The 41,744-nt window shown below is 68.3% G+C and carries 32 protein-coding genes; 20 read left to right on the top strand and 12 right to left on the bottom strand.

Annotated elements, in window-relative coordinates; all coding sequences use genetic code 11:
• Positions 1-66 precede the first annotated feature (66 nt).
• Positions 67-678, bottom strand: a complete 612-nt coding sequence (locus GZ997_RS05330; protein WP_162679136.1) for an NUDIX domain-containing protein — start codon at positions 676-678, stop codon at positions 67-69.
• A 172-nt stretch (positions 679-850) separates the two neighbouring features.
• Here GZ997_RS05330 and GZ997_RS05325 point away from each other — a divergent pair, with 172 nt between their 5' ends.
• The 12 genes from GZ997_RS05325 to GZ997_RS05270 all read left to right on the top strand — a co-directional run bounded on the left by GZ997_RS05325 (position 851) and on the right by GZ997_RS05270 (position 17,178).
• Positions 851-2,185, top strand: a complete 1,335-nt coding sequence (locus GZ997_RS05325) for a hypothetical protein (RefSeq protein ID WP_203234015.1) — start codon at positions 851-853, stop codon at positions 2,183-2,185.
• A gap of 442 nt (positions 2,186-2,627) precedes the next feature.
• Positions 2,628-3,227 (top strand): biotin transporter BioY, encoded by a 600-nt coding sequence (locus tag GZ997_RS05320; protein ID WP_162679135.1) that lies wholly within the window; start codon positions 2,628-2,630, stop codon positions 3,225-3,227.
• Positions 3,228-3,386: 159 nt separating this feature from the next.
• Complete coding sequence (locus GZ997_RS05315) at positions 3,387-4,298, top strand: bile acid:sodium symporter family protein (protein ID WP_343212279.1); 912 nt, start codon at positions 3,387-3,389, stop codon at positions 4,296-4,298.
• Between the two features lie 402 nt (positions 4,299-4,700).
• Positions 4,701-5,660: an ABC transporter permease gene (locus tag GZ997_RS05310; protein ID WP_161923646.1), complete on the top strand. Its 960-nt coding sequence runs from the start codon at positions 4,701-4,703 to the stop codon at positions 5,658-5,660.
• A 92-nt stretch (positions 5,661-5,752) separates the two neighbouring features.
• Positions 5,753-6,694 carry an ABC transporter permease gene (locus tag GZ997_RS05305; RefSeq protein WP_202616258.1) on the top strand — a complete coding sequence of 314 codons (942 nt, stop codon included), beginning with the start codon at positions 5,753-5,755 and terminating at the stop codon, positions 6,692-6,694.
• Positions 6,691-8,853 carry an ABC transporter ATP-binding protein gene (locus tag GZ997_RS05300; RefSeq protein ID WP_162679134.1) on the top strand — a complete coding sequence of 721 codons (2,163 nt, stop codon included), beginning with the start codon at positions 6,691-6,693 and terminating at the stop codon, positions 8,851-8,853. The genes GZ997_RS05305 and GZ997_RS05300 overlap by 4 nt, the downstream gene beginning before the upstream one ends.
• A gap of 199 nt (positions 8,854-9,052) precedes the next feature.
• A complete protein-coding gene (locus GZ997_RS05295) occupies positions 9,053-10,750 on the top strand; it encodes an ABC transporter family substrate-binding protein (RefSeq protein WP_161923649.1) in 1,698 nt (565 codons plus the stop codon).
• 15 nt (positions 10,751-10,765) lie between these two features.
• On the top strand, positions 10,766-11,425 hold the full coding sequence (locus GZ997_RS05290) for a PH domain-containing protein (protein WP_162679133.1): 660 nt from the start codon (positions 10,766-10,768) through the stop codon (positions 11,423-11,425).
• A gap of 154 nt (positions 11,426-11,579) precedes the next feature.
• On the top strand, positions 11,580-13,502 hold the full coding sequence (gene typA / locus GZ997_RS05285) for a translational GTPase TypA (RefSeq protein ID WP_162679132.1): 1,923 nt from the start codon (positions 11,580-11,582) through the stop codon (positions 13,500-13,502).
• Positions 13,503-13,541: 39 nt separating this feature from the next.
• Positions 13,542-15,353 (top strand): VanW family protein, encoded by a 1,812-nt coding sequence (locus GZ997_RS05280; RefSeq protein ID WP_162679131.1) that lies wholly within the window; start codon positions 13,542-13,544, stop codon positions 15,351-15,353.
• 244 nt (positions 15,354-15,597) lie between these two features.
• Positions 15,598-15,948 (top strand): ferredoxin, encoded by a 351-nt coding sequence (fdxA, locus tag GZ997_RS05275; protein ID WP_161923653.1) that lies wholly within the window; start codon positions 15,598-15,600, stop codon positions 15,946-15,948.
• Positions 15,949-16,119: 171 nt separating this feature from the next.
• Complete coding sequence (locus tag GZ997_RS05270; protein ID WP_202616259.1) at positions 16,120-17,178, top strand: DUF3039 domain-containing protein; 1,059 nt, start codon at positions 16,120-16,122, stop codon at positions 17,176-17,178.
• Positions 17,179-17,202: 24 nt separating this feature from the next.
• Here the strand turns inward: GZ997_RS05270 and GZ997_RS05265 are convergent, their stop codons facing one another.
• Positions 17,203-17,655, bottom strand: a complete 453-nt coding sequence (locus GZ997_RS05265) for a helix-turn-helix domain-containing protein (protein WP_162679130.1) — start codon at positions 17,653-17,655, stop codon at positions 17,203-17,205.
• A gap of 164 nt (positions 17,656-17,819) precedes the next feature.
• On the opposite strand from GZ997_RS05265, the gene dapC reads away from it, so the two are divergent.
• Complete coding sequence (gene dapC, locus GZ997_RS05260) at positions 17,820-19,052, top strand: succinyldiaminopimelate transaminase (protein ID WP_162679129.1); 1,233 nt, start codon at positions 17,820-17,822, stop codon at positions 19,050-19,052.
• Between the two features lie 141 nt (positions 19,053-19,193).
• The gene (locus GZ997_RS05255; RefSeq protein WP_161923656.1) at positions 19,194-20,582 is read left to right on the top strand and encodes a citrate synthase; all 1,389 of its coding nucleotides are present in this window, start codon (positions 19,194-19,196) and stop codon (positions 20,580-20,582) included.
• 676 nt (positions 20,583-21,258) lie between these two features.
• Here the strand turns inward: GZ997_RS05255 and GZ997_RS05250 are convergent.
• Entirely contained in the window at positions 21,259-22,029 is a 771-nt protein-coding gene (locus GZ997_RS05250) for an SDR family NAD(P)-dependent oxidoreductase (RefSeq protein ID WP_162679128.1), read from the bottom strand.
• Between the two features lie 233 nt (positions 22,030-22,262).
• On the opposite strand from GZ997_RS05250, the gene GZ997_RS05245 reads away from it, so the two are divergent.
• Positions 22,263-23,114 (top strand): class I SAM-dependent methyltransferase, encoded by an 852-nt coding sequence (locus GZ997_RS05245; RefSeq protein WP_162679127.1) that lies wholly within the window; start codon positions 22,263-22,265, stop codon positions 23,112-23,114.
• A 99-nt stretch (positions 23,115-23,213) separates the two neighbouring features.
• On the opposite strand, the gene GZ997_RS05240 is transcribed toward GZ997_RS05245, so the two are convergent.
• From GZ997_RS05240 to dapD, 4 genes are all read right to left on the bottom strand, one after another.
• Positions 23,214-23,969, bottom strand: a complete 756-nt coding sequence (locus GZ997_RS05240; RefSeq protein ID WP_162679126.1) for a succinate dehydrogenase/fumarate reductase iron-sulfur subunit — start codon at positions 23,967-23,969, stop codon at positions 23,214-23,216.
• The gene (locus tag GZ997_RS05235) at positions 23,966-25,924 is read right to left on the bottom strand and encodes a fumarate reductase/succinate dehydrogenase flavoprotein subunit (RefSeq protein ID WP_162679125.1); all 1,959 of its coding nucleotides are present in this window, start codon (positions 25,922-25,924) and stop codon (positions 23,966-23,968) included. The genes GZ997_RS05240 and GZ997_RS05235 overlap by 4 nt, the downstream gene beginning before the upstream one ends.
• Positions 25,921-26,703: a succinate dehydrogenase cytochrome b subunit gene (locus tag GZ997_RS05230; protein ID WP_202616260.1), complete on the bottom strand. Its 783-nt coding sequence runs from the start codon at positions 26,701-26,703 to the stop codon at positions 25,921-25,923. Before GZ997_RS05230 ends, GZ997_RS05235 begins: the two co-directional genes overlap by 4 nt.
• A gap of 223 nt (positions 26,704-26,926) precedes the next feature.
• A complete protein-coding gene (dapD, locus tag GZ997_RS05225; RefSeq protein ID WP_161923660.1) occupies positions 26,927-27,913 on the bottom strand; it encodes a 2,3,4,5-tetrahydropyridine-2,6-dicarboxylate N-succinyltransferase in 987 nt (328 codons plus the stop codon).
• A gap of 121 nt (positions 27,914-28,034) precedes the next feature.
• On the opposite strand from dapD, the gene GZ997_RS05220 reads away from it, so the two are divergent.
• The 3 genes from GZ997_RS05220 to GZ997_RS12660 are packed head-to-tail and all read left to right on the top strand — an operon-like array spanning position 28,035 to position 32,488.
• Positions 28,035-28,763 carry a histidine phosphatase family protein gene (locus GZ997_RS05220; RefSeq protein WP_162679124.1) on the top strand — a complete coding sequence of 243 codons (729 nt, stop codon included), beginning with the start codon at positions 28,035-28,037 and terminating at the stop codon, positions 28,761-28,763.
• Positions 28,760-29,581 (top strand): hypothetical protein, encoded by an 822-nt coding sequence (locus GZ997_RS05215; RefSeq protein ID WP_238994282.1) that lies wholly within the window; start codon positions 28,760-28,762, stop codon positions 29,579-29,581. Before GZ997_RS05220 ends, GZ997_RS05215 begins: the two co-directional genes overlap by 4 nt.
• A 45-nt stretch (positions 29,582-29,626) precedes the next feature.
• Positions 29,627-32,488, top strand: a complete 2,862-nt coding sequence (locus GZ997_RS12660) for a DNA methyltransferase (protein ID WP_162679123.1) — start codon at positions 29,627-29,629, stop codon at positions 32,486-32,488.
• Positions 32,489-33,064: 576 nt separating this feature from the next.
• On the opposite strand, the gene GZ997_RS05205 is transcribed toward GZ997_RS12660, so the two are convergent.
• The 5 genes from GZ997_RS05205 to GZ997_RS05185 all read right to left on the bottom strand — a co-directional run bounded on the left by GZ997_RS05205 (position 33,065) and on the right by GZ997_RS05185 (position 38,525).
• A complete protein-coding gene (locus GZ997_RS05205; RefSeq protein ID WP_162679122.1) occupies positions 33,065-34,888 on the bottom strand; it encodes a hypothetical protein in 1,824 nt (607 codons plus the stop codon).
• The gene (locus tag GZ997_RS05200; RefSeq protein ID WP_162679121.1) at positions 34,885-35,697 is read right to left on the bottom strand and encodes an ATP-binding cassette domain-containing protein; all 813 of its coding nucleotides are present in this window, start codon (positions 35,695-35,697) and stop codon (positions 34,885-34,887) included. The genes GZ997_RS05205 and GZ997_RS05200 overlap by 4 nt, the downstream gene beginning before the upstream one ends.
• A gap of 109 nt (positions 35,698-35,806) precedes the next feature.
• Positions 35,807-36,601 carry a response regulator transcription factor gene (locus tag GZ997_RS05195; protein ID WP_162679120.1) on the bottom strand — a complete coding sequence of 265 codons (795 nt, stop codon included), beginning with the start codon at positions 36,599-36,601 and terminating at the stop codon, positions 35,807-35,809.
• The gene (locus GZ997_RS13030) at positions 36,598-38,067 is read right to left on the bottom strand and encodes a histidine kinase (protein WP_162679119.1); all 1,470 of its coding nucleotides are present in this window, start codon (positions 38,065-38,067) and stop codon (positions 36,598-36,600) included. Before GZ997_RS13030 ends, GZ997_RS05195 begins: the two co-directional genes overlap by 4 nt.
• Complete coding sequence (locus tag GZ997_RS05185) at positions 38,064-38,525, bottom strand: PLDc N-terminal domain-containing protein (protein ID WP_162679118.1); 462 nt, start codon at positions 38,523-38,525, stop codon at positions 38,064-38,066. Before GZ997_RS05185 ends, GZ997_RS13030 begins: the two co-directional genes overlap by 4 nt.
• A 63-nt stretch (positions 38,526-38,588) precedes the next feature.
• Here GZ997_RS05185 and GZ997_RS05180 point away from each other — a divergent pair, with 63 nt between their 5' ends.
• Positions 38,589-40,034, top strand: coding sequence for an AMP-binding protein (locus GZ997_RS05180; RefSeq protein WP_343212278.1), 1,446 nt, complete (start codon positions 38,589-38,591; stop codon positions 40,032-40,034).
• A 177-nt stretch (positions 40,035-40,211) separates the two neighbouring features.
• Entirely contained in the window at positions 40,212-41,168 is a 957-nt protein-coding gene (locus GZ997_RS05175; protein WP_162679117.1) for a 1,4-dihydroxy-2-naphthoate polyprenyltransferase, read from the top strand.
• Positions 41,169-41,744: the final 576 nt, after the last annotated feature.

Here is a 41,744-nt window from a genome sequence, read left to right as displayed (position 1 = left end):
GGCGGGGCGCGGACACAGTCCGCGCCCCGCCGGCATCGTCTCGGGCGCGCGATCTGGGTGCGTGCCTCAGCGCGCGGTGAAGCCGAAGGACGTGATTGCCGGGGCGGGCCGCCCGGAGTCGAGCGCCGTCGCCAGGAGCCGCAGCGCTGCGAACTCATGCGGGGGTATCGGATCGGGCAGGGAGTCCAGCGCGAACCACTCCAGGCCTCCGCATTTAGCAGGCTCCTGGATGGTGGGGACGCCGTACCAGTGGGTGAGGGTGAAGAAGAAGTCAACGCGCTGCTCCAGTGCCGGCCCGCCGACCGCATTCGAGCGGTGCATGGCGGTCAGCGGCAGCAGCTCACCCGGGGCGATGACGACGCCCATCTCCTCGGCGCCTTCCCGTACGGCAGCCGCGGTCACCGACTCGCCCGGCTCGACGTGTCCCGCGATCCCGGCAGCCCAGTGCCCGTCCATGAACCCGGTGTTGCGGCGCAGCTGTAGCAGGACCTCGGTGTCTGCGGCCGGACCGGGGCAGGGACCGCCGTGGGGGCGATGCTCCCGGCTCACGCGGGTGGGACGTCCATCTAGCGCGGATGCGACGGTGTGCTCGCGCTGGCGTAGCAGCAGCACGTAGGCGGCTGGTACCAGGGCGAAGGGAGCGGGGTCAGGACCGGAAGGACGGGGGAGTGCGGGCATGGGCGCACGCTAATGCATCGCCTGCGGTGCGGCATTCACGCCGGAGCCCTACGGGGGACACAGGCGGCGCACAAGGGGGACGGCCACAGTGGTCGGTGACCAGTAACCCGGCGCTGCGGCGACGGCCGACTCGCGCGCCGTCCGGGCAACGCCGCACCTAAAGGAGACCCCCATGCGCTTTGGCGCTACTACCGAATACCGTACCGACCGCGAACCCGGCGACGGCAGCCGCCTCCACGCGCGGCGCCGTTCCATGCTGCTGGGCGGACTCGGCCTGGCCGCGGCCGGCGCACTGGCCGCCTGCGGCTCCTCCAGCACCTCCACGTCCACCGCCTCGCCCGCTACCGGGGGCGCCACCGCCGCGGCGGACGCCGCCACCGCCGACGAGACGCCCGCTACCGGCCCGGAGTACCACGAGGCATCGGAGTCGAACACGGTCCTGTCCGCAGGCTCCTGGACCGGCACCATCGGTGACAAGGAGATCAGCCTGAGCGGTGCCTACCTGGTGGATGGCATCGAGGCGACTATTGACGGCGGTACCTTCGAGTCCACCAGCGCCGACGAGGCTGTTTTCCTGGTGGTGAATGGAGGCAGCCTCACTGTGGCCAATGCCCGCATCAACAAGTCCGGCGACGCCTCCACCGATGGCGAGCACGGGGTGGATGACTCCTACAGCTTCTACGGGCTCAACTCCGCCGTGGTGGTGGTTGGCGCGGGCAGCAGCGCCAGCATCGGCCAGACCGCCATGACTACCGATGCCTCCGGCGCCAACGGGGTAGTCGCCACCGGCGGCGCCACCGCCGAGGTCACCGCCAGCGCCATCGCCACTACCGGCGAGTCCTCCCGTGGCCTGCACGCCACCTACGCCGGAGCGATCACCGGCGCCGACCTCACCATCACCACCGAGGGCGCCCACTGCGCGGCTGTCGCCACGGACCGCGGTTCGGGCACCGTGACGGTAGACGGAACCAACAACTTCACCACCGCCGGCGACGGCTCACCCTGCATCTACTCCACCGGCGAGATCACCGTCTCCGGCCTGACCGGCACCGCAGGTCAGGGGCAGGCGATCGTGGTTGAGGGCAAGAACCGCGCCACCGTCTCCGACTCGACCCTCACCACCGACTCGGAGACCGCCGGCGTCATGCTGTACCAGTCCATGTCCGGGGACGCAGCCGACTCCGATGCCGCCACCGAGGCCTCCGCGCTCGCGCTTACGAATGTGTCCCTGACCTGCAGCCGGGACGTACCGATCCTCTACGTCACCAACACCACCGCTGAGGCCACGCTCACCGGCTGCACCCTGGAGACCTCCGGCGGCCTGGCCATGGCCGATGAGGACCGCTGGGGCAACTCCGGCTCCAACGGTGGCAATCTGGCGCTGACTCTGGACGCCACCAGCTTCGGCGGCGCCATCAGCGCCGGCAGCAGTTCGTCTATCACTGTCAGCACGACCAACGGTGGTTCTGCTACCGGCACGACCTCCGGTGACGTCACCGTCGCCTGACGCCGCGGCTCGCAGGGCCTCTTGCGGCGTGCTTGGCGCGCCTGAGGCCGACACCTGTCATGGAATGCACCTCTTTCTGCGTCTGCTTCCCGAGGGGTATCCCCGCTCACCGCAGAATCATGCGATTCGATGCGGTGTGCCAGGGGCTGTTGCGGTTGAAAGTGGTGCATTCCGTGACAGGCGTACCTTGCCTAGCGGCCGCGGTGTGCCGCGGACACCGGCGTGGGCGTGTAAGCGGCGGTTACACGGGCGAGTAGGGGAAGGCCCTTGCCGTGTAGCTGGCATTCTGTTTGGCGTTGACGCGCTGACCGAGCTGCGGCACGGCCTTTGGCGGGTGAGCTAGCCAGTAGTAGGGAATTGGAGGAATTCCACAAGTTGCGCTCGCGGATACGGGCGGCAAACGGCGGTGTGTCATGGGCGCAGATGACCCTACGGTGGTGACATGAGCACAAACATGCGCCCTGCTGCCAGCCTCGAGGCCACCCCTGCCACCGCCGTACCCCTGATCCGCCGCGTGGCCCGCGAGGCCGCGCTCATCGTCGGTGGCGCCGCCGCCATCGCCCTGATCGGTCAGGTCGCCCTGCCGCTGCCCTTCACTCCAGTGCCGGTCACTCTCGGCACCCTTGCCGCCCTTGGCGTGGGCGGAGTCCTCGGTTCTCGCCGCGGCCTGGCCGCCGTGGCCCTGTTCGCTGCCGCAGCCGCCTTCGGCGCACCGGTGCTCGCTGGCTGGAACGGCGGCGTCACCGCCTCCTTCGGCTATGTGCTGGGGTATGGGCTGGCGGCGCTGCTGGCCGGCAGAGCTGGGGCCGTGCTTGTTGACCGTGGTGCAGGCGCTGCGGCCCTGCGCGCGATGGCGTTGCGGGTTGGCCTGATGCTCGCAGCCTCTGCGCTCGTGTACGTTCCCGGGCTCGTCTGGCTCCACGCCGCCACGGGAGCTTCCTGGGGCGTCACCGTTTCCCTGGGTCTCATGCCGTTTATCGTCGGCGACCTGCTGAAGTCCCTGGTTGCCGCACTGCTGCCCCGCCCGGCTGCCCTGCGCTGACTGGTGCTTCTCCCGGATCCTGAGAATGTCTGCTCGCCCGGAGGTGAGTGGCGATAGGACTACAGCGTGAACAGTCCAGCTGACTCCCCAAACACTTCTCAGCCTGTAGACCCGCGCCCGGCGGGGGCGGGACGCAGCGACGAGGACCGCTCGGCCTATATTGCCGTGACCGTCTTCCCGCTGCTGATCCTGCTGGCCTTTGCCGCCGCGATGCTCGCCCCCGAGGCGCTCAGTCCGCTGGCGGCGGGCACCAACTACGCCCTGGGCATCATTATGTTCGGCATGGGCCTGACCCTGACGGTCCCCGACTTCGCCCTGGTGGTGCGTCGGCCCCTGCCGGTTCTGGTGGGAGTGGCCGCCCAGTTCGTGGTCATGCCCATCATCGCCTGGACGCTGACCCGCATCTTCCAGCTGGACCCGGCCCTGGCCGCCGGCGTCATCCTGGTCGGCTGCGCGCCCGGCGGCACCTCCTCCAACGTCATCTCCTACCTCTCGCGCGGTGATGTGGCGCTCTCGGTGACCATGACGTCCATCTCCACCCTGCTGGCCCCGCTGATGACGCCGCTGCTGACCCAGTGGCTCGCCGGGCAGTACATGCCCGTCGACGCCGGCTCCATGGCGCTGTCGATCGTGAAGATCGTGCTGGTGCCGGTCATCGGCGGCCTGGTGATACGCGCTCTCCTGGGGCGGTATGTGGAGCGGCTGCTGCCGGTCATGCCCTGGATCTCGGTCCTCGGCATTTGCTACGTGGTGATCGCGGTCGTCTCCGGCTCGGCCGACAAGATCGCCTCCGTCGGCGTGCTGGTGGCGCTGGTGGTTGTCCTGCACAACTGCCTCGGCTACCTGCTGGGTTACGGGATCGGCTGGATCACCAGCCGCAATGAGAAGGCCTCACGCACCACCGCCATTGAGGTAGGCATGCAGAACTCCGGCCTGGCCGCGGGCCTCGCCGCCCAGTACTTCAGCCCGGAGGCGGCCCTACCCGGTGCGGTCTTCTCCGTCTGGCACAACCTCTCCGGCGCCGTGGTAGCCGCCCTGTTCCGCCGCCGGGACGCCCGCGCCGCCGGCTGAGGCATTGCGCGACGACGGCGGGCACCCACCTGCGCGGTGGGGTACCGCACTCGGGCCGAGCGAAGGTGGTGGGTTCTCGCGGATTCTCTGAAGCGAGCGGCGGGTTCGCGCGTGAGTAGCCCAGATCTGGGACCTGCTTCCGACCCGGTGGCGGGAATGTGGTATAGGTTACTTGCGCGGCCGGAAGTGGCCGGTTCTGCGCCGTCCATCGTTGGACATAACCCCCGGCTTTGACGTCCGGGGTGTCAGGCGCGTTTCGAAATGCGGGTATCGTGAGACGGTCCGTTCGGTCCCAAGGTCGCCCGCGGGTGGCTGTGTCTGGGCGGCACTGTCCGTAGCCGCACCGGAATCGGCTCCCACGCGGAGTCCGGGCCTCCGGCGGCCCGCCAAAGAGAAGACCGCATGTTTCCGTACCTAATGCGCAGGCTTGCGAACTACGCGATCCTGTTGTTCATAGCGACGTCACTGGCGTACTTGTTGGCATCGGCGTCCTTGGACCCCGCCAACAACTGGAACCGCGAGGACCCGTCGCTGAACTGGGATGCGATCAACGCTGCTCTCGTCCAGTACAACATCAGCTCGGACATGCCCGTGTGGGGCCGATACGTCACCTGGCTCCGTGAGGTGGTCACTTCCTGGGACTGGGGCGTCACCCCAAAGGGTGAATCGATCAACGCGTTGCTGGGAACGAAGATCGCCGTGTCGGTACGGTTGGTGTTCCTGGGCGCCATGATCGGCATGGTCGGTGGCGTGGCCCTGGGCGCCTGGACGGCGACCCGCCAGTACAAGTTCTCAGACCGGGCGATCTCCCTGCTCGCGATGATCGTGATCTCCACGCCGGCGATGGTGCTGGCGATTCTCCTGCAAGTGCTCGCCGTCCACATCAACCGGACCACCGGCTACCAGATCTTCGAGTTCACCGGTGAGGGCGAGGGTTTCCTGGGGCGGGCCCAGCACCTGCTGCTGCCGACGCTCTCAATGTCGCTGGGGTCAATCGCCTCTTACTCGCGTTACCAGCGCAACCTCATGCTCGATACGCTCGGCGCTGACTATGTGCGCACCGCCCGCGCCAAGGGGCTGCGCAAGCATCAGGCCGCCACTCGCCACGCCCTGCGCACCGCTCTGATCCCCATGGCCACCTACTTCGCCTTCGCCTTGGCCGGCCTGTTCACAGGTGCGGCGATCACCGAGCGCGTCTACGGCTGGCACGGCATGGGTGAGTACTCAATCAACTCGATCTCGAGCTACGACATCAACGGGGTGACCGCCGTGGTCGCGTTCTCAGGCCTGTGCACATTGGCCGGTGCGTTGCTGTCCGATGTCTTTGTCGCGATCGTTGACCCACGGGTGAGAGTGAGCTGACCGACATGCATGGCTCGACTAACGAACCAGACGGCGCCGTACAGCCCGATACGGAATCGACCGCCAACTTGAGTGGCACAGGGCAGTCCGCCATGGACCAGCCGGGACAGGCACCGGTAACCGTCGCGGACGGCGGCAACCTTCTGGACAACAACCCCAAGGAATCTAGGCGGCTTACCCGCGGGCGCATCATTCTGCGCCGCTTCCTGCGCAACAAGACCGCCGTATTCGGAGCTGTTGGCATCCTGGCCCTCGCACTGATGGCGATCTTCGGCAACCGTGTTGGTCAGTGGTCCTACACGGACGTCGACTCGAAGGCATTCCTGCAACCGCCCAGCGCCGACCACTGGTTCGGCACCACCCAGGGCGGACGCGACGTCTTCGCCATGGTGGTGGAGGGCACCCGCAAGTCGATGATGATCGGAGTGTTCGTGGCCCTCCTGCAGACCAGTATCGCCGCGATCATCGGTTCCTCCGCCGCCTATTTCGGCGGCTGGTGGGAGAAGGTCGCCCTGTGGGCCACCGACCTGCTGCTGGTGGTGCCGTCGTTCCTGATCATCGCGATCCTGTCCCAGAAGGCGGGGGCTGCCAAGGGATCGACCGCCCTTTTGATTGTGCTGCTGGGCGGATTCGGCTGGATGCTCACGGCACGCGTGGTGCGCTCGCTGACCCTCAGCGTCAAGAACCTCGACTACGTCAATGCGGCACGATTCATGAACGTACCCAGCCCCGTCATCATCGTCCGCCACATCATCCCCAACATCGCCTCACTACTGATCGTCGATGCCACGCTCAACGTCGCCTACGCGGTGCTCAGCGAGACGACGCTGTCCTACTTCGGTTTCGGTGTGCAGGCGCCGAACACCTCCCTGGGCACATTGATCGCGGAGGGACAGCGCTCCGCAACCACCTACCCCTGGATCTTCTTGGCGCCCGCCGCGGTGTTGGTGTTCATGCTCGTATGCGTCAACTTCATGGGAGATGGGCTGCGTGACGCCATCGACCCCTCGTCCAAATCCGGAGGCAAGGCATGAGAGCGACACGGCGCAACCGGGATACGGCCGCCAAGGCACAGGACTTGCCGGATCGGGAGGCTGATGCCCCGCTGCTGGAAATTGCAGATCTGCACGTCTCCTTCCCCTCCGAGAACGGCCGGGTCCACGCGGTGCGCGGCATCGACCTGACAGTTAGGCGCGGGGAGGTGCTCGCCCTCGTGGGTGAATCGGGCTCCGGCAAGTCGGTTACGTCCACGGCTGTCATGGGACTGCTTGACGAGACCGCGGATATTTCCGGGTCGGTGCGTCTGTACGGCACCGAGCTGCTCGGGCGCAGCGACGAGTACATGTCCAAGATCAGGGGCACCCAGGTCTCTATGGTTTTCCAGGACCCGCTGTCCGCCCTCACGCCCGTGTACACGGTTGGGGATCAGATCGTCGAGGCGCTGAAGGTCCACAACCCGGACATGCCCGACGCCGATGCCAACAAGCGGGCGGTCGAGCTGCTGGATCTGGTGGGCATCCCCAATCCGGAGGTGCGTTTTAAGGCCTATCCGCACGAGTTCTCCGGAGGCATGAGGCAGCGCGCCGTGATCGCCATCGCGATCGCCAACAACCCCGATCTGATCATCGCCGATGAGCCAACCACGGCGCTGGACGTGACCATTCAGGCGCAGATCCTCGATGTTCTGCGCACGGCGCAGAAGGAGACCGGCGCCGGCGTCATCATGATTACTCACGACCTGGGGGTCGTGGCCGGCATGGCCGACCGGGTCGCCGTCATGTACGCGGGGCGGGTTGTCGAGACCGGTAACGTCGACGACATCTTCTACCGCTCGCGCATGCCCTACACGATCGGGCTGCTCGGGTCGCTTCCCCGCCTCGACGCCAAGAAGGACTCCGCCCTGGCAACCCTTGAAGGCGCGCCGCCCTCGCTGCTGGAGGCGCCCACCGGCTGTCCATTTGCGCCGCGGTGCCCCATGGCGGTCGCGGAGTGCCTGGACGGCGAACCCGATCTGGTCCCGGTCCGCGACGACGCCTTGCCATCTGACTCCACTGCCGCTGAGCAGCAAAAGTCCGCCTGCCGTCGCTTCCCGGAGATCGAGAAGAACAACCTCGACTACACGGACATCTTCCCGGTCCCCTCCCTCAAGACCGCCGATGTCATGAACCTGCCCCACTCACAGCGCCCCGAGGTGCTGCGGGTAGGCGGCCTGGTGAAGGAATTCCCGCTGATGAAGGGTGCGGTGTTCAAGCGGCGCGTCGGCACCGTGCACGCGGTGGACGGCATCTCCTTCGATGTGCGCCAGGGCGAGACGCTGGCAATTGTTGGCGAGTCGGGCTGTGGCAAGACCACCACGCTTATGGAGGTGCTCAATCTGCAGGCGCCGCAGGACGGCAAAATCGTTGTCTTGGGCAGGGATACTGCTGCGATCAGCCGCGCTGAACGCAAGCAGATCCGCCGCGATTTGCAGGTCGTCTTCCAGGACCCCATGGCGTCCCTGGACCCGCGTCTGCCCATCTACGACATCATCGCGGAGCCACTGCGCGCCAATGGCTGGAGCAAGCAGCAGGTCGGTCCGCGCGTCGAGGAGCTCATGAAACTGGTGGGGCTCGAACCGAGCCACGCCAACCGCTATCCCCGCAACTTCTCCGGCGGGCAGCGCCAGCGCATAGGCATCGCCCGGGCTCTGGCCCTGGAGCCGAAGCTGCTCGTACTGGACGAGCCGGTCTCTGCTCTGGACGTGTCCATTCAGGCCGGCGTCATCAACCTGCTCGACGAGTTGCGTGCGACCCTGGGGCTCAGCTACCTGTTCGTGGCCCACGACCTGTCCGTGGTGCGGCACATAGCCGATCGCGTGGCCGTCATGTACCTGGGCAAGATCGTCGAGATCGGTGACGTCGATGCGGTGTTCTCCGCGCCGGCTCACCCGTATACGCAGGCACTGCTCTCGGCCATTCCGATTCCGGATCCGGCGAAGGAGCGCACGCGCAGCCGCATCATCCTGGAGGGCGATCTGCCGTCCCCGGCCAGTCCCCCCTCGGGCTGCCGCTTCCGCACTCGCTGCCCCAAGTTCGCGAACGAGCTGAATGAGGAGCAGAGAAAGGCCTGCCTGGAACGAATGCCGGACTTCACCGGCGAGGGTGAGGACCACGAGGTCGCCTGCTACTACCCAGAGCGTACCGCTGTGTTCTGACGTCATCAGCGAGTACCTAGCCCGGAGCAAGGTAGTAGTGACCAAGAACTACGAAACTGCAGGTCACACGATGTCGCAAGCAGGATGCGACTGCTGCAGATGAACGTATGATGTACACCATGCCCACGGCTTGACTGCGGCGGCAGCGTAGCGCCGCCCTGTCCAACCATCCGGATCCATCTCGAATCGGAGCTTTGATATGAACATCAACCGCCGCTTGTTCCTTGCCGGCTCGGCCTCCGCGGCAGTCATGGCCGCCCTGGCCGCCTGCGCCAAGAACACCGAGTCCAACTCGAACTCATCTGCCGATGCAAACGCCGAGATCGACTTCGACCAGGCGATGAATCGCCAAGAGCGCTCCTCCCTGCAACAGGGTGGCACCCTCAACTTCGCCATTTCCAACACCATTGCCAATTGGAACTATCATCACGCCAACGGCGTTAACGTCAATCTGCGTAATATTCTGGACTTCGTCTCCCCCTACCTCCTCGACTGGGCGGATGACGGCACCCCGACCGCGAACCCCAACTTCTACACCACCTTCGAGGCTGAGGATGTGGATGGCAAGACCGTCGCCACTGTGGCCCTAAATGAGAATGCCGTCTGGGGCAACGGGCGTCACATGGACTCCGAAGACATTGAGGCCTTCTTCGCTCACGCCGATGACCCCGAGTATCAGTGGGCCTCAACGGATGGTATCGCCGACGTTGAGTCTGTCGACATTATCGACGATCTGACCGCTAAAGTGACCTTCAAGTCGATTTTCCCCGACTGGACCAATCCGCTATCGTCCCTCTTTCCGAAAGAGCTATTCGTGGACGCCAAGACCTTCAACGAGTCGATGGCGGGCGCCGGCGCTTTCAACAACGACTACTTCGCCGGCCCCTTCAAGGTGGACTCCTACAACGAGTCCCAGCAGCTGGTGACCCTGGTCCCCAACGACCTGTGGTGGGGCGAGGCCCCACTGCTGGATAAGGTAACCTTCCGCGTCCTGGACCCTGCAGCCGAAGCGACCTCATTCGCGAACAAGGCGATCGACGTTATCGACTACATCATCTCGGCAGACGTTTACAACCAGGCCGCCGGGCGGGAGGATGCCGAGATCCGTCAGAACTTCGGCCTGCAGTGGCGGCATTTCACCATCAATGCGGCATCCGGTCCACTGGCGGACAAGGCTGTGCGTCAGGCGGTCCTGCGTGCCTGTGATCGAGCCGCTATTGCCTCCTCCGACCTGGCGGGACTGCCGATCGAGGTCGATGACGTGTTGCTTGGTAATCATTTCTTCATGCCGCCTCAGGAGGGCTACCAGGACAACTCGGGTGACTGGTCCTACGACCCCGACGCCGCCAAGCAGCTGTTGGATGACGCCGGCTGGGTAGAGGGGGCTGATGGCGTACGCGAAAAGGACGGTCAGCGCCTTAGCTTCACCTTTACGGTTCCCTCTGGGACTCAGACTACGGAGAATGAGGCCAACCTGCTGCAGAGTCAGCTCAGCGAGGTTGGTATTGAGATGAAGTTGGACCCGGTTGACGCCAATAGCTATTTCCCCGAGTACATCAACGCCAAGAACTATGAGATGACCGCCTTCACCTGGGAGGGTACTCAGTACCCTATGGCCAACATCGGTCAGATATACGGCTCGAGTTCTTTGAGTAACTACACGTCCCAGTCGATCCCGGAGATCGACGACTATGCTGCAAAGATTGCGTCGACTCCGGATCATGATGAGCGTATCCGCATGACCAATGAGTGCGACGTGCTCATCTGGGAGAACGTCATGAATTTCCCCATCTACGAGCGCATGCAGTTCACGGCCGTCCCGAAGAACCTGGCGAACTTCGGGGCCAAGGGCCTGGCCTACTTCCGTTCCGAGAACGTCGGTTACATCTCCGAGTAAGGGAGCCACGGGGCATTGCCCGCGGTCGTGATCCGCTCACTGACAGGTCGTGCTGGCACCCTGCTGACGGGTGCCGGCACGACCTGGGCCGTCATTACGGTTTGGCTCGCCGACGGTACTCGCAACGGGCTGCAGGCCCTGGGCTGCGGCCTGTTCCTGATGCTTGCGGTTTGGTGCTTGTGGTGGGCGCCGCAGCTCACCATCGCGGACGCCGGCATCACTGTGCGTAACGCATGGCGCACGCATACTGTCGGCTGGGATGAGGTGGAATCTTGCCGCACCCGCTGGGGACTGGAGATCATCACCGGATCCGGTCATACGGTCAAGGCCTCCGCCGCGCAGCGTGCAGGTGGGTTGTCGACATCCTTCCGCAGACGCCAGGAGTTGCGGGAGCGCGAACTGCTTGGAAGGGGCGGCCGCACGGGGCGGTACGCCTCCGCGCGCCGGACGGTGCCAGAGGAGTACCTAGCGGAGGGTGATTCCGTGTATCGCACCCGGATGGACGCCGATGCGGCGGGCGATCTCATCGCCGCATACCAAGAGGCCATTCTGGCCCGCAACAGCCGCCCCGAGCGGAAACAGTCCGAGACCAGGCAGATGAGCTCGCGGTGGAACCGCGCCCCCGTGGTGGCAGCGACCATCGCCGCCGTAATACTGCTGACGGGAGTGCTCTGAGCCGCCCCGGTCGCCGCCAGATCACGGGTCAACAGAGGTGAGCGGCCGCACAGGCCGCATGTCGCGCCTGTCATGGCCTGTCCGGCCGCAGTAGCGGTACCCTGCCTGAGTTTGTGCGCCCGCGGGCGCTTACCAAATGGAGGAAAGAGCCCACATGACTGTGCGCCAGGACCTGCGCAACGTCGCCATCGTCGCTCACGTCGACCACGGCAAGACCACCCTAGTCGACGCGATGCTCTGGGAGGCCGGCGCCTTCGGCAACCGCGCCACCGAGGAGAACACGACCGAGCGCGTCATGGACTCCGGTGAGCTGGAGCGCGAGAAGGGCATCACGATCCTCGCCAAGAACACTGCCGTCCACTACGCCGGTCCCGCGGCCATCGATGCGGGTCTTCCCGCCGGTATCACCATCAACGTCATTGACACCCCCGGCCACGCCGACTTCGGCGGCGAGGTCGAGCGCGGGCTGTCCATGGTTGACGGCGTCCTCCTGCTCGTGGACGCCTCCGAGGGCCCCCTGCCTCAGACCCGCTTCGTGCTGCGCAAGGCCCTGGCCGCCTCCCTGCCGGTCATCCTGGTGGTCAACAAGGTGGACCGCCCCGACTCTCGCCTGGACGAGGTCGTGTCCGAGACCACCGACCTGCTGCTCTCGCTCGCCTCCGACCTGGCCGATGAGCACCCGGACATCGACCTGGACGCCGTGCTGGACGTGCCTGTGGTGTACGCGTCCGCCAAGGCCCGCCGCGCGGACACCGTCAAGCCCGCCGACGGCGAGCTGCCCGCATCCAAGAACCTCGAGCCCCTGTTCCGCACCCTTATTGATCGCATCCCCGGCCCCTCCTACGACGAGTCCGCCCCCCTGCAGGCGCACGTGACCAACCTCGACGCCTCCCCGTTCCTGGGGCGGCTCGCGCTGCTGCGCATCCACTCCGGCACCCTGCGCAAGGGCCAGACCGTCGCCTGGGCCCGCCACGACGGCTCCCTCACCTCCGCCCGCGTCTCCGAGCTGCTGGTAACCGAGGGCCTGGAGCGCAAGCCCGCCGAGGAGGCCCACGCCGGTGACATCGTCGCCGTCGCCGGTATTGAGGACATCACCATCGGCGAGTCCCTGGTCGACCCTGAGGACCCGCGGCCCCTGCCACTGATCAAGGTGGACGATCCCGCCATCTCCATGACCATCGGTATCAACACCTCGCCGATGGCCGGCCGCACCAAGGGCGCCAAGGTCACCGCCCGGCAGGTCAAGGACCGCCTGGACCGCGAGCTGGTCGGCAATGTCTCCCTGCGCGTGCTACCTACCACCCGCCCCGACGCCTGGGAGGTGCAGGGCCGCGGTGAGCTGGCGCTGGCGATCCTGGTGGAGCAGATGCGCCGCGAGGGCTTCGAGCTGACCGTAGGCAAGCCGCAGGTGGTTACCAAGATGATCGACGGCAAGCGCCACGAGCCGGTCGAACGCATGACCATCGATGTGCCCGAGGAGCACCTGGGCGCCGTCACCCAGCTCATGGCCGCCCGCAAGGGCCGCATGGAGACCATGGCCAACCACGGCACCGGCTGGATCCGCATGGAGTTCCTGGTGCCCGCCCGCGGCCTGATCGGCTGGCGCACCCAGTTCCTCACGGAGACCCGCGGCACCGGCATTGCCTCGTCCATCTCCGAGGGCTACGAGCCGTGGGCGGGCCAGATCACCGCCCGCACCTCCGGCTCCCTGGTCTCCGACCGCGCCGGCGCCGTCACCGCCTACGCGCTGATCCGCCTGCAGGACCGCGGCACGTTCTTCGTCGAGCCCGGTCAGGAGACCTACGAGGGGCAGGTCGTGGGGGAGAACCCCCGCGATGAGGACATGGACGTCAACGTGGTGCGGGAGAAGCAGCAGACCAACATGCGCTCCTCTACTGCCGACGTCTACGAGGCGCTCACGCCGCCGCGACGCCTCACCCTGGAGGAGGCCCTGGAGTTCGCCTCCGAGGACGAGTGCGTGGAGGTGACTCCGGATGCCGTGCGCATCCGCAAGGTCATCCTCGACTCCCAGGAGCGTTTCAAGGACGCTGCCCGACGCCGTCGCGCCGGTGCCTGAGGTGGAGGGATCTCACTGCTCCACCAGGAGATGCGCCTCATGAGCCAGACCCCGCCCGACGTCGGCGCCCGCGCCTCAGCGGGCCCGCACGCCGACGCTGTCCCCGACTCCGCCGAACCGGTCGCGGCACTCGGCGGGACCGCTGCCCGGGGCACCCGTGCGATCGTGCGTCCACTGCTGGCCGCACTCGGCGCCACCCTGGCGATCGCCTGGCTGGGACTGGCCTGGGCGACCACCCGGACCCTGGCCCCGGGCTCGTCGGTGTCCGGCGTGGACGTCTCCGGCATGACTCGTGCCCAGGCTGTGGCTGCCGTGGATACCGCCATCGGCGCCCAGCTTGAGCAGCCTGTCACGCTCACCGTCGACGAAGCCACCGACACGCTCATCCCCGCCAGCTCCGGCGTGAGCGTGGACGCCGCCGCCAGCGTCGACCGGCTCACCGGCCCCACCCTCAACCCGCTCACGCTGGTAAGGAGGCTGGCGGGCACCGCCGTCGACGCCGTCACCCGGGTCGACTCCGACGCGCTCACCCGCGCCCTCAACGCCCGCCTGGGCACGCTGGCCACCGGCACCGCCGACGCCGTCGTCACCCTGGACGGCACCACCCCCGTGCTCACGCCCGGGTCGGTAGGCACCGGGCTGAACGTGGCGGAGAGCGTGAGCGCCCTGACCGGCGCCTGGCCGCTGGGGGAGACCACCATCGCCCTGGCCGCAGGCACCGCCAACCCTGCCGTCACCGACGCCGAGGCCCAGGAGTTCATCGACACTGTCCTGACCCCGCTGCTGAGTGACGACATCACCGTCACCACCGCCGGCGCCGGCACGGACGCCGCCGGCACCAGCATCCTGGCCCCAGAGGCGCTCGCTGCCCTGACCGACATCGACTCCACCGACGGCGTCCTGACTGCCACTCTCGACGCCGAGGCGCTGCACGCCGCGGTCCTCGCCGACCTGGGCGGGGACATTGAGGCGCCCGCCACCGACGCGACCTGGACCATCGACGGCAACCCCGATACCGCCGTGGACGCCACCCCCGTCTACCACCCCTCAGCCACTGGCACGGGAATCGACCCCAGCACTCTGGCTGAGGCAGTCCTAGCCGCCGGCACCGAGGCCGACGGGGATCGCACCGCCACCGCGACCGTGGTCGTCCTGCAGCCGGAGGTGACCATGCCGGAGGAGGAGTGGGGGATCGTCGAGATCGTCGGCGAGTTCTCCACCCCCTACGTCTCCCAGTACGGGCGCGACCAGAACCTCCAGCGCGGCACCGAGATGATCAACGGCACCCTGGTGCCGCCGGGGGAGACCTTCTCCACCACCGACGCCCTCGGTCCGGTAGACCTCGAGCACGGCTATACCTACGCCGGCGTAGTCACCGATGGGCAGCACACCGACGCCATGGGCGGCGGCCTGTCCCAGGTGGGCACCACCGTGTTCAATGCCGGCTTCGAGGCCGGCATGGACGATGTGGAGCACTGGCCCCACACCTACTGGTTCACCCGCTACCCGGCCGGGCGCGAGGCCACCATCTGGACCGGCGTCAAGGACGTCAAATGGCGCAACTCCACCCCGTACACGGTGCTGGTGCAGGCCTGGGCCGGCGACGGCGAGGTACACGTGCGACTGTGGTCCACCCCCTACTACGAGGTCACCATCACCGAGGGTGAGCACACCAACTACCGGCCCTACGCCACTGTGTACGGCTCCGGGCCGGGATGCGAGCCCTACGGCGGGGGCACGCAGGGATTCGACGTCACCGTTACCCGCACCCGCAGCCACGATGGCGAGAGCCTGCCCGACGACGTCCTGACCACTGCCTACGACTCCGACAACCCCGTGGTGTGTCGCTGAGCTCAGCTGCGGGTGGCCGGCGGACGGGGCCGCGGCGGCACCGAGGACGGCGGGATCGGCGTCGGTGCCCGCAATTCGCACACGGCGCGTGACGCAATACGACTCGGGCGAGTAGAACAATCCGGCGGACTTGCTGACACCTTGCGCGGCTGTTGGGCGCAGCGCCACCGCGGGGAGATACTTGGATACGCAGATGCGCCCGCGGCCCCGCGCGGCACGCCTGGAGACAGAGAGGAAGCAGTCAATGACCTATGTCATCGCTCAGCCCTGCGTGGACGTCAAGGATCGTGCGTGCGTGGACGAGTGTCCGGTCGACTGCATCTACGAGGGTGAGCGCAGCCTGTACATCAACGCCGACGAGTGCGTTGACTGCGGCGCCTGCGAGCCGGTGTGCCCCACCGAGGCGATCTTCTACGAGGACGACGTCCCCGAGGAGTGGGAGGACTACACCCGGGCCAACATCGACTTCTTCTCCCTCAAGGGCCTGGGCTCACCGGGCGGCGCGCAGAACGTCGGCCCGCAGGACTACGACGATCCCATGATCGCCGCCCTGGAGCCCCAGAACGAGGAGTGGAAGGCCGCCAACGGCTACTGAGCCCGCACCCTTCACCGAGACCGGCACCAGTAACACACCGAGACCGGCACTAATGACGTGCCGAGACCGGTAGAACTGGCTCCGCGAGCGGCACTTGTAACCTGTTGCCGAGACGGAGCGTAAGATACGTTTGCAACGTTGCTGGCAGCTCCCTGAACCTTAGTAGGTGACATGTTCGAGGTTCGTCCGACCGTGAGAACACTCAAGGCACTGCCTGCGGAGTCATACAGCGGCCCAATCCCGGATGCGATTCGTCGTTCTCGATGGAAGGACCTCGCCGATGTGGATATCAGCCAACTGCCGCACCCGTTGATCGACGCCGGCAAGAAGGCGCTAGCCCGCGGAACGGACCGGCATATCAAGGCGAGTGCCGCTGCGGGAAGGCCGGTCTTGGAGCTACGTACCCGTGAAGGTGCGGCGTGGCGCGGGGCAATGATCGTCGACGACGATGGGATCGGCTGGATTGTCTATGCGCAACGGCATGATCGGTTCCACTCCGCTGTCGCAGGCCAGCTGGAGGCCGCTCGCGCGCACGACTGGATGCCAAGGCCGGTGGATCGCACTCTTCGAAGACGGGAACAGGCTCGAGCCGAGATTCGTCGGTGGCGCATACAGACGCTAGCGGCAATCATCGGGGCGGTTGGCGCTGCGGTGGTGGCTGATGACCACAGCAGTGAGCTCTTGGTGCAGCGGGAAGAACCCAGACTAGACGCATCCGCGCGTTCAAGTACCTTCTCGTCGACGATAACGGTGTCAGTTGCGGCAGACCTGCCTGAGGTCGATGCGGCTCCAGGCTTGCGAGGCGAGGCGCTCCTGGACGTGGTAGTCGTGACAAGGCGGGCGGAGGATAAATTGCTGAGCACCACCATTGCCGAGGCGGTGACGCTTTTGGCCGGTCATCGACGTCCTGACGCCGTTGCGCTCCCGGACGGCTCAGGTGTCTACTACGATTTCATCGTCCCGGCGTCTCGGTTGCAGTGGCTTGTGGCGGTGGAGTCCGCAGATGAAGTGGGCGAGCTGGCGGAGACGGCCCTTGGTGAGCGTCTTCGGCCTACGCATCTTCATTACACCCGCAAGGAACTGGTTGCTGAGAGCGCGGTGGAAGGGCGAGCTGTGCGGGCCCTGTGCGGCGAGTGGTTCGTTGTCAGGCGTGACGAGGGCCTACCGGTGTGCGAGGCCTGCGAGACGAGGCTGCCAGTTGCTCGCCTTGTGGCCGAACGGCTGCGCTAGCTGTTCGGCCACAAGGCGAGCAGATCAGGCCTCCTCGAGCTCGGCGAGGTCCTCGGCGGACAGCGGCGCGATCGCATCCACGGCCTGCTTGATGGTGCGGTCGCGGTTGGCCAGGTCTTCCGCCAGCTGCGCACTAGCGCGTTCGCGACGGTCGAGGTAGTCGACCAGGGCTGTTGCCGGAATACGGCGGTCCTTGCCGACGTAGTGGAACTTCAAGAGGCCGGAGTCCATGAGCTTGTACACGCTCGGACGGCTCATGCCGAGAGCTGCTGCCGCCTGATTTGGGGTGACTGGATGGTCGAGACTGAGTGCTGCGACGTCGACGCCGCTGCGCAGGGAAGCCAGTATGTTCTCCAGCAGGATTGCCAGTGGCGATCCCTGGGGGAGGCTGTGTGCGGCGCCGAGCAGGACGTCCATGCTCTGCTCATTAACGGAGGCGGCGTTAACGGTTGTTACGGTGTTGGTCTTAGTGGCCATCGGGGTCTCCTTGGACGAGCAGCAGGCGCTGCGTCGCCTGCGATAAATGTAGCAGATGCATCAGGTGTAGCAAGTGCTTGGGGGGGGTATCGGACGATGAGACGCCTCACGCTGTCGCCCGCTAGATCGCTGCTACGGAGGCGAGAACGCGACACAATGGCGGCGTGAACGCCTCCACGCCCGCCGTCCCCGACCCCGCCGCCTCTGCTCCGGCCGCCCTGCCCCGCCCGCTCGCCCTGCCCGACTTTCCCTGGCACTCCCTGCGCCCCTACCGGCAGCGCGCCTCCCAGCACCCCGACGGCGTCGTCGACCTGTCTATTGGCACGCCCGTCGACCCCACCCCGACCGTAGCCCGCGAGGCACTCGCCGCCGCCGTGAACGCCCCCGGCTACCCGCCCGCCGACGGCACGCCCCAGGTGCGTGCCGCCATCATCGACTGGATGCGTCGCCGCCGCGGCGTGCCCGGCCTGAGCGACGCCGCCGTGATCCCCACCATCGGCTCCAAGGAGTCCGTGGCCCAGCTGCCGCTCCAGCTCGGCGCCCGCCCCGGCGACCTCATCGCCCACCCGCGCGCCGCCTACCCCACCTACGACGTCGGTGCCCGCCTGGCCGGCGCCACCCCCGTCCCCGTCGACACCGCCGCCAACCCCGACACCTGGGAGCTGCCCGAAGGCCGCCTCGCCGCCATCTGGCTCAACAGTCCCGGCAACCCAGACGGGCACGTCCTCGGCGTCGAGCAGCTCGCGTGCATTGTCACCTGGGCGCGGGCGCGCGGCGTCGTCGTCCTGTCCGACGAGTGCTACGCCGAACTCGCCTGGGAGGAGCCCTGGGCCACCGTCGGCGTCCCCAGTCTCCTGGACCCGCGCGTGACCGGCACCGGCCCCGACGGCGCGCCGGACTTCACGGGGTTGCTCGCCCTGTACTCCCTGTCCAAGCAGTCCAACCTCGCCGGCTACCGGGCCGCCTTCCTCGCCGGCGACCCGAACCTGGTGGCACCCGTCACCGAGGTGCGCCGCCATACCGGTATGCTCCCTCCCGCCCCCGTGCAGAATGCCCTGGCCGCCACCCTGGCCGACGACGCGCACGTGGCGGCCCAGCGGGCGGTCTACCGGGCCCGGCGCGAGGCCCTGCTGGAGGCGACCGCCGCCGTCGGCCTGGTCAATGACCCCGAATCCGTGGCGGGCCTGTACCTGTGGCTGAGCGGGCCTGCATCCATGAGCGCGTGGGACCTGGTGGGGGCCTTTGCCGAACTGGGGATCGTCGTCGCCCCCGGAGACTTCTACGGAGCGGCCGGCGCCGGGCACGTGCGCATGTCACTAACCGACACCGACGAGCGGGTTGCCGCCGCCGTACGCCGCCTGCGCGCTCCCGAGGCGGCCGCGCGGTTCGCGGGCTGACGGGCGGGGAGTCCTGTGCTGCCGGTTCTCGCCCGGGTGAACTGACCGGGGCGACGACGGCGCCCGCGGGCCGGTAAGGTTCCCGGCAGACAGGTCCGGGGCCGCGCCCGCAGCCCCGCCGTCGCCAGCAAGGAGACACTTATGACCGAAACGCCCACTGACCTCCGCGCCCAGGACGCCCCCGGGATGCTTACCGTCGGAGAGACCAGCCTGGAACTGCCGCGCGCGCTGGCAACCGAGGGCTCCGCCGGGCTCGCCATCGGCAAGCTGCTGGGGGCCACGGGCCTGGTCACACTCGACCCCGGCTTCACCAACACCGCCGCCTGCACCTCTGACATCACCTACATCGACGGCGCCGCCGGCATCCTGCGCTACCGCGGCTACCCGATCGAGGAGCTGGCCAAGTCCTCCACCTTCCTGGAGGTCGCCTACCTGCTGATCAACGGGGAACTGCCCGACCCGGAGACCTTCGAGCGCTTCCAACGGCGCATCGGCCGTCACCGGCTGCTGCACGAGGACTTCCGCAGCTTCTTCACCTCCTTCCCCTCCTCCGGGCACCCCATGGCGATCCTCCAGGCGGGCATCGCCGGCCTGGCCACCTACTACGAGGACACCCTCAACCCGCACGACCCCTACGAGACCGAGCTGGCCACCGTCCTGCTGCTGAGCAAGATGCCGACGATGATCAGCTACATCGCGCGCCGCGCCATCGGGCTGCCGCTGCTGTACCCCGACCCCAAGCGCGGTTACGTCGAGGACTTCCTGAACATGACCTTCGGCATGCCCTACCAGGCCAGCGACATCGATCCCACCGTGGTGCGTGCCCTGGACATGCTGCTGATCCTGCACGCTGACCACGAGCAGAACTGCTCCACCTCTACCGTGCGCCTGGTGGGTTCCTCGGACGCCAATATGTACGCCTCCGTGGCTGCCGGCGTCGGCGCCCTGTCCGGGCCGCTGCACGGCGGCGCCAACGAGGCCGTGCTGCGCATGCTGGACACCATTCAGTCTGAGGGCATGAGCACCTCCGAGTTCGTCCGCAAGGTGAAGAACAAGGAGGACGGCGTGCGCCTAATGGGCTTCGGGCACCGCGTCTACAAGAACTACGACCCACGCGCTGCCCTGGTGAAGGAGACCGCGCACGAGGTGCTCACACGCCTGGGTTCCAAGGACGGGGACCGCAAGCTGGAGATCGCCATGGAGCTGGAGGAGGTCGCCCTGTCCGACGACTACTTCATTTCCCGCAGCCTGTACCCGAACGTTGACTTCTACACCGGCCTGATCTACCAGGCGATGGGCTTCCCCACGAAGATGTTCACCCCCCTGTTCGCGCTCGGGCGCCTGCCCGGCTGGATCGCCCAGTACCGGGAGATGATGAATGACCCGGCCAAGCGCATCGGTCGCCCGCGCCAGGTGTACACCGGCGAGGTGGAGCGCCACTACGTGGCCATGCACCGCCGCAAGCGCGTGCGCGAGTACCTCGACACCCGCGTCGGCGAGCCCACCCTGGACCGCGTCCCGCGCGTGTGAGGGCCTTACGCCTCCTAACGTGCTAGCTGGGTTCGTCAGCGGCAACGCTGGAGCTGACAACAAAGTTTGCGTCGGTAGCAAACGGGATCTTCGCGTTTGAGGGTTCGGTGGACGGGTGGATCGGCGGTGCTTCGGCGAGTGGTGGATGGCGTGCGTGTCCCGGCGGCGCGGCGGGTGGGGAGCGTGGTGTGGCGATCTTGCTCGAGGGCCGTTCTCGGGCTAATGAGGTCGTTTTCGCCGCGCTGAGGTCGTTCTCGGGTTGGCGAGGTCGTGCTCGGTCGGGCGCAGGGGGTCGTTTTTGGGCTGGCGAGGTCGTACTCGGGCGTGTGAGGTCGTAGTCGACTACCCGACGCCGACCGAATACGACCCGCGCTGTTGGGCGTGGTGGCCGCCGTGTCGTACTCGACCACCTGATGGGCCGGTTCTCGTCAAACAGGGCCCCGAACACAACCAACACCAACAGCCCCAGCTCAAACCTCCACACCCACAAACACGAAGAGCCAGCAAACGGATGCAGGGCCTTGAGCGCGTTTCTTGACCGCTTGGACTCACGTGGATCCGCTGAGGTCCTAAGGGGACGGGTGCAGTGTTTGCCGCGGATTTAGACGTGGGGAATGCATGTGCCTGCTTCGGTGCGGCTGCCGACTCTGATGGGCCGGCAGCCGACACGTACAAGTCAGAGGAAGGCTCCGTTGCACACCTGGATCACCTGGCCGCGCACGGCCCGGCCCATCTTTGAGGCCAGGAACAGACAGGCGTAGGCCTGGTCCATGGGGTCACACTCCGGTCCGGGGAAGTAGACGTAGTGCTGGGAGTGCTCCAGCATCTTCTTTCCTCCGGGCTGCTCGCCGGCCTTGTTGGCCTCATGCGCTGGCGTCACCGTAGCGCCGGGGGCGACGGCGTTGCAGCGGATGTCAGTGTCGTTGAGCAGCATTGCCACGTTTTTCGTCAACGTGTTCAACCCGCCCTTGGTGGAGGTGTAGGCGGCGCCGCAGAAGGGGCGCTCGCCGTTGACGGAGGAGATGTTGATGATGCAGCCCGTGTTCTTGGGCCGGAAGATCTTCAGCGCCTCGCGGATATAGCGCATAGGGCCGGCCAGGTTGGTGTTCATGACGTAGAGCATCCAGTCATCGTCGGTATCGTCGATCGTCTTCTGCTCGCCGATGCCGGCATTGTTGATGAGGATGTCCAGGTCGCCGAACTCCTCCAGCACGCGGGCGAAAACCCGCTCGGTGTCTTCCAGGCTGGTGACGTCGGCCACGATACCGATGGCCTGCCCGCCCTTGGCGCGGATGCCCTCCACGACCTCTTCCAGTTGCTCAGCGTGGCGGGCGGTGATGGCGACGGCGGCCCCCTCCTCGGCGAACAGCTCCGCCATTGTGCGGCCCATGCCGTAGCTGGCGCCGGTGATCAGCGCCACCTGGCCCTTAAGCATCTGTGCTTCCATGACGACCTCGTCTCTTTCAGTCCGGGCGCAGTGGCAGGCGCATGTCGCCTACTGCTTCACCCGGCGCCCGGCATCGGCCTTGACCTTAAGTGGTGCGGACGGGATCGTGCCTGGCCCTGGTAGTACTCCTCAGTGGTAGTGACGCATGCATCGGAGTCGTGCTGGAGCAGACGTATGGGGTGGGCGTCCCATCACCTTATGGCTTGACGTGAGGTGAGGCTAAACTCTCCTGCATGGAAGATCAGCGTCCTACTTCCGAGACCGCCGCGTCGGCGGCTACGCCCGCCTACGCGGCGGAAGCGCCCCTTCCGTACGCCAACCGCCCTTTGGACACTGCCCCCGGTCACTGGGTGCTGGCCCGCGCAGGCAAACGCGTGCTGCGCCCCGGAGGGGCGGCGCTGTCCACCGCCATGCTGGCTCGCGCCCGCCTGTCCGGCGCCGACGTTGTTGAGCTCGCCCCCGGACTGGGGCGCACCGCCGCGGAGGTCATTGCCGCACGCCCGGCCTCCTACACGGCCATCGACCGGGATCCCGACGCCGCCCGGCGCGTGGCCGCCGTCGTCGGCGACCGCGGCAGTGTCCGCCGGGGAGAGGCCGCGCAAACTGGCCTGCCCGACGCCAGTGCCGACGTCGTCATCGGCGAGGCCATGCTGAGCATGCAGGGGGACAAGGCCAAGGCGGCGATCGCCGCGGAGGCGGCCCGGGTGCTGCGCCCCGGCGGACGCTATGCCATCCACGAGCTGGGCGTGGTCCCGGATGACATAGACGCGGCCCACTACACCGAGCTGCGCAAGGACCTAGCGCGCGCCATCCACGTCAACGCCCGCCCCATGACGGTGGCGGCCTGGCGGCAGCTGCTCGAGGACGCCGGGCTGGTGGTCGACTGGGCGGACACCGCCCCTATGGCCCTGCTCAAGCTCAGCCGCAACCTGCGAGACGAGGGCCTGGGCGGCTTTGCGCGCATCGCCCGCAACGTCATCTCCGACCGGGAGCTACGGCAGCGCATGCTAGTGATGCGCCGCACCTTCAAGCGCTACGAGCAGGACATGGTTGGCGTCGCCCTGGTGGCCCACAAGCCTGAGTAAAGCCGAACGTCAACGCCTGCCGGGGCGGGGCCGCCGACGTCGGGCCCGCGCGACCCGTGCACACCAGCCTCTGCGCCCGCGGTTGCCCGCCCGGCGGCCTCAGTCGTCGCGGCTGCGGCCGCGCAGGCCGGCACGCAGCACCTCCCGGTTCAGGGCGGCGATTGCCGTCAGCGGGATGCCCGCCGGGCAGGCCGGAACGCACTCCCCGTACAGAGAGCAGGGGCCGAAGATCTCATTGACCGTGCGCGCCATGCGCCGTGCCCGCCGGGAGCGCTCGTGGCGGCCCTGCGGCATGAGCGACAGGTGCGCCAGCTTCGCCCCGGCGAACAGCATGGCTGCGCCGTTGGGGCAGGCGGCCACGCATGCGCCGCAGCCGATGCAGGCGGCGAAGTCGAGCGCCTGCTCGGCCTGTAGGTAGGGCTGGGGCACGGAGTCGGCGTCGGGGGCGGTGCCCGCCGCCACGTCCACTGTTCCGCCCGCCCGGATCAGCTCGTCCAGGGCGGTGCGGTCCACCACCAGGTCGCGGATGACCGGGAAGGCTGCCGACCGCCACGGCTCCAGCCGGAAGCGCGTCACCCCGGGGAAGGCCCGCAGGTGCTGGCGGCAGGCGGGGGTGTTGTCCTGTGGCCCGTGCGGCTTGCCGTTGACCAGGAAGCCACACATGCCGCACACGCCCTCGCGGCAGTCGGACTCGAAGACGACCGGCTCGCCGCCGTCGGCAATGATCTGGTCGTTGAGCCGGTCCAGCAGCTCCAGCAGGCTCATCTCCGGCTCGGCGTCCTCCACCGTGTAGGACTCGAAGCGGCCGCGGGCACGCGGCCCGTCCTGCCGCCAGATCTCCAGTTCCACTCTCATCGGTAATCCCTCACCTGCATCGGTACCAGCGAGAAGCTCAGGGGTTCGCTCCGGCGCGTGTGCCGTCCGGAGGCGTCGGTCAGCCAGGCGGACACGGTGCACCACTGGGCGTCATCGCGCTTCGCCTCGCCCTCGGCGGTGGCGTACTCCTCCCGGAAGTGCGCCCCGGCGGACTCGCGCCGGTCCAGCGCGTCCAGGATCATCACCTCGGCCAGCTCCAGGAAGTCGGCCACGCGCAGCGCCTTCTCCAGCTCCTGGTTCAGGCGCTGCGGCCCGCCGACGATCTTCACGTCCGCCCAGAAGTCCTGGCGCAGCTCCCGCACCTGCTCCAGTCCGTGGCGCAGCCCCGCCTCCGAGCGGCTCACGCCGCAATCGGCGTACAGGATCTCGCCCAGCCGACGGTGGAACCAGACCGGCCGGTGCGTGCCGCCCACCGCCAGCAGTCGCTCCACCCTGGCACGGGCGTCGGCGAGGGTGGCGGAAACCTCCGGGGCGTCGTCGGCGAGCACGCCGGTGCCCACCAGTCCGGCCAGGTAGTTCGGCACCGACAGCGGCAGCGTGAACCAGCCGTCCACGGAGGCGCTCAGCAGGGAGTTGGCGCCCAGCCGGTTGGCGCCGTGGTAGTTGTTGGACGCCTCCCCGCCCACGAACAGGCCCGGGATGGTGGACATCTGGTCGAAGTCCACCCACAGGCCGCCCATGGTGAAGTGGGCGCCCGGGGCGATGCGCATGGGCACCTCGTAGGGGTCCTCGCCGGTGGCGTCCAGGTACATGTCGAACAGGTTGCCGTAGCGGGCGGCGATCACCGGCTTGCCCAGGCGGTGTAGGGCGTCGCGGAAGTCCAGGTAGACGGAGTTGTGCAGCGGGCCGACGCCGTGCCCGGACTCGATCTGCTCGCGGGCGTTGCGGGAGGCGACGTCGCGCGGGGTGAGGTTGCCGAAGGCCGGGTACTTGCGCTCCAGGTAGTAGTCGCGCTCCTCCTCGGGGATGTCGTTCGGGGGCCGGTCGTCCCCGGCCCGCTTGGGCACCCAGATGCGCCCGTCGTTGCGCAGCGACTCGCTCATCAGCGTGGTCTTGGACTGCCAGTGCGAGCTGACCGGCAGGGCAGTGGGGTGGAACTGCACCATGCAGGCGGAGGCGAAGGCCGCGCCGCGGCGGTGGGCCCGCCAGGTGGCCGAGGCGTTGGAGGCCATCGCCAGGGTGGAGTAGTGGAAGACGCTGCCGTAGCCGCCGGTGGCCAGGACGACGGCGTGCGCCGTCCACGCCTGGATGTCACCGGTGAGCAGGTCGCGGGTGACGATGCCCTGGGCGCGGCCGTCGGCGACTATCAGGTCCAGCATCTCGGTGCGCGAGTGCATGTGCACGCTTCCGGCGTCGATCTGCTCCTGCAGTGCCTGGGCGCAGGCGACCTCCAGCTGCTGGCCGGTCTGCCCGCGCGTGTAGTAGGTGCGGGAGACCTGCACGCCGCCGAAGGAACGGGTGGCCAGCTGGCCGCCGTACTCGCGGGCGAAGGGGGCGCCGATGGCGTACATGTGGTCGATGACCCGCACCGACTCCATCCCCAGGCGCACCACATCGGCCTCGCGGCCGCGGTAGTCGCCGCCCTTGACGGAGTCCTTCACGAAGCGGTTCAGGGAGTCGCCGTCCACCTTGCGGGCGCGCGCGGCGTTGATGCCGCCCTGTGCGGCCACGGAGTGGGCCCGGCGGGGCAGGTCGTGCAGGCTGAAGCACTCCACCCGGTAGCCAAGGCGTCCCAGGGTGGCGGCGGCCCCGCTGCCGGCCAGGCCCGTGCCGACGACGATCACGGTCAGGCGCCGCCGGTTGGCCGGGTTGACCAGCCGGTACTCGTCGCGCCGGCGCGTCCAAGCCTCTTGCGGGGGGCAGTCCGGCAGGTGCGGGTCCAGGTCGGGGCCGATGTCGTAGAGGTTGTCGACCGGGGGCGGTACGGGGCTCATGCGATCACTCCACTCAGTACCAGCAGGGGGAGCATGCCATTGCCGATGGCGATGGCCAGTGCGACGGCGATGGCGATTACCAGGCAGACGCGGCGTAGTCGGCTGCCTGTGCCGCCTAGGTCATTCACAACCGACCACAGGCCCTGCGCCAGGTGCACCCCAATGGTCAGCATCACCAGGCTGTAGAAGATCGCCATCGGTGGGCGCGAGAGGCTGGCGATGAGGTTCTCGTAGGCGTAGGCGGTCATTTCCCCATCGGAGTGGGTGGCGGCCATGAAGCTGCCGGAGGCTACCAGGCGCCCGATAGTCAGGTCCAGCAGGTGTACCACGATGAAGGCCAGCAGCAGGCCGCCGGTGGCGATCATGGAGCGGGCGCCGAGCGCGCGGGGGCGCATGTTCTGCCGCCTGAAGGAACCGCGGGCGCTCCGTCCCCGCCGCCACAAGGTCACGCCGGCCGCTACGTGCAGGATCAGGCAGGTTCCCAGCACCAGCCGCAGAATCCACAGCACACCCTCGTGGGGGACGAGCGGGTAGCCGATCTCCCGTAGCCACGCGGCGTAGTTGTTGTAGGCCTCGGCTCCCTGGAAGGCCTTGAGGTTGCCGATCATGTGGACTAGCACGAACAGCGCCATGGCGGTGCCGGTGACTGCCATGGTGGTTTTCAGCGTGGTGAAGGAAGGGCGGGCGTGGTGTGTGGGACGGGGCGCAGGTAGGTCCCCGCGCGAGGGCGCGGAGGGAGAGTTGCCCGCAGGGGTGCGGGAGCGGGTGGATGTGGGCATCAGAGCTCCCCTCGACGGCGATGTCCGGCGGACGTCGACTCACGTCGACTCACTGTGTTCAGGCGCACATCCATCGTAATGCGTGTCACAAAAAATTGAACCCAGGTGAGTGCACGTCTTGCGCTGCGAGCCCAGATGTTTCGAATAGTGGCCGTCCTTGGTGTGGGACGTCTACACCGCGGCCGCGCCGCCGTGACGCGGCCGCGTACAAGCAGGCGTGTGCCTACAACCGGGACGATGTGGCCTGCGGGTCCAGCTCGATCCCCTTGCCTCCGCGGGACAGGGCCTCGACCGCCCCGGACTGGGAGTTACGGCGGAACAGCACATTCGAGGCGCCCGCCAGCTCGCTTGCGGCCACCACCCGGGGCTCCTTGAACAGCCCGTGCGATCCGGGGACCACTCCGCCCTGCGGCATTAGGGCCACCCGTGTGCCGGCGGTGACGAACAGGCCGGCCTCGACCACGCAGTCGTCGCCCAACGGAATGCCCAGGCCCGAGTTGGCGCCGAGCAGGCAGCGCTCGCCCAGTGCCACCCGGCGCCCGCTGCCGCCAGACGGCAGGCCCATCGTGGAGGCGCCGCCGCCGATGTCGGAGCCGTCTCCGATGACCACGCCCTGGGCGATGCTGCCCTCAACCATGGAACGTCCGAGCGTGCCCGCGTTGTAGTTGACAAAGCCGCCGTGCATCACCGTGGTGCCCGCTGACAGGTAGGCGCCCAGGCGCACGTTCGCGGCATCGCCGATGCGTACGCCGGACGGCAGCACGTAGTCCGTCATACGGGGGAACTTGTCCACGGACAGCACCTGCACGGGGCGGCCCAGGGAGGCCTGCAGGCGGATGCGCGTGTCGCCGAAGTTCTCCACCGAACAGGGCCCCGCCGAGGTCCACACCACATTGGGCAGGCGGGAGAACAGGCCATCAAGATTGATGGTGTTGGGGCGCACCAGCCGGTGGGAGAGCATGTGCAGGCGCAGGTAGGCGCCCGCCACCGTCTGCGGGGCGTCGTCCAGGTCGGCGGAGGTGCGCACCACCGTGGTGTGCACGCCACGGGCGGGGTCGCGGCGCTCCATGGAGCTGAGCGTGGCCAGCAGGTCGGAGTCGCCATCGGCAGGCGCCTGGCCCAGGACCGGCCGCGGGTACCACACGTCCAGGGTGTTGCCGTCGTCGGTTACGGTCGCTAGGCCGAGACCCCATGCGCTGCGAGTTGTCATGGACGCACCATACGGGACGGCGGGCGGTGGCGCACGATACGCCGCGGCAGCTGCACGCGACCGGCAGGCCGCGACGTCGGGCGCGTCGCCAATGCGGGGGCGGGCGTGCGAGAATCGCGGTATGGCGCGTACCACCATCCACCTAATGCGGCACGGCGAGGTCCACAACCCCGAGGGTGTGCTTTACGGGCGCCTGCCCGGCTACCACCTGTCCGACCTCGGACGAAAGATGGCCGACCAGGTTGCCGACGTGCTTTCCGCCTCCGGTCACGACATCGCCGCCGTGATCACCTCGCCCCTGGAGCGGGCGCGCGAGTCAGGTGCGCCCACGGCGCAGGCCTTCGGTCTCACTCCCAGTTGCGATGCCCGCCTGATCGAGGCCGATAACCACTTCGAGGGCGTGCCGGTGAACCGGGACCGCACGCTCCTGGCCCGCCCAGAGCACTGGCGCTATTACGTGAATCCGCTGCGCCCCAGCTGGGGGGAGCCGTACACCCAGCTGGTGGCCCGCATGAGTGACGCCGTGCGTGCAGCCATCCCGCAGGTGGAGGGGCGCGAGGCACTGCTGGTATCGCACCAGTTGCCCGTGTGGGCGTTGCGCCTGCGCCTGGAGGGGCGTCCCCTGGCGCACGACCCGCGCCGCCGCCAGTGCGCTCTGGCCTCCCTGACCTCGCTCACCTTTGACGGGCGCACCCTGGTGGGGCTGTCCTACTGGGAGCCCGCCGGGGACCTGCTGCGCCGCGCCGAGGACATGGTGCCGGGAACCTCTGCCGCCGCCGAGAAGATCGGGTCCGGCGAGGCCGAGAGTCCCGACGCGGACGATGCCGAGCGCACCACGCAGGACGCATGACCGGCACGCCCGTGCCACCAGGGCCGGCCTGGCCCGAAGATGATCGCTCCTCGGGTGCGACCGCGCGTGACCCGGGCGCGGGCGAGCTGGTGCCCGCTCGCGCAGCTGACGTCGTTCCCGCCACCCCGTCACGTCCGGCCCCGCAGCGTCCCTGGACCGGGCAGGACTTCGTGTGGTGGAACACCGCCGGCGTGCTCACCGCGCTGCGGTCTGGACGCCGCCCCAACCCCGTTTCCCCGGTGGTTGACCCCATTCGTGCTGTCTTCTCCGGTGAGGAGCGCATGCTGGCCACCTGCGATGCGGAGATGCTGGTGTGGCGGCGTGGCGACGCCACCTACAACCCCTCCCGGGGCTTCTTCCTGGCCGGTGGGCCGGTGGGGTTGGCGCTGACCGCCGCCTTCTTCGGTGGACAGGCCTACGTCAACTCCCGGCGCAAGCGGGCCGCGGAGGCGGACGCCGTGGAGAAGTGGCGGCACCTGGCTTACGCCCGGCTGACGGTCTCCACTCATGGCATCTACCTGGGGACGGGCGAGGGTGTCTTACCGATCGCCTTCTCCGATGTGCAGGAGGTGCAGCTGACCGGTGTGGGTAAGGTGGTGATGGCGGCGGCCAATGCCTCCGGCTCGGCACGGTGGAAGCTGCGCGCCCAGTGGGCGGAGCTGGTGCTGGTGATGTGGGCGGCGCAGTACCTGCCCGGTCACCCCCAGCTGGTGGGCCGCACCTGGCTGCCGGCGGACTGGTTCACGCATGCCGCAGCCTGGGGCTACGCCGTAGACACCTCCAACTGGCCCCGCTACCAGCCGCGTGCCCTGGACTGACGGGGTTGGTGCGCGTGTGTCGCGTGAGCGCATATTCTCGGCTACGTGCAGCACTCCGGCCTCCCCGCCTTCCTAGACCGCCAGACGATTCGTGATTCCTTGCAGGAGTTCGCGGTTCACTGGCGCTCCCGCATCGACGAGTGGAACGCGGCCGACATGGGGCACCTGGAGAAGTCCTACGCCCAGCCGTTCTGGTCCTCCTTCCTACGCTGCTTCGGCATTTCTGCCGAACGCATGAATATCTTTGAGCAGGACGCGCGTCGCGCCTCCACAGGTAACACCGGCTATATCGACGCCTTCTGGCCGTCGGTGTTCCTGGGCGAGGCCAAGAGCCCTGGCGAGGACTTGGACAAGGCTTACGGGCAGGCGCTTGACTACCTCAGCGGCGGTTCAATCAAGCCGACCGAGTTTCCGAAATACGTCCTCGTTGTTGACTTCGAGCGCTTCAGGCTCACTCGCCTGGGGGCGCCTGAGGAGCGTTCAACGACGCTGTTCTCTCTGACAGAGCTACCCGACCACGTGGATGAGCTCCTCTTCCTTGCCGGCATGGAGACGATCACCAAGGCGGAGGAAGAAGAAGCATCCATCAACGCCTCCAAGCTCATGGCCCAGATGTACACAGCCATGCTTTCAGACGACGCCGATGAAGCGGTTGGCGAGGCCGCCGCGGTTGATCCCTCCGAGGAGGACGAGGCCGTCCAACGCACCTCCATGTGGCTGACCCGGCTACTTTTCCTACTGTTCGGCGACGACGCCGGCCTGTGGGAGGCCGACCTGTTCTACCGCTTCGTGCTGCATGAGACGACGCCGGCGACACTCGGTCCACAGTTGCGCACCCTGTTCGACGTGTTGAACACGCCCGAGCACAGGCGCTCCCGTAACACCCCCGACCTCATGGCGCGCTTCCCCTACGTCAACGGTTCGCTGTTCGCCGAGCCGCTGCCGCCGGAGTTCTTCACCGAGCGCATGCGCGACGCCCTGCTGGAGGCCTGCCGCTTCCAGTGGACCCGCATCAGCCCCGCTGTCTTCGGAGCCATGTTCCAGCTGGTCAAGTCCAAGGAGGCCCGTCGCGCGGCGGGAGAGCACTACACCAGCGAGACCAACATACTGAAGGTGATCGAGCCACTATTCCTGGACGATCTGCGTGGCGAGGCCGATCGCCTGATGCGCAACAAGTCCACGAGTTTGAAGGCGCTGCGCGACTTCCGTGACTCCCTCGCCGCCATGACCTTCCTCGATCCGGCCTGCGGGTGCGGCAACTTCCTTGTGGTGGCCTACCGCGAGCTGCGGCGCATCGAGACCGACATCATTGCCCGGATCCGTGAGATAGAGGGCCAGACCACCGGCTCCTTGGACGCCTCCCTGGATCAGAAGCTGTCCATCGGCCAGTTCTACGGCTTCGAGATCAACTGGTGGCCGGCCAAGATCGCCGAGACCGCTATGTTCCTGGTTGATCACCAGGCCAACCGGGAGCTGGCCGCCCGCATCGGTCAGGCACCCGAGCGCCTGCCCATCAAGACAACCGCCCATATCACCCACGGCGACGCTCTGGAACTCGACTGGGAGCAGGCGCTCGCCGCACATGAGTCACTGCGCCCAACGGTTACCTACGTGTTTGGTAATCCGCCGTTCCTAGGGGACCACACCCGCACGAAGGCGCAACTAGCCCAGCTCCAGAGCGCGTGGGGTGGCGAGAAGACGCTCTCCCGCCTTGACTATGTGACCGCCTGGCATGCCAAGACCCTCGGACTGATGATGGACAGGCACGGCGAGTGGGCCTTCGTGACGACTAACTCCATCACCCAGGGAGACCAGACCGCTCGGTTGTTCGCTCCGATTTTCGATGCCGGCTGGCACGTTAAGTTCGCACACCGCACCTTCGCCTGGGACTCCGAAGCGCCCGGGCAGGCGGCGGTCCATTGTGTCATCGTGGGCTTCACCCGCAATCCCGATGCACGCAGGCGTTTGTGGGACTACGCGACGCCGAAGAGTCGGCCTGAGGAGCTAACGGTCAGGCGTGGCATCAACGCCTATCTGATCGACGGCCCCAATGTGCTTGTGGAGAAGCGGAGGCAGCCATTGAGCTCCGTGACGCCGATGCTCTACTACGGGTCGAAGCCTAGCGATGGTGGCAACTTTGTCATCGATGAGGCCACGTACCCGGAGATTGTGGTGGATCCGGTTGCGGCTAAGTACTTGCGCCCCTACGTGGGGTCAAGGGAGCTGATCCGGGGAGGGCGGCGCTGGTGCCTGTGGCTGAAGGACATGGATCCAACGGATGCCAATCGATCCAGTATCTTGCGCGATCACATCCGGAAAGTAGCGGCATTCAGGGCCGCATCGGCTGCTGCCAGCACCAGGGAATACCCGTACCACCACATGTTCCGGCAGTACGGCCTTGTCAGTGAAGAGCCTTATATAGGGCTGCCCGAGGTCAGTTCAGAGAATCGCCGCTACCTGCCGGTGGCCTACCTCGAGGCTAATGTGATCATCTCAAACAAGGTCTACGGTGCGCCTGATGACGGGGGCCTGCTGTTCGCGCTTGCGAGCTCGTCCATGTTCATCACCTGGATGCGGGCGGTAGGTGGTCGGCTGGAATCCCGTATCAGTCTTTCCAGCACGATTACTTGGAACAACTTCCCCGTTCCTGATCTGGGCGATAAGACTCGCGGCGCGCTGATTGAGGCAGGCAAGGGCGTCCTCGCGGCTCGCGCCCTTCATCCGGAACGCTCGCTAGCTGAGCACTATGGGCTCGTGATGGACAAGGCGCTGATCGACGCTCACAACAAGCTGGATCGGGTGATGGACAAGGCGATGGGCGCCCCGCGCAAGCTCACCACCGACGCCCAGCGTCTCGAGATCCTCTTCGCCAACTACGCACGCATGATCGACGCCCAGCAGCGGTGAGGCCAGGGGCGAGGCGAGTAGCTGGCCAGCCGTCGACACTCCAACTGGCCCCGCTACCAGCCGCGCGCCCTGGACTGAGCCAGGCGAGATGTGGGATCATGACAGGGAGCCGAGCGGCGGCAACCGCCCGACTCCCCGGGAAACCGGGTGTCGCTCAGTGTCTTAAGACACTGAGAAGAGCTGTCAGGGCCCAGATCAATGGCGGAGTCGTTTGGACCACGGTCCGCCAAATCTGGGCCCTTTGCTCACCCGTCATCCCCTTCCGCTTCTGCGCCTTGCGGCGGTGCTTCCGCTTCTTGGATGACATGCCCAGTCTCACCTCCTGACGGTGCGCTCCCCGGCTGAGCTGTGCTGAGTCGTTCCGGGGATGCGCCGTGGAGGCAGGTCAATCATCGCAGAAGCACTGCCTATGCGGGTTCTATGGCCTGTTGACAGACCGGTTTGTGCACGCCGCCGCCTAGGGCTATGCGGTGGACACTTCCGACTGGCCCCGCTAACAGTGTCCTGCGCTGACGCGCCCGCGTGGGTGAAGCCGTGGCGGCGGCAGCCTCACGGGAGTGAGTTATTCGGCCTGGGCTATTCGGTCTGGCGAGTGGCGACGGCGCGGCCGCGCGCGATACTCACCGCGAAGGCAACCAGGCCGATCGCCAGGCTCGCCGCCGCGATCACGGCCCAGCGCCCCGGGTAGGCGCCCGCCGCCTGAATCCAGCCCCACGGCGCCAGCTGCCACAGCGGTGTCGCCACCAGCACCTCATTGCCGTCGACGATCAGGCCCATCAGGAATAGGCCCACGCCCACGCCGACCGTCACCGCCATACCGGCCACCTGCGCCAGCGCATGCGCGAGCGCCGCCAGCATGAAGACAACGAACGGCAGCACCATGAACACGTACACGGGCGCGCCCAGTCCGCCCAGTTCGGAGTCGGTGGGGAACAGCGGCGCCCCCAGGCGGGCGATGGCCCATGCTGGGATCAACGCCACAGCCAGCACCACCATCGCCCAGGTCAGCGTCGACGCCGCCAGAACAGCCGGCCGGCCCCGCAGTACTAGGCCCCGCCAGGCGTCGGCCTGCGCCCGCCACGCCGTCGCCCCCGCCACCCAGGCGGCAATCGGCGCGCCCGCCAGGGTGAACAGCGGCAGCGCATAAGCGGCGGAGTAGACCGCCTGCGTCAGCGCCAGGAGCCCTAGCAGCACGGCCGTCAGCACCGCCCACAGCCGCCAGGGCAGGCCAAGGGCCACCGCGCGAAAGGTACTGCGCGAACCCGGTGCCGCCAGGGCATCCACTACCACTTGGGGCAGGCCCCGTGGCGCGTGCCCATCGTGAGCCGACGGGATCGGAGGGTCGGCAGCGAAGGCATGGGCGGCACTGACGGCGTGATCCGGTGAGAGCAGCGGTCCGCCAGGCCCGGACTGCACCGAGCCCGAAGCATCTGGCACGCTTGCCGGTACCGCTAGCACGTCCCCCGAATCGTGCGGGGCAGGTTCGGCAGCCCGTGTACGCGACCAGAAACCCGCGCTAAGAGCGGCCCGGCGCCTACCGGCGAGCGTCCCCACCGCCCGGCGCGTGCCCGTGAGCGCACTGGCTCGCTGCGCCCCCAGTAGTACGGCGCCGACGCCGAGCAGGCACAGCCCGGCGCTGCCCAGCATGCCCGGCGCCACCGGGTAGTCCCACACCGGTGAGCCCGCCTCCAGGGAGATGCCGTTGGCGTGCACCTCCAGCAGCGGCAGGGTTGGGCGCATCGCCCAGGTCCACGGCCGCGACCACCATGTCGGTGCCTCCGCCTGCAGCGCGCCCGCGGCCGACCACACCAGCGCCAGCGCCGGGGCCAGACCGACGGCGATGCCACCAAGCCACTGGCCCAGGGCCAGCCCCCACACGCTCGCACCGGTGACCGACACCCACATCACCAAGGCGAACAACAGGTATTGGGGCCACGGCCCCCAGCCGGCGCCGCGCACGAGCGCGTCGATGACGATCGGGGCCAGGAGGAGCGCCTGTGACGCCAGTGCTGAGGCGGCCAGCACGGCCACGCGCGCCGCCACGGTCAGTGCCGGGGCCACGCCCCGCCAGGCGGTTCCGCCGGCCCGGTGGCGCCGTTCGCGCCAAGCCGCCATCGCGCCGGCCAGTGCCCCCATGGGCAGGGCGAAGGCGGCGGGGTAGGGGTTCAGCCAAGGCAGTACGCCGTCGTTCCAGCCGTCGGCGGTGAGGGCGGCATGCGCCACCAGCAGGGCGTGCAGGGAGAAGATCACCACCGCCACCGGAATGCCCCAGGTGGCCGTGCGGCGGCTGCGCCCCAACTCCGCGCGCAGCACGGCTCCGAGCCCCGGCAGGCGACGCGGACGGGCACCCGGCAGGGAATCCATTCGGGTTGTGACGGTTGCCGAGGTTGCAGTGCTCATCGCCGCACCTCCTGCCCGTGGCTGTCCGCGGCCCCGGTGACAGCGGCAAGGAAGGCCTCCTCCAGGTCCTGACCGGCAACCGCGAACTCAGCCAGCGGCCCCTCATAGACCATGCGCCCGCCCGCAAGCACACCGACGTCGTCGCAAGTGCGCGCCATCTCCCCGAGCACATGGCTGGACACGATGACGGTGCGCCCACCCGCGGCCAGTTCGCGCAGCAGGTCGCGCAGCCAGATGATGCCCTGCGGGTCCAGGCCGCTCTGCGGCTCGTCCAGCACCAGCACCTCCGGGTCGCCCAGCAGCGCCATCGCTAGGGCCAGGCGTACCTTCATACCGGTGGAGAAGCTTCCGGCCCGCTTGCGGCCGGCCTGCCCCAGGCCGACCTGTTCCAACAGTGGGTCGATCACCTCTTGCGCGGTGCCGGTCAGCAGGCAGTGGATGCGTAGGTTGCGGCGGGCCGACAGCTGCGGGTAGAACGCGGGGCCATTGATACTGGCTCCCACGTGGCTGAGGCTCTCGCGGCTCAGGGGCCTGCCCAGCACCTCGATCGTGCCGGCGTTGGGACGCAGCAGTCCCAGGGCGGTGTTGAAGGTCGTGGACTTGCCGGCGCCGTTGAGCCCCAGCAGGCCGTAGACCCGCCCCGGGCGGGCGGTCAGGCTGAGACCCGTAAGGACCCGCTGTCGACCGTAGCTCACCTCCACATTTCGCAGCGCCAGCCCGGGCGGGGCGGTGAGGTCCGCGGCCGACCGGGATGGGGCGACGCTGGCGGCGGGAGATGATGGGGGCGGTGACAATGGTGCTGTGGTCATGGGCCCAGAATCGGCCCGGGCACTCGCAGGCGGATCCCCACAAGGGACACGACCAGAACCGCTGGCCGCACGTCGACCTCCCCCGATAGGGGGATGAGGCGGCTACTGCCTACCGATCCGCGTCAACCATCCCGGTCCGCAGCGCGTGGATAACCAGCTCCACCCGGTTGCGGCAGCCGGTGCGACCGAGCAGCGCCTTGACATGGGTCTTCACGGTCGACTCGGCGATGTACAGGCGGGCTGCGATCTCCGGGTTGGTCATTCCCCGGCAGACCAGTTCAAGCACGTCGCGCTCGCGGCCGGTCAGTGCCTCGCCTGGCAGCAGCCCAATCACGGTGCGGGGAACTCCGGCGGGCTTCGCGCCGAGCGGGGGAGAGGCGGGAACGTTGGCCGAATCTACTTCCACGACCGGACCGCCTGCGGGCTGCTCGGGCCGTCCCTCCAGCGCGCCCAACACGTACGGGGTGATGACCGGGTCCAGCCAGGCCCGACCGGCGCCGACGGCGCGAACCGCTGCCAGTAGCTCCTCCGGGCCGGAGTCCTTCAGCAGGAATCCGACTGCGCCGGCCCGCAACGCCCCCAGCACTAGCTCCTCCTCCTGGAAGGTGGTGAGCATGAGTACCCGTGTGGGGCTGTCGCCGTCACGGCCGCTCAGGCCGGGATCGGACAGCAGCAGCCGGGTGGCCGCAATGCCGTCCAGCCCCGGCATGCGGATGTCCATAAGCACCACATCGGCCGGCTCGCCACGGTCCCGGGCACGGCGCAGCGCGTCCAACGCCGCCCGCCCGTCGTTGGCGGTTGCCACCACGGTCATATCCGCCTGCGCGTCCAGCAGGGACCGAAAGGCCGCGACCAGGAGCTGCTGGTCGTCTACGACGGCGATGCGCACATGGCCGGCGGTCATGGTTGCTCCTGTCCCGGCGGTGCAGCTGCGGGCGCCGCCGCGCCCGGGCGGGTGACATCAGGCGTAGACGCCACCGGGAAGACGGCGGACAGTAGGAAGTAAGCGCCGTCGCCGCTTGGGCCGGCCTCCAGGTGGCCGCCGGCCAGGCGCAGCCGCTCGGCCATGCCGGTCAGACCGTGCCCGGGGCCATCATGGCTAGCATGCGTCTTCCCGCGCTCGCCTTCCGCAACCGTGCTGAAATCACCCCGGGGCTGCGGGTTGGTGACCCGCACCTCGCATCTGCCGCCTTGCGCGGCCACGGTCAGGTGGGCGGTGCCGCAGCCGTGCCTGACCGCATTGGTCAGGCCCTCGGAGACCACCCGATTCAGTGTCAGCCGCTGCAGCGCCGTCCAGGATCCGTTCCAGGTGGCAAGCTCTGCCGCGTCGGGTAGGGCGGCCTCGACCTCCATGCCGGTACCGCGTGCCTGCTCCACCAGCGCCGGCAGGCCAGTCAGGTCCGCCGCCGGGGCCAGCGCGCCCGGGCCGGACGAACTGCGCAACAGCGCCACCAGCTCGCGGGTGGAGGCGAGTGCCGCCGCAGAGGCGTCCCGCACCGCCGTCAGGGACTCACGGGCCGCCTCTGGCGTGCCCAGGGCGAGCCCGGTGTCGGCCTGTACCTTCACCACGGTCAGGCCGTGGCCGACCAGGTCATGCAGTTCCCGCGCAATGGTCAGGCGCTCCGCGGACACCGCCTGTGCTGCCGCCAGCCGGGCTGCTGCCGCGACGGCCCGGTCCACGGACTCCGCGGCCGCGCGCCGACGCAGCGCCCCCAGGTAGGTGCTGGTTACCACCAGCACGCAGGCCAGGGAGAATCCGAAAGGCGGATAATTGAACATATGCGCGGTGTGCGGGTTGAACGAGTACACCGTCTGCGGGTTGATCACCGCCCCGACCAGCGCCGCCAGGAGCGCCACCACGCCCCAGCGGCGGTCAGGGGCCCAGCGGGCAAGTGCGTGCAAGGCCGCCGGCACCGCCACAATGACCGGCGACAGGCCAAGACTTACTGGCGTAAAGCGCAGCAGCACCACATACGCCACCATGGCGAGGTAGACCGCCACGCTCGAGGCCACGGGGGCGCGATGACGGAAGGGCTGGGCGGCGGCCACTGCCACGGCGACCAAGGTGTTCAATACATAGGCCGGATGCGGTCCCCAGGTGGTTACCAGCGTCGAGTCCGCCGCCACAACTACCAGCAGCAGGGCGGTGAGCACCGCGTCACTGACCGGGATCCGGTACTCACCCAGACCGATCAGGCGGCAGCTCCGCCGCCAGTCCAGGGCAGTGGGCAGCGGCGCGTCCGCGCGTGTATTGGTGGCCGGGGGAGCAGCCGGATCAAGGCGGCCGGCTGAGCGAGCTGAGCCAGCTGAGTCAGTGGCGGGCGCGGGCGCTGCCGGGGAGGCCGCGGGGACGGTGCCGGCGGTGCTCACGGCGTCGGGGAGTCATCCGAGGCAACTTCCGGTCCCTCTCCAGCGCCGCTGCCGTCGGAGCCCCCACCAGGGTTCTCGGCATCCCCGTCCGCCGCGCCGCCGCGCCCAGCGGCGGGCTTGTCATCCCGGCGGCGACGCCGAATATCCCGCTCCAGGCGGGCGAGGAACTCCGGATCGTCATCGGGCGCCACCGGGCGGGGACGCTCCGCCAGGTGCAGTTCCACACGCTCCTTGGAGGACCACACGGTCCGCTCGATCTCGCCGCCGCGCTCCTCCGCGGCCCGTACCCGGGAGGTAATGATCCAGGCGATCGGCCCCATCCCGATGATCAGCAGGATGATCAGGATCCACATGGGCTTGGGCAGGTGTGCGGGCATGTTCTCCGATGGAGTGCGCACGCAGTCGATGAGCGCATACAGGGCCAGCGCCGGTACGAGGATGTAGGGGACAGCACGCACGTATCTACCCTAACCTTTCTTTGCGGTGTGGCGCTGGCCGGTTCCCATGCCACCCTGGTGTTCGTGCCATCCACAACCAGCCGCGCCCGCCCGTTGTTCCTCCTGCGCGGGGGCACCCGGCCCGAGGACGTCGCCACGCTGACCGCTGCCCTGCGCGAGCGGATCGAGGCGCGCACTCGGGGCTCCCGAGCGTGCGCGAGCGCCGATGCAGTTGGGGCCGTTGGGACAGTCAAGACCTGGGACATAGCCGGGCAGACCCCCGGGGACGGCCCGGGCGGCAGGCGCCGCGCCCCCGGGAACGGGCAGCGGCTGCCGCTGCTGGTCCCCATCGGCCCCGCCGAGGAGCCGGAGACCGTCACCACCGATCTGGCCCGCCGCCTGGACCCGGCCGGCCCGGCAACCCGCCCGGACGTCGACCTGCTGCTGCGCACCTCCGGCTCATCGACGGGCACCGGCACCCTGGTGGCCATGCCACTGGCATCCCTACTCGCCTCCGCGCGAGCCACGCACGCCCGCCTGGGCGGTCCCGGCACCTGGGTGCTGGCCCTGCCCGCACACCACGTGGCCGGCCTGCAGGTGCTGATCCGGTCCGTCTTGTCCGGGCGCGCGCCGGTGGTGGTGGACTCCGACGGCGGCTTCAACCCCGATGCACTCGCGGACGCCATTGAGCGGGCCCTTTCAGCTCGGCCCGATGATCCGGTGCGCGTCCCCCTGGTACCCACCCAGCTGGTGCGCGCGCTGGCCCCCGGGCAGCAGCGGGCACAGCGGGCACTGGCCCGCGCCGACGCCGTACTGCTGGGAGGCGCCGCAGCCGACTCGGAGCTGTTGCGGCGGGCCCGGGCCGCCGGGGTGAAGGTAGTGACCACATACGGGATGAGCGAGACCGGGGGCGGCTGCGTCTACGACGGCCTTCCCCTGGAAGGAGTGCGGGTGAGCATTGATGACCCAGACGCGGCGGGCGTGGGCCGGATCGTGCTCTCCGGGCCGGTGCTGGCATCCGGATACGCTGAGCGCGGAGCCCGCCCGGCCGGCGCGGCGAGCTTCCGCGAGCCGCCGGGCAGCAGCGCGGATGAGCCGGAGCGCCGCCGCGAGCTGGTCACCAGTGACCTGGGCAGACTGGTCGACGGACCGGACGGAATACGGCGGCTGGCGGTCCTGGGGCGCGTTGACGACGTCATCGTCACTGGCGGCGTCAAGGTCGCCCCGCATGAGGTCGAGGATGCACTGACGGCACTGCTGGGCGTCGCCCAGGCCTGCGTGGTCGGAGTGCCGGACGCCGAATGGGGCAGCGCCGTAGTCGCGGCAGTCGTGCCGGACACCGGCCGGGAGATCACAGACCGGGACGCCTGGGCGCAGCAGTGCCGGGACGCCGTGCGCAAGCACCTGGATGGGGCGCACACGCCCAAGCGGATCATCGTCCTCGACACGCTGCCGCTGCGCGGACCGGGCAAGGTGGACCGGCGGGCCCTGGCGCGCCGGCTCACTTCCGCCTGCCGAAACGCCGACTGAGTGGGGCAGAACTGGCAGAGAATGCACCACTTTCCCGCAGACGATGTCGCGGCCGAACCGAAAACGTCCCGAATACTGCCAATCCTGTGAAGGACCCGTGAGCGGCGGCCAGTGAAAGTGGTGCAGATTGTGACACCCGGTCCTGAGATAGGCTCTGCGCGCCCCAAGGAGGAACACATGACTGACCGGGATCTGCCCGCCGGTACCGAACCGCGCGCCACGAGCTGGACGGAGGTCGTGCGCCTGCGCACCCTGCCCGCAGCCGTCGCCCCGGTGATCCTCGGGGCGGGCGCCGCATCCGCCCTGGGTGCGGCCTCGGGCCCCCGGATCCTGCTGGCGGCCGGGGTGGCCCTGGCGCTGCAGATCGGCTCCAACCTGGCCAACGACTACTCCGACGGGGTGCGCGGCACCGACGACGACCGTACCGGCCCGCCCCGGCTGACCGCCTCCGGCCAGGTAGACCCGCGCCGAGTGAAATACGCCGCCTTCGGCTGCTTCGGCGTGGCCGGCGTGCTCGGGCTGATCCTGGTGGCGCTGTCAGGCCAATGGTGGCTGCTGGCAGCCGGGATTGCTGCGGTGGCGGCCGCCTGGTTCTACACCGGCGGTTCGCACCCCTACGGCTACGCGGGGCTCGGTGAGGTCTTCGTGTTCATCTTCTTCGGGCTGATGGCCACCGGCGGCACCGTGTACGTGCAGGCCGGGGGCGTGCCCGGGTGGGTGTGGCTCGCCGCCTGCGGCATCGGCCTGATCGCCTGCTCCCTGCTGATGGTCAATAATCTGCGCGATATCGCCACCGACCCGCAGCACGGGAAGATGACTCTGGCGGTGCGGCTGGGGGAGCGGGGCGCCCGCCGGGCCTTCACGGCCATGGTGACGACGCCCGTGGTGCTGGCGGCCGCGGCAGCCTGGTGGGCGCACGCCGACCTGACCGCGGCGTCCGGAGGATCACCCTGGGCGGCACTCGGCGGGGCCGTAGTGCTGCTCGCTTTCCTCACCGTCATGGCGGCACGGACCCTGCGGCCGGTGCGAGCCGGGGCGACCGGGCGCGCACTGATTCCGGCACTGCGCGACGCCGGTCTGTACGAGCTGGCCTACGGCGGCGCCCTCGCACTGGCCCTGATCGCGGCGGCGTGAGATTGGCCGGGGTGGAGCGCGGTCACTTGCCCCCCATCGCCGAGGCGGGCTAGCGTGCTGGCCATGGCCAACACGCACCTGACGACCCGGACCGCTGGCAGCGCACAGGCGCTCGCGGTCATGTGTCAGGTGCGCATGTGTCGGTGCTGTCAGGCACGCTGACCCTGTCCGTGAGGCGTGACGTCCGCCGCTAGCCCGACTAACTCAGTTTCCCCCCCAGTTCTGCGCTGCTCTGTAGTTCCTGTGCCGTCCGCCCGACCCGGGACGCAAACCCGACCTGGAACGAGCGCCGCGTAAATCTTGGAACAGGGCTATTCCCGTCGTCCGCCTGTGCCTGACAGCGATCCTCCCTTTCGGACAACGCCATTTCCGTCCGCAGCAGCGCGACGATCACGTCAATGCGCCTTGAGGAGAACCCCCATGTCCACTTCCTCCAACCCCGCCAACCACCCCGAGCACACGCCCGACCCCACCCCCGAACCCCAGGCCGGTGACATCACCGCCGAGAACGCCGCCGCCATCCTGGCCGCCGACGACGCCGACGCCGCAGATTCCCCAAATGCCTCACGCCTCACC

Source organism: Actinomyces sp. 565 (assembly GCF_010365615.1).
Taxonomy (GTDB): domain Bacteria; phylum Actinomycetota; class Actinomycetes; order Actinomycetales; family Actinomycetaceae; genus Actinomyces.
Note: the sequence above shows the minus strand (reverse complement) of the source record. Positions and strands in the feature narration are given on the sequence as shown.

What these genes read in the sequence shown, in the direction of transcription:
- GZ997_RS05330 (WP_162679136.1), bottom strand. Translation starts at nt 678, where the DNA reads ATGCCCGCACTCCCCCGTCCTTCCGGTCCTGACCCCGCTCCCTTCGCC.
- GZ997_RS05325 (WP_203234015.1), top strand. Translation starts at nt 851, where the DNA reads ATGCGCTTTGGCGCTACTACCGAATACCGTACCGACCGCGAACCCGGC.
- GZ997_RS05320 (WP_162679135.1), top strand. Translation starts at nt 2,628, where the DNA reads ATGAGCACAAACATGCGCCCTGCTGCCAGCCTCGAGGCCACCCCTGCC.
- GZ997_RS05310 (WP_161923646.1), top strand. Translation starts at nt 4,701, where the DNA reads ATGTTTCCGTACCTAATGCGCAGGCTTGCGAACTACGCGATCCTGTTG.
- GZ997_RS05305 (WP_202616258.1), top strand. Translation starts at nt 5,753, where the DNA reads ATGGACCAGCCGGGACAGGCACCGGTAACCGTCGCGGACGGCGGCAAC.
- GZ997_RS05300 (WP_162679134.1), top strand. Translation starts at nt 6,691, where the DNA reads ATGAGAGCGACACGGCGCAACCGGGATACGGCCGCCAAGGCACAGGAC.
- GZ997_RS05295 (WP_161923649.1), top strand. Translation starts at nt 9,053, where the DNA reads ATGAACATCAACCGCCGCTTGTTCCTTGCCGGCTCGGCCTCCGCGGCA.
- typA (WP_162679132.1), top strand. Translation starts at nt 11,580, where the DNA reads ATGACTGTGCGCCAGGACCTGCGCAACGTCGCCATCGTCGCTCACGTC.
- GZ997_RS05280 (WP_162679131.1), top strand. Translation starts at nt 13,542, where the DNA reads ATGAGCCAGACCCCGCCCGACGTCGGCGCCCGCGCCTCAGCGGGCCCG.
- fdxA (WP_161923653.1), top strand. Translation starts at nt 15,598, where the DNA reads ATGACCTATGTCATCGCTCAGCCCTGCGTGGACGTCAAGGATCGTGCG.
- GZ997_RS05270 (WP_202616259.1), top strand. Translation starts at nt 16,120, where the DNA reads ATGTTCGAGGTTCGTCCGACCGTGAGAACACTCAAGGCACTGCCTGCG.
- GZ997_RS05265 (WP_162679130.1), bottom strand. Translation starts at nt 17,655, where the DNA reads ATGGCCACTAAGACCAACACCGTAACAACCGTTAACGCCGCCTCCGTT.
- GZ997_RS05255 (WP_161923656.1), top strand. Translation starts at nt 19,194, where the DNA reads ATGACCGAAACGCCCACTGACCTCCGCGCCCAGGACGCCCCCGGGATG.
- GZ997_RS05250 (WP_162679128.1), bottom strand. Translation starts at nt 22,029, where the DNA reads ATGGAAGCACAGATGCTTAAGGGCCAGGTGGCGCTGATCACCGGCGCC.
- GZ997_RS05245 (WP_162679127.1), top strand. Translation starts at nt 22,263, where the DNA reads ATGGAAGATCAGCGTCCTACTTCCGAGACCGCCGCGTCGGCGGCTACG.
- GZ997_RS05240 (WP_162679126.1), bottom strand. Translation starts at nt 23,969, where the DNA reads ATGAGAGTGGAACTGGAGATCTGGCGGCAGGACGGGCCGCGTGCCCGC.
- GZ997_RS05235 (WP_162679125.1), bottom strand. Translation starts at nt 25,924, where the DNA reads ATGAGCCCCGTACCGCCCCCGGTCGACAACCTCTACGACATCGGCCCC.
- GZ997_RS05230 (WP_202616260.1), bottom strand. Translation starts at nt 26,703, where the DNA reads ATGCCCACATCCACCCGCTCCCGCACCCCTGCGGGCAACTCTCCCTCC.
- dapD (WP_161923660.1), bottom strand. Translation starts at nt 27,913, where the DNA reads ATGACAACTCGCAGCGCATGGGGTCTCGGCCTAGCGACCGTAACCGAC.
- GZ997_RS05220 (WP_162679124.1), top strand. Translation starts at nt 28,035, where the DNA reads ATGGCGCGTACCACCATCCACCTAATGCGGCACGGCGAGGTCCACAAC.
- GZ997_RS05215 (WP_238994282.1), top strand. Translation starts at nt 28,760, where the DNA reads ATGACCGGCACGCCCGTGCCACCAGGGCCGGCCTGGCCCGAAGATGAT.
- GZ997_RS05205 (WP_162679122.1), bottom strand. Translation starts at nt 34,888, where the DNA reads ATGAGCACTGCAACCTCGGCAACCGTCACAACCCGAATGGATTCCCTG.
- GZ997_RS05200 (WP_162679121.1), bottom strand. Translation starts at nt 35,697, where the DNA reads ATGACCACAGCACCATTGTCACCGCCCCCATCATCTCCCGCCGCCAGC.
- GZ997_RS05195 (WP_162679120.1), bottom strand. Translation starts at nt 36,601, where the DNA reads ATGACCGCCGGCCATGTGCGCATCGCCGTCGTAGACGACCAGCAGCTC.
- GZ997_RS05175 (WP_162679117.1), top strand. Translation starts at nt 40,212, where the DNA reads ATGACTGACCGGGATCTGCCCGCCGGTACCGAACCGCGCGCCACGAGC.